Here is a 57671-nt window from a genome sequence, read left to right as displayed (position 1 = left end):
GGTGGGCCTGCCACTCTCGGTCAACAAACTATTTTTCTTTATTTCACGCGTGAATTGGCAAGCAGAACACATACATGGCGATAGTGGGGTGCTAGTTCACAGGTGGGGGTTGACAGGACTGGTAATATAAATTGTGTGAATAATTTATTCATACATCGAGCCCATCGCGGCTTATTTTATTAACTATTTAAACAAGGATTCATATGACTAAATTTTTAAATCACGATTTCAAAAAAGTTTGCTCTGAGCCCCGTAATCGCGGGCTTGATACGTTGATCCAGAAATCCATTGTGGAAAACAGGAAAAAACTGGCTTCGCTGGTGTCGGATGGTAAGCATTTATGGATTAAGGATGTTGTCGATGTCAACGCGTTGATGTTTGCTTTGGATCAGTTGCACGCATATTATGGCGGCGCGAGCGTCAGTGATGAGCATTGGGCACTTGCTGGATATTACGCTTATCAGCACCTAGATTTTTTGGATACAGAGTTAGAGAAGGATGAGCCTCAGTAAGCAATTCTTCTTTCGTGCTATGAACTGATTGACTGCTGCAGATGCAGAAAACGATCTTGCAGGTACTTCACTTTTGGAAGTGCAGCAGGCGATTTTTTTGCGATGTCGTTCTCCACTCTGCTCAGTTGTTCTGAAAACTTATCCCAATCTTGTGGTTCGTGTTGATGATTCAGCCGAAGGCATGAAATCAAATCCATGGCCTTGTGTCCGTCAAAGGTGTCAAAAAATGGGGAAAGCTCTGTGCCCCATATTTGGTGAAGGTGGGTGGCAGCTTGGGAGGCAAATAGAACGCGGGGGTAAATCGCAGACTTTGATTCAAGCATATAGGCTTCGTTCATGGCTGGCCCAAAGAGCGGGCCGCTTTGAATGTGAATCAATGGCCCTTTGCTCACGCCGCCCCGCATCAACATGCCCAAATGCCAGAAAAATATATTCTGGAGCTTGTCGATTGCCCGTAAAAGCATCCGACATGAACCTGGGTTGTCTGCTGAGCACGACAGGACAAAACTGTCTGAAAACTGCGTTACCACTATCGGCCAAGTCTGTTGGGCGATAGTGGTCGTGCCTGCTTTCTCAGAACTGGTGAACTCACCTTTGCTTGTCAGGACTGGCACGCTTTGGTGCAGTAAGTTGACCAAACGACCACCTTCCAGCTCAGAAAGTGTGGCGTGCAAAGCATTGAAGATTTGCGTATTGCTGCTGCTGTTGCCGTTGCTATTCTTGATGGCCGACTCGAAGCCCAACAAATCGATGAAGCACACCAAGCGTTCTTCATACTGGATGCTCTTTTCGGTTGGGGCACTGGATGTCTCTGACCTCATGCGTGCTCCACTAGGCGAATTCGGCCCGTCAACAACTCTCGCATCATACCCTGCTTGATGGCACGGGTTTTGGCGAGACGAGCTGCGAGGGCTTCGAGGTCTGCGTCGATGTCGGAGAAAACGGCGGCGATGGCAGTTTGTTCGCCAAGGGATGGGACTTCGAACTCCAACTCGGAAAAAATGGCTTTAGATACGATGCTCGTAGCTGACGTGCCTGCGTTTGCCAACAAATACTTTTTACTCGACTCAAATAGATAGTAGAGAAATTCTGCGTCGCTGTTAACGTCCGGAATTACGGCATTGATTTGTTGGTTGCAACCGCCGGCAGACTTGAGAATCGCATTCTTGCCAATACTAGCGATGCATGTAACGAGCACAGTATTTTCTGGCAAGGCTCTGATTTCGCTAAGCCCTTGGCGAGTAAGACTTCGTTCTGACTCAAACATATCTCGGTTCGATGAAATATCCGTCGGTGTAACCCATGGAAATTCTTCGCCCCAGAATTGAGCTGTCTCAGTGCTTGGGGTTCCACCCGTAACTATTTCTCCAAACTGCGCAATACGCTTCACCTCCCACTCCCCACTGAAACCCGGCAGGCGGGTTTGGCCGGTTAGGAGTTGCTGCATCGTGGCCTGTTTGATGTCGCGCTTCTTGGCGATCAGCCGCTCCAGCCCGGCGATCAGGGCATCGACGTCGGAGAGGGCGGTGGCGATGGCGCGTTGTTCTGGTAGCGGTGGGAAAGCAATTTTCGTTTCAGAAAATTGAGTTTTATTAACTATCGGAACTGCCTGCTCACCTGCCTGTGATTTGACTCTGACTCCAGCCATAGACAAACCGTAATACAGAAATTCAGAATCAAAATCTATCGCTGGTAGAACAGCATTGATTTGTTGATTGGATGCCAGCTCAACACTAGCAATAGCGCATTTTCCAATGGTTGACCCAATACAAACAAATAGGACGGATTTAGGGGGAAAACGGCGAGCTGAGAGAAATCCTCTCTTCGACAATCGCTTGTCAGACTTTACTATCCATTTTGAGTCATCAATATCGCCTGGCCCGACGAACAAGAACTCATCGCCGTAGTTGGATGAATCGGCTGTCGGTGGAGTGCTTCCTGTGGCGATTTCCGCAATATCACCTATTGCGTGTATCTGCCAGCCGTTAGGGGGAGAGAGGGTCACAATTTCTTCGCTCATCGCCCCGCCTCCCACATCACCCGCTCCAACTCCGCCCGCAGCGTTTCACGGTCGGGCAGGTACAGCTGGTACTGCTGCACAAAGAGCTGGCTGTTCATGCCGTAGGTGGCGTATTCCACCAGCAGCTCGTCTTTCTGGCGGCTCAGGATGATGCCCACCGGCGGCTGGTCGCCCTCGGTGTTTTCTTCTGCTGCAAAGTAGCCCAGGTACAGGTTCATCTGGCCAATGTCGTGGTGCTGCACCTCGCCCAGTTTCAGGTCGATCAGCACAAAGCGGCGCAGGATGCGGTGGTAAAAAACCAGATCGACCCGGTAGTGCGTGCCGCCCACGTTGATGCGGTACTGCCGCCCCACAAAGGTGAAGCCCTTGCCCAGCTCCAGCAGGAAGGGCTGCAGGTGGTCGCACAGCAGGGTTTCCAGCTGGGTTTCCGATACCTGGTGTGGCTCGGGAATTTTCAGGAACTCGAACACATAGGGTTCGCGCAGCAAATCCGTCGGCTGCTCGATCAGCTGGCCTTGCTGGGCCAGTTGCAGCACGCCGGCTTTGTCTTTGCTGGCGGCCAGGCGCAGGAAGAGCTGGCTGTTTTTCTGGCGTTTCAGCTCGGGCACAGACCAGGCCTCGGCAATGGTCTGTTTCTCGTAGAACTGGCGTTCTAGGTCGTCGTCCAGCTTCAACAGTTCCACGTAGTGCGACCAGCTCAATTTGTGAGAAGCCTTCTCACAAATTGAGAAGTCGGGGTAGCGCAGGAAAAACTGGCGCATGTGGCTGAGGTTGCTGCGGCTGAAACCCCTGCCGTGGCGCAGCTTCAGGTCTTTGGCCAGCTCTTCCAGCAAGGCCTTTCCGTAAACGGCCCTTTGTTGGCCCGCTTGCTCAAACTCCACGATGTGGCGCCCCACTTGCCAATAGGTGTCGGTCAAAACGTCGTTGACCGCCCGCGCCGCCTGGGTCTGCCCTTGGGAGAAGGCGCCAGAAATCTGATTCAGCAGGGCGCCGTATTCGCCGTTATTGGCTGTCAGTGCCATACCACCCCCATGCGTTTGAGGTGTTCTTCCACCTGGGCCGAGAGGGTTTCCACCTCGCTGGCCAGTTGCGGCAACGGCGCCTCATACCGCTCCGCCAATTCCCGAATCCGCCGCGTCAGCGTCTGGCTCACGCGGTCCAGCTCGGCTTGCAGGTCTCGCCCCAGCCGGGCCAGCCATTTGTCGTGGATCACCAGGGCCTGGATTTCGGCCAGGGTGAGTTTGGCGTAGTGGTCGTGGGCGCGCTGGTCGAGCGCGGCGTCCATCTCCTTCACGGCTTTTTTCAAGGCGGCTTCGTCGGCGCTGAGTTGCAGCCAGGCTTTCAGCACCTGCCGCTCGTCCGCAGCGTCGGGGTCGGTGGCAATTTCTTTGATGCGGTCTTTCACGGCAGCGGCGTTGATTTTGTCGAAGCCTGAGAACACGGCGTCTTCGCCACTGTGTTCTTCTTCCAGCTCGGCCAGTTGGCTGGCCACGGCGTCCAGCTCGGTTTGTTTGGCGTCCAGCGCGGCTTGCTCGGCGGCAAAGTAGCGCGCCACCACATAGGGTTTGGGCAGCAGTTCGCAGGCCCAGCCTTTGTCTTTTTGTTTGCCTTTTTTGTCGGTTTCCACCACGCGCTGCGGTTGGGCCACCCAGCCGTCTTGGGCGATCAGGTAGGCATCGTCTTGCATGCCGGCTGCCCAGTAGTCCATGAGCTGCTGGTAGACGGCGTAGGCGTCCACCAGCGGGGCGGCTTTGAAGCTGGCCAGCAGGTCTTCGGCCAGGGCTTCGACCAGCGCCTTGGGCTGGTCGCCTTGCTTGAAGGCCATGAGGCGCGGGGTGTGGCGGGCGCGCCAGTCGTCAAGCAGGGCGGTGGCTTGGGCGTGGAAGGCGGTGAATTCGGCGTGGCCGAGGATGGTGGCTTTGACCTCGGCTATGGGTTGCTGAAGCTGGCTGTAGCCGAGCCGCAAAGGTGAAAAGAGCGTGGCCCGCAGCTGGGGCATGACTTGCCAATAAGCGGCCAGTGCGTCCAGGTCGCGGTTGGGGATGCCGCCTTGCAGGTGGGCGGCCAGGTCTTGAATGTCTTCGGGCTCGCTGCTGTCGATGTAGCGCGGCAAGTTGAGGTTGAAGTCGTTTTTGTCGCTGGCCATTTCGTCCAGCGGCACCAGGCGGGCATAGCCAGCCACGTCTTCGCCCTTGCGGAAGGCGTCCACCATGCGGTGGATGTCTTGCTCCCGCAGGCGGTTTTTGTTGCCGTCTTTGATGAAGCCTTTGCTGGCGTCGATCATCATCACGCCCTTGCGGGCGGCGGCGTTTTCTTTGTCCAGCACCAAGATGCAGGCCGGGATGCCCGTGCCATAAAACAGGTTGGCGGGCAGGCCGATGATGCCCTTCAAGATGCCGCTGGTGACGAGCTGTTTGCGGATGACGGCCTCGGCATTGCCCCGGAACAGCACGCCGTGCGGCAAGATGCAGGCGGCTTTGCCCGTGGCCTTCATGCTGCGGATGATGTGCAGCAGGTAGGCGTAGTCGCCTTGTTTGGTGGGCGGCTCACCCCAGGTGAAGCGCTGAAACGGGTCGTTGGCGGGGGTGAGGCCGGTGCTCCAGGCTTTGTCTGAAAACGGTGGGTTGGCCACCACATAGTCGTAGGTGCGCAGTTGTGGGCCATCCAGAAACTTGGGCGCCGCCAGGGTGTTGCCGCTCAGGATGTTGGCGGTGGGGAAGTCGTGCAGGATCATGTTCATCCGCGCCAGGCCGGCGGTGGTCACGTCCTTCTCTTGGCCTTCTAGCGTGATGTGTTTGCCGGCTTCAGCGGCCACCTTGAGCAACAGCGAACCCGATCCGCAGGTCGGGTCGTACGCGGTGGTGCTGGCGCGGGTGTTGTGCGGGCCAATGCCGATCACCTTGGCGATCACGCGGCTCACTTCCGATGGCGTGTAGAACTGGCCTTTGCTCTTGCCGCTTTCGGTGGCGAAGTGGCGCATGAGGTATTCATACGCATCGCCCAAGATGTCGTCGTGCTCGGCGCGGTTGTCTGAAAAGTCCAGCTCGGGCTTCTGGAAGATGGCCACCAGGTTGGTGAGCCGGTCCACCATTTCTTTGCCCTGGCCGAGCTTGTTGGGGTCGTTGAAATCGGGGAAGTCGCTGCGGGCCAGGCGGGCGTTGGCGTCGATCAGCGGCTGGATGATCTGGGTGTTGATCTTGTCGCCAATGTCGCTTTTGCCTTTGAGTGCCACCATGTCCGCAAAGCTGGCGCCTGGGGGGATGAGGACGGGCGGCGCAAAGTCGTCGGAGTTGGCGTATTTGTCGCTGATGTATTTGATGAACAGCATGAACAGGACATAGTCCTTGTACTGGCTGGCGTCCATACCGCCACGCAGTTCGTCGCAACTGGCCCAGAGGGAGGAATAAAGGTCGGATTTTTTAATGGCCATGGGTGAGGCTCGATAGAGCAGGCTTGCGCAGGGGTTTGCTGAAGCTTGACGATATCAGAGCACCCTGCGCCCTTTGTGGCCCCACAAAAGACGCAACGCTGCAGGGCAGACTGTCCTGCACTTATTGCCGCCAGCCCCTTCAGGCCAGCATGTCAAAGCCCTGCGTTTCCACCGCCACAAACGCGCGGGTGAACCCTGCGAGTGCCGCGTAAAACTTGGCTTTGGGGTGGGCGGCCACGGTGTCGCACATGGTGTTTGCCCAGGGCTGCATGTGGGCAGTGAAGAATTTTTGCTGCTGGGTGAGGTTGGCCACTTCAACGTCTTCGCCTGCGATCAGGTAGCGCATGACTTCGCACAGGTAGGCGAAATGGTCTTCGGTTTCAGACATGGTGTCGTCGCGCCCAAGGCCGAGCGCGGCGAGGTCGCCTCGCAAAGCGGCCAGCGGCTTTTCGTTCAAAAAACCGCTGAGGTAGTGCGAGCCAAACAGGAAAATTTCGGGCTTGCCAATGCCGCCAAACAGGGCGTCGAACTCCACGACCACGGCAGCGTCGTCCACCGCGCGGGCGGCGGCCACCAGGTCGCGCCAGGGTTCTTCCAGGAAGCCACCTGCGGCGGGCGCTTCGGTGACGGCCACGCGCAGTTGGGCCATCAGTTCGGGCGTGGGCGGCGCGTAATACAGCGCGGCCAGCAAGCCGTACACCTCGGCGCGGGCGGTTTCTTCGTCGAGGGCGGAGGAGACAGGAATGGAGTCGTTCATGTTGCTTGCTGCTGAGGTTCGCTGTGCGCGACAAAACTGGGCATACCGGGGATGGGCAAGGCGTGCCGCGGAACTGAATTGGCCAGGCCACAGGCGCGGCTCCCTTTGGGGGAAGACGCGAAGCGGCGCAGAGGGTTACATATTCGTGATCTTGGTTTCGCCCGGGTTGGAATAGATGTCCACCACGCGGCAATCTCCGCACATTTTCAGGCGTTCGAGCGCCTCGCCCTGGAACATGGCGTGGCCGGCCAGCTTGCCCAGCATCACCTCAATGCCTTTGAGCGTGCCAAACGGCTTGCTGCAACGGATGCACTGGTAGGGCTGGGCTTCGTTGAGCACGCGCAGTTGTTTGCGCTGCTCGGACAGCAGCAGGCGCGGGGTGAGCGTGATGGCATTTTCGGGGCAGGTGCTTTCGCACAGGCCGCACTGCACGCAGTTTTTTTCAATGAAGCGCAGCTGGGGCCGCTCGGTGTTGTCTTGCAGGGCGCTGGCCGGGCAGGCGCTGACGCAGCTCAGGCAAAGGGTGCAGGTGTCTTTGTTGACGGCGATGGTGCCCAGCAGCGACGCGGCAGGCAGCGCCAGCGCTTCGCCAGCCTGGGCGCGCTGCGGGTGGGTGGCGCTGTCTTGCAGCAGGTGATCAATCGCCAGCTCGACGGTGGCGCGCTTTTCGGCTTGCACGGCAAAACTGGCGCGGCGTTTCACGCCTTGGGCAGGGGCTTCGCCCAGGGCCGTGTCGAGCGCGGCGAGGTCGCGGGCATCGCGGGCTTCGAGCAATTTGAAATGCTGCCCGCTGTAGCCCAGGCCGCTCACGATGGCTTGCGCCACCGCCATTTGCTCAACCACAGCGTCGCGGTATTGCGGCGCTTCTTCACCGGTCATGAGCACCCACACTTGGCTAGCGCCGTAGGCAAAGGCGGTGAGCCACACGTCGAGCCCGACCGAGGCGGTGTGCCACAGCGGCAGCGGGATGACGCGCGCAGGCACGCCGCGCACGGTTTTGTCGAGCGCAGCGGCACGGCCCAGGTCGCCAATGAGGGCCGCACCGGCTTCCTGGCTGTGCAGCAGCAGCGCAGCGTCCTGGCCGCCAGCTTTGGCGTAGGTAGCGAGCAGGGTGCGCAGTTTCACGCCCTGCTCGCTGGCGCGCGGGTAGGCGTAGCTCAGAGCGCCCGTGGGGCACACGGTGGTGCAGGCGCCACAGCCCACACACAGGTTGGGGTTGACGACGATCTGGTTGCGCTTCACGTCGCTGCTGATGGCCAGCGCCGAGCAAATTTCGACGCAGGCGTTGCAGCCCACGGTTTCGTTGCGGCCATGAGCGCAAATTTTTTGCTTGTAGGTGAAGAACTTGGGTTTTTCGAACTCGCCCACCAGGTCGCGCAATTTGATGAGTGCCTGCATGGCGGCGGCATCGGTCAAGCCACCGGGCAGGTGCACATAGCCTTGGGGGTGCGCGTGCTGACTGAAAGCCGGCGCTTTGCGCAGGTCCAGCACCAGGTCAAACTTGTCGCTGTGGCTTTGCGGTGCGCGCTGGAAGTTGATGGCGCCCACCGCTTCGCAGGCCGTCACGCAGGCGCGGTGCGACTGGCAGCGGCTCATGTCAATCTGGTAGTCCAAGCCAATCGCGTCTTCAGGGCAGGCGGCCACACAGGCGTTGCAGCGGGTACACAGGTCCAGGTCGATCGGGTTGCTGGTGGTCCATTGCACGTCAAACGCGCCCAGCCAGCCGCGCACCTGCGGCAGATCGCCCGCAATCACGGGGAAGCGGCGCGCCTGCATGCCGGCACCGCCGGTGGCCATCAGCGTCACGTCCAGCACATCGGCCACCAGGGTGGCGGCGCGTTCGGCGTCTTCCAGGGCGCCAATGACCAGCAGGCGCCCGGCGCTCTTGTAGGTCACAGTGGGCACGGGCTCGGCGTCGGGCAAGCGGGCGGCGGCGAGCAAGGCGGCCATTTTGGGCGTGGCTTTGGCGGCTTCACGGCCCCAGCCACCGGTTTCGCGGATGTTCACAAAGTGGATGGGGCGCACGTCGAGCGACACGGCGCCCTCGGTTTGCTCGGCCAGCTCGGTGAACAGGCGGCTTTCTTGCGTGCAGGCCACTACCAGGTCGTCGCTGCTGCGGCAGGCCTTTTGAAAGGCCGGCGCGTCGCGGCGGCACAGCGTGGTGTGCAGGGTCAGGTCTTCATCCAGCGCCTCGCCCAGGGCTTTCGCGTTCAGCGGCATGGTCTGGTTGCAGTTGCAGATCAACGTGGTCATCGTGGTTTTCGGGTTGTGCCGGCGCGGTGGCTGTGCCGGTGGTGGATTCGGGTGCAGCGTCGGCAGCGGCGTCGGCCTGCGCTGGCGGTGCGTCGGTATCGGTATCGGTGTCGGTGTCGGTGTCGGGCTGGGCCTCTTCGGTGGCCTCAGCGGCTTCAGCAGCGGCGCTGGCGGGCGCAGCGGCGGGCTTGGCCTCGTTGGGGTCGTCCACCAGTTTCAAAAATTGCGCACCCACCATTTTGGCCATCATGGCGGCCGACAAAGGGCTGGGCTGGGAATAGTCGTCGATGTAGATGTCGAGCCCGTCCATCACGTTGTAGTGCGGATCGGTGAAGAGCTTCTTCATGGCGGCGTTGCGCACCTCGGCGGGCACCTGACGGCCCACGAAGGGCTTGAAGTCGGCGTCGCGGGTGAGCCGGGCCACGTCATCCAGCGTGAGCTCAGGGGGCGCCTCGGCTGGGGGTGAGGCAGGCGTCTGTTCTGGCTCGGTCTGGGTAGGGGCGCTCTTTGCGGAAACGCCGGCCGCCAAGGGCACGGGCACGGGCGCAGCCGATGCCGCGGGTGCGGGCGGCTCGACCGCCAGCGGCTGCCCAGTGCGCACCTGCACCTTGCGGCGCGACCAGCGCGAGAAAAAGTTGTCGTCCTCAGCGGCCATGGCCATCTCTGTTGCCCTGGCCTGCGCGGGCAGGCGCGGGGCCGGTCTGGGGGCCAGTGGGTCGCTTTTCGGTGGTGATGCGCACCGGCTGGCCAAAGCGGTCTGTCAGGGTTTTGAAGCTGTCCGGGCGCTTGCGGCGTTTGGGCTCGGGCTGGTAAGTGGTGTCGACAAAGGCGCGCAACCAGTCCACCGCTTCTTCTTGCGCGGCCACCTGTTCAACGCGCTCCTGGGCGTCAAGCCAGCGCCCTGCATCGTGGTAGCTCAGCGTCACGGTTTGCGGCACAGCCAGGGGCTCGCCGTCTACCAGCTGGGCTTCGTCGGGGCGCCAAACCACCCAGAAGCAGGGATTCGGGCTGTTCAGGTTCAGAAAATAGCCTTCGGCGTCGTCACGGAAAAGCGCCACGCGGAAGCGCGGAAACAACCAGTGCGTGCAGCCGTCCGGGGTGGCGCCGTCGATGGGTTCGACGGCCTGCGGCTCGTGCAGGTCGTCGGGTGCCAAGGCTGCGGTTTCATCGGGGCCACTGCGCAACAATACGTCGGCCAGCACCCAGCGCCAGGCTTGCCAGCGGCTCATAGCGCCGCTCACGGGCTCGCGGCGCATGACCACATCCACCTCGATGGCAGGGCGGTTTTGGGTCGGGGTCATGGGTTTTCGGTCATGGAGGAAAGACCGCAATGTAAGCCATCCCGGCACAGCAGGACGGGCCATGCGGCCTTTCCCCGTGGTGTGCAGTGTTTTCAAAGGGGAAACCCTGATGAAGCAGCACAAAAAACGGGGCACTTCAAGCAGAACGGGTCTGGTGGGTTTTGCCCGCCAGACCCGCCGTAACGCGGAGGTCACGCCCCCGCGTGCCAGGTTTTAACCTGTCAGTAGGTTTCCAGGTGCAGCCGGCCTTCGCGCTTGAGCGCGGCGCCCAGCGTGTCCCAGTTGAGCCCCGCGTTTTGCGCTGCGTCGCGCAGCGCCAACACAACGCCCTCTTCCATGCTTTTGAGCCCGCACACGTAGAAGTACGCGTTGGGGTCTTGCAGCAGCGGCACCAGGTCGGCGGCCCGCTCACGCATGGCGTCTTGCACGTAGCGTTTGGGTTGGCCGGGGGTGCGGCTGAAGGCAAAGTGGATGTCGATGAAGTCTTTGGGCAGGTTTTGCAACGGCCCGAAATACGGCAGTTCTTCCTGGGTGCGGGCACCGAAAAACAGCATGAGCTTGCCGCCTTCGAACTTGCCGGAAGCGCGCTGGCGCCGGCGCCATTCGGTCATGGCGCGCATGGGTGCGCTACCGGTACCCGTGCAGATCATGACGATATGGCTCTTCGGGTGGTTGGGCATCAAAAAGCTGCTGCCAAACGGCCCGATCACTTGCACCGTGTCGCCCACTTGCAGGTCGCACATGAAGTTGCTGGCCACGCCGCGCACCGGTTGGCCCTGGTGGTCTTCCAGCACGCGCTTGATGGTGAGCGACAGGTTGTTATAGCCCGGGCGCTCGCCGTTGCGGGGGCTGGCGATGGAGTACTGGCGTGCGTGGTGCGGTTTGCCGTTGGCGTCGGTGCCGGGTGGCACGATGCCAATGCTCTGGCCTTCAAGTACCGGGAACGGCATGCTGCCGAAGTCGAGCACGACGTGGTGGGTGTCGTAGTCGTGGCCGGCCTGCTTGCCCACTTCGGTCACGCGCACGTTGCCCACCACGGTGGCGGTCACGGTTTTTTGGGCGGCCTTGGGGCCGTAGAGGTTGGTGTAGGCGTGGGCCGCGCTCCAAGGAGGCACGGTGGCGCCAAATGCAGCGGAATTGAACGCGGTCTGGCCCGTGGGGTCGGCCACCACGGCGGCTTCGGTCTCGGCTTCGGTCTCGGCTTCTGGCACAGGCTCGCCGGCGGCATCGTCACCGGCCAGTGCTTTGCGCTCTTCGGCAGACAGCTCAACCGGCAGCTCGTCCCAGGTGAGCTGCTCGGCCAACGAATAAACCTTGATGCGCGGCATGGTGCGGTAGTTGTCGATCGAACCCGTGGGGCACGGCGAGATGCAGTCGTTGCACCAATTGCACTTTTCAGCGTCCACCACGTAGTTGCGCGAATCGTGCGTGATCGCGCCCACTGGGCAGATGGCTTCGCAGGTGTTGCAGCGGATGCAGATTTCAGGGTCGATCAGGTGCTGCTTGATCACAGCGGCTTCCATGGGGGCGTTCATGTGTGGTCTCCGGCGTCTCGAAAGGATGCTCTGTCGTCTGGATTGTCGTGACTTCGTTGGGGAAGTGCTTGGGCTGGGGCAAACAACTGCGTTCGTGTCTCTTGTAGCTTCGGCCTGGCAACGCGTGGGCCGGGGCGACTGGCTCCGTTCGTGTCCCCCGCCGGCCTGCGGCCGGCTCCTCCTTACCTCACTGCGCCATTCACCCCAACCCAAGCTCATCAGTAAAAAAGAACGCCCCGGTGTTTCCGGGGCGCGAGGAGCCGCCCGGGATGCCGCGGAACTGGCTTTGCCAGGCCGCAGGCATCGCCCCCTGGGGGGTGACGCGCCCTTAGGCGCGGCGCGGGGGGGTCAACAGTTCAAGCGAACCGGACGTATTCAAAGTCCACCGGCTGGCGGTTGATGCCCATCACCGGAGGTGCGATCCAGTTGGCGAACTTGCCGGGATCGACCACACGGCCCATCAGGCTGGCCACAAAGGCGCGATCGCCTTCGCTCGGCAACCAGTTGTCGCGGTTGGCATTCCATTCGGACTCGGAAATCACGCGGCCATCCGGTGCTACCTTCACGCCCTTGAGCATGCCAATATTGCGGTGGAAAGCCTTGTGCGGCACGGTCAGGCGGAACGGAATGCCCGCCTTCTCGATCACCTTGTTCCAGCGCTCCACGCCGCCAACGCTGTCCTTGATGTAGTCGTCGCGCAGCACTTCGTTCAGCGCGTTGAGCATCGGCACTTCTTTTTCCACCAGCTGGCCGTTCTGCACGTTCAGCACCTTGTAGAACTGGCCCTTGAGCACGTGGTCGTCGGTGCGCTTGCCTTCTTCGTAACGGCCCTTCAGGCCGGTGCTGTAGAAGGTGGCGGCATTGCTCGACTCGTCAGCGCCAAACAGGTCGATGGTCACCGAGAAGTGGAAGTTCAGGTAGCGCTGGATGGTGGGCAGGTCGATCACACCGGCGGCGCGCAGCTTGGCCGGGTCGTCGGTCTTCATCTCGTTCATCACCTGGCAGGTGCGGTTGATCACGCGGCTCACACCCGACTCGCCCACGAACATGTGGTGCGCTTCTTCGGTCAGCATGAACTTGGTGGTGCGGGCCAGCGGGTCGAAGCTCGACTCGGCCAGGGCGCACAGCTGGAACTTGCCGTCGCGGTCGGTGAAGTAGGTGAACATAAAGAAGCTCAGCCAGTCGGGCGTCTCTTCGTTGAAGGCTTCCAGGATGCGCGGGTTGTCGGCGTTGCCGCTGTTGCGCTCCAGCAGGGCTTCGCCTTCTTCACGGCCGTCCTTGCCGAAGTATTTGTGCAGCAGGTAGACCATGGCCCACAGGTGGCGGCCTTCTTCCACGTTCACCTGGAACAGGTTGCGCAGGTCGTACTGGCTGGGGGCGGTCAGGCCCAGGTGGCGCTGCTGCTCGACCGATGCGGGCTCGGTGTCGCCCTGGGTGACGATGATGCGGCGCAGGTTGGCGCGGTATTCGCCAGGCACGTCTTGCCAGGCGGCTTCGCCCTTGTGGTCGCCGAAGTGGATCTTGCGGTCCTGCTCGGCCGGGTTCAGGAAGATGCCCCAGCGGTAGTCGGGCATCTTCACATGGCCGAACTGCGCCCAGCCCTGAGGGTCCACGCTCACGGCGGTGCGCAGGTAGACGTCGAAGTTCTGCGAGCCATCGGGGCCCATGTCGTCCCACCACTTCAGGTAGTTCGGCTGCCATTGCTCCAGCGCGCGCTGCAGCGTGCGGTCTTCGCTCAGATTGACGTTGTTCGGGATCTTGTCGCTGTAGTCGATGGTGGACATGTTGTTGCTCCTGCGGTTTTCTCGTTCGGTGGACTGCTCTTTGGTTGCGGCTGGCTCCACCGGGAAACCCACCGCACAACACACTCAATGAATCGGATCAGACGCGGTTCATGTCAAAGACGGCCTTGTCGCCTTTGCCATACACCTTCAGCGCGCCCTTGTCGCCCACAGCGTTGGGGCGCTGGAAAATCCAGTTTTGCCAAGCGGTGAGGCGGCCAAACACGCGGGTGGCCATGTTTTCTTTCTGCGCAAAACGCAGGTTCGCTTCCAGGCCGGTCAGGGCGTCGGGCGACATGGACGCACGCTCTTCCAGTGCCATGCGCACTTCGTCGGCCCAGTCGATGTCATCGGGCGCAGCCGTGACCAAGCCCAGGGCCAGTGCGGCGTCGGCGTCCAGCGCCTTGCCAATGGCGCCGCGCGCGGCTTCCATCGGGCCGGCCTCTTCGTAAAAACGGCGCTGCAGGCGCGACTGGTCGTTCACCATGGGCAGGAAGCCGAAGTTGAACTCGGACAGTTGCAGCTTGGGCGCTTTGTCGGCGTCGTCGGGCAGGGCCAGCATGTAGGCGCGGTCGGCGCAGAAGGCCAGCTCGGCCAGCGTGCCGGCGAAGCAGGAGCCTTCTTCGATCAGCGCAAACAGGCTGCGCGAAGACACATCGAGGCGGGCGAAGGTGCGGCGCAGTGCGCCGATGGTTTCGCGCACGAACCAGTGGTCTTTGTGCGCCAGCATCAAGGCATCGTTGGCCAGCACCGCGGCGGCGTCGCCTTCGGTCTTCAGAATCCAGGTGCCGATGTCGAGCTCGTTGGTGCGCAGGTTGAGGATGGCGTCGTCCAGCTCGCGGGCCATGTGCAGCGGGTACCAGGCGGCGCCGGCGGCTTCGATGCCGGCCAGGTCGGTGGGCTGTGCACCGCTCGGGGCTTTGAGGGTGAGGGTGGCGTGGCGCTTGGCGCGGTCAATAGCCACATTCACATAGGTGTAGGCAATGCCGTCGGCGCTGTCGGTGCGCTCCACGCGGGGCAGGCTCACGCCCTTGGCACCGGCCGGGCGGTCGCTCTGGGCGGACAGCTTGGCGGCGCGCTCGCTCACAGCGGCGGCGAACTGCTGGGGCTTGGCCACAGCGTCCACCAGGCGCCAGTCCACAGCCTTCTGGCCGCGCACGCCTTCGCTGGTGGTGCAGAAAATGTCGGCCAGGTCGTGGCGCACATGGCGCTTGTCGGTCACGCGGGTCAGACCGCCAGTGCCGGGCAGCACACCCAGCAGCGGCACTTCGGGCAGGCTCACCGCGCTGGAGCGGTCGTCCACCAGCAAGATTTCGTCGCAAGCCAGGGCCAGCTCGTAGCCGCCGCCGGCGCAGGCGCCGTTCAGCGCGGCCAGGAACTTGAGGCCACTGTGTTTGCTGGTGTCTTCGATGCCGTTGCGGGTTTCGTTGGTGAACTTGCAGAAGTTCACTTTCCAGCCGTGGCTGGACACACCCAGCATGAAGATGTTGGCGCCAGAGCAGAACACGCGGTCTTTGCCACTGGTGACGACCACGGTGCGCACCTCGGGGTGCTCGAAGCGCACGCGGTTCAACGCGTCGTGCAGCTCAATGTCCACACCGAGGTCGTAGCTGTTGAGTTTGAGCTTGTAGCCGGGACGGATACCGCCGTCTTCGTCAATGTCGATGGCCAGCGTCGCCACCTCGCCACTGAATGAGAGCTTCCAGTGGCGGTACTGGCTGGGTTCGGTGCGGTAATCGACGGTGGTGCTTGCGGTCATCTTTGTCTCCTCGGGCGGGTGTTCGGCTGGGGGACACCCGTGGGCACGGGTGTTACAGCGGGCCCGACCTGCACTCAAACGCCTGTCAGAACCCGTTGATGTGAATAATATTGCATCTTTTCAAAAACGTCAATGCACTTTTATGCATGCCATGAAACACCCAACACCTCGCGTACCTGCTGGCGCAGGGCGGCAAAGGCGTCGTCCACGGTGTAGGCGCTGGTATTGAAGTGCAGGTCGGCCTTGGAATAGAAGGCCGAACGGCCCGCCAGAATGCGCTTCAAATCTTCCATGGCTTCGCGGCTCGCGGCCATGGGGCGCATGTCGCCTTGGGCCGCCACGCGGCCCATGTGGTCGGCCGGATCGGCCTGCAGCCAGATCGTGGTGCAGTGCGAAAGCAGCAGGTTGAAATTGGCCGCGTCCGACACCAGGCCACCGGGCGTGGCAATCACCACTTCCGGGTAGATTTGTATGGCCTCTTCCAGAGCGCGGCGCTCGTAGCGGCGGTAGGCCGGGGTACCGTAAAGCGCGTGGATTTCGTTGATGCTGCAGCCGGCAAATTTTTCGATTTCGCGGCTCAGCTCAATGAAGGCGTAGCCCAGATCGTCAGCGAGGCGCTGGCCCAGCGTGGACTTGCCCGCACCGCGCAAGCCTATGAGGGCAATGCGTGCGCTGCGGCCGGTGTCGCCACCTTCGGCCGCACCACCGCCCAACAGGCTGCCAATGGCCACGCGTGCACGGCGCAGGTCGGCCTCGTTGCGGTGTTCCAGCAGTTCGCGTATCAGCAGCCATTCGGGCGAGCTGGTGGTCACGTCGCCCAGCAGCTCGGTGAGCGAGCAGTGCAGCGCCTGCGCCACCTGCAGCAGCACCAGCACCGACGCGTTGCCGGTGCCGTATTCAAGGTTGGCCAGGTGGCGTTCGGACACGTCGGCCGCCACGGCCACGGCCTTGCGCGTCATGCCCCGGCGCGAGCGCAGGGTGCGCACCCGCTCACCCAATGCCACCAGAAACGGGTGGCGCTGGGCTTCATCGGGGGTGGCGGCGGTGCCGGGTGCCGGGTCCACGGCCGGGGCTTCTGCGGTGGCCAATTGGTTCATAGATTTGCTCTTCAATTCAGGGAAAACCCTAGGTAGACTTGCCAGTTTGCAAAACATGCACTTTAATGCATGCTTCGACAGACGCAAGATAATGCATTTATAGCGTCAATCCCGACAACCGAACAGTCCTTTTCGTTCCACCTACCCAGCAAAATTCCATGACCACTCTGCCCCTGCTACCCAACTTTCTCGCTGGCCGCTGGCAAACCGGTGCCGGCAACGGCACCACCTTGCTCGATCCGGTGCTGGGCACCAGCCTGGTGCGCGTGAGCAACACGGGCCTGGACCTGGCCGAAGGCTTCGCCTTCGCCCGCGAGCAGGGCGGCGACGCCTTGCGAGCGCTCACTTACAAACAGCGTGCCGGTTTGCTGAGCGAGATCGTGAAAGTGCTGCAAGCCAACCGCGATGCCTATTACGAGATCGCCACAGCCAATTGCGGCACCGTGACCAAAGACTCTGCGGTGGACATCGACGGCGGCATTTTCACCCTGGGCTACTACGCCAAACAAGGCGAGGCCCTGGGCGACGCCACCTGCCTGCTCGACGGCGAGCGCATCCGCATGGGCAAAGACCCGGTGTTCCAGACCCAGCACGTGCTGAACCCCACGCGCGGTGTGGCGCTGTTCATCAACGCGTTCAACTTCCCCAGCTGGGGCTTGTGGGAAAAGGCGGCACCGGCCCTGCTCTCGGGCGTGCCGGTGATCGTGAAACCCGCCACCGCCACCGCCTGGCTGACCCAGCGCATGGTGCAAGACGTGGTGGACGCCGGCATTTTGCCGGCAGGCGCGTTGTCGGTCATCTGCGGTTCGTCGGCCGGGCTCATGGACCAGCTGCAACCGTTTGACGTGGTCAGCTTCACCGGCTCGGCCGAGACGGCGCGCATCATCCGCAGCCACCCCGCGGTGGCCGAACGTTCGGTGCGCTGCAACATCGAAGCCGACAGCCTGAACAGCGCCCTGCTCGACCCCGCCGCCACCGAAGGCAGCGAAGCTTTCAATCTGCTGGTGGCCGAAGTGGCACGCGAGATGACCGGCAAGAGCGGCCAGAAATGCACCGCCATTCGCCGCATTTTGGTGCCACGCGCGGTGTTTGATGCCGCCGCTCAAGCCATTGGCACCAAGCTGGCCAAAACCACCGTGGGCAACCCACGCAATGAGGCCGCGCGCATGGGCTCGCTGGTGAGCCGCGAGCAGTTTGACAGCGTGACCGCCGGCATTGCCCACCTGCAGACGGAAGCCGAAACGCTGTTCGACGGCCGCTCGGCGACGCTGGTCGACGCCGACCCTACCGTGGCGGCCTGCGTGGCGCCGGTGTTGCTGGGCCACCGCCAACCGGCGCAAGCCAAGGTGTTGCACGAGGTGGAGGTGTTTGGCCCTGTGGCCACGCTGATGGCCTACGACGACGAGGCACAGGCCTACGCGCTCATTCGCCGGGGCGAAGGTTCGCTGGTGGCCTCGGTGTACAGCACCGACCCCACCTTCATGGCCCGTGCCGCGCTGGCCCTGGCCGACAGCCATGGCCGCGTGCACATGATCAGCCCGGACGTGGCCGCCAGCCAGACCGGCCATGGCAACGTGATGCCCATGAGCCTGCACGGCGGCCCGGGCCGCGCCGGTGGCGGCGAAGAGCTGGGTGGCATGCGGGCGCTGGGTTTCTACCACCGCCGCAGCGCGGTGCAGGCGAGCAGCGCTGCGCTGGACGCGCTAGCGGTGTCGGGCACAACGCTGAAGTATTGACCCCCCGCGCCGCAAAGGACGGAACACCCCCCGCGCCGCCTGCGGCGTCACCCCCCAGGGGGCGATGCGAGTGGCCCGGCTCAGCCGGTTCCACCGCATCCTGGGCTTCGGCCCTACTCACCGGACGGCCCCGAAGACGCCAGCCCGACCCAGAAAAAACAGGAGACAAACCATGAACCCCACCGAAACCACCGCCCCGCCCGAGCGCTTCAACTTTGCGCGCCACCTGATCGCACTGAATGCCGGTCGGGCTGGTAAAACCGCGTTGATCGACGACGCAGGCTCGCTCACCTACGGCCAGCTCGCTGACCAGGTGCAGCGCTTTTCTGCCGCGCTGCAGGCGCTGGGCCTGCAGCGCGAAGAGCGCGTGTTGCTGCTCATGCACGACAGCAGCGACTGGGTGGTGGCCTTTTTGGGTGCGCTGCACGCGGGTGTGGTGCCAGTGGCCGTGAACACCCTGCTGACCGCCAAAGACTACGCCTACATGCTGGCCGACAGCCGGGCCCAAGCGGCTTTCGTCTCGGCCGCGCTGCTGCCCACGCTGCAAACAGCGCTGGAAAGCGGCGGCCACGCGGTGAAGCACCTGGTCGTCTCGCGTGCCAGCGACGCGCTGCCTGCGGGCGCGCACGACTTCGCGGCACTCACCGCCGCACATGCCCCGGACCACGCAGCCGACACGCACGGCGACGAACCAGCGTTCTGGCTGTATTCGTCGGGCTCCACAGGCAGCCCCAAAGGCACGGTGCACACCCAGGCCAACCTCTACTGGACAGCAGAGCTGTACGGCAAGGCGGCGCTGGGGCTGCAGGAAAGCGACACGGTGTTTTCAGCGGCCAAGCTGTTTTTCGCCTATGGCCTGGGCAACGGCCTGAGTTTCCCGCTGAGCGTGGGCGCCAGCGTGGTGCTGATGGCCGAGCGACCCACGCCACAAGCCACGTTCAAAAGGATGGTGGACCACCAGCCCACGGTGTTTTTCGGCGCGCCCACCGGCTACGGCGGCATGCTGGCTTCGCCCGACCTGCCCGCCAGAAACCGGGTGGCGCTGCGCCTGTGCTCGTCGGCCGGCGAAGCGCTGCCGCGCGACATTGGCGAACGCTGGACGGCGCAATTCGGCGTGGAGATCATCGACGGCATTGGCTCCACCGAGATGCTGCACATCTTCTTGTCCAACCGCCCGGGCGACGTGCGCTACGGCACCACCGGCAAGGCCGTGCCCGGCTACGAGGTGCAACTGCGCAACGAAGACGGCAGCGTGATCACCGGGCACAACCAGATTGGCGACCTCTACATCCAGGGGCCCAGCGCCGCGCTGATGTACTGGAACAACCGGGCCAAGTCGCGCGACACCTTCCAGGGCAACTGGACCAAGAGCGGCGACAAATACACCCGCGACCCCGACGGCTACTACACCTACGCCGGGCGCAACGACGACATGCTCAAGGTGAGCGGCATTTACGTGAGCCCGTTCGAGGTAGAGGCCACACTGGTGCAGCACCCGGCGGTGCTGGAAGCCGCCGTGATCGGCAAGAACGACGATGAAGGCCTGACCAAGACCAAGGCCTACGTCGTTCTGAAAGCCGGCGCCCAAGCGACCGAAGCCGAGCTGCAAGCCTTCGTGAAAGAAAAGCTCGCGCCCTACAAATACCCGCGCTTCATCGAGTTCATGGACGAGCTGCCCAAAACCGCCACCGGCAAGATCCAGCGCTTCAAGCTGCGCGACATGGAAACGCAGCGGATGTTCGAGCGCTGAAAGGCCAATTCAGCGCGCGGGCTCCTGCGCCGATTGCGGGAGCCCGAACGCCCGGTCAAACACCCAGGTGAACACCACCGTGTAGACCAGAAAAAACACCAAAATACCCAGGTCGGCCACAAAGGCCTGCCACCAGGTGATGCCGAGCCAGCCGGCCATGACGGGCACCAAGATCAGCGCCAGCCCGCCTTCAAAACCCAGCCCGTGCGCGGCCCGGCGCTGCCACGACCGGCCTTTGACGGTTTGCCGCGCTTCCCAGCGCTCAAAGAAGAAATTGAAGGTGTAGTTCCAAGCCAGCGCGATGCTGGACATGGTGACCGACAGCCCCAACGAAGACAGCGGTGACTGCCCAAACACCCACACCAGCATGGGCGCGACGCAGGCGATGGCAAAGGTCTCGTACAGGACAGCCTGAACGACGCGGCGGGTGCGGGGCGACAGAGGCAGGGGCATGGACACGGGTTTCTGAGGAACGCTCTGTGGAGCCAAAGAAAAGGGCCGCTTCGAGCGGCCCCAAGTTGCAAGGGTTAACCCCGCTCAGGTCTCTTTCGAAATCTTGATGCTCGGGAACTTGCTGGAGAAGTCTTTGGCGCGGGCAGCGATCTTGATCGCCACCTGGCGCGCCACGGCTTTGTAGATGCTGGAGATTTCACCGTCCGGGTCGGCCACCACAGTCGGCATGCCACTGTCGGCCTGCACGCGAATCTGCATGTTCAGCGGCAGCGCGCCCAAGTAGTCCATGCCGTATTCGGCGGCCATGTTCTTGCCGCCGTCGGCGCCAAAGATGTGCTCGGTGTGGCCGCAGTTGGGGCAGCAGTACACCGCCATGTTTTCCACGATGCCCAGAATGGGCACGCCCACCTTTTCAAACATCTTGATGCCCTTGCGCGCGTCCAGCAGGGCAATGTCTTGCGGCGTGGTCACGATCACAGCGCCCGTGAGCGGCACGCGCTGGCTCAGGGTGAGCTGGATGTCGCCGGTGCCGGGCGGCATGTCCACGATCAGGTAGTCCAAGTCTTTCCAGTTGGTCTGGCGCAACAGCTGCTCCAGTGCCTGGGTGGCCATGGGGCCGCGCCAGATCATGGCTTCGTCGCGGTCCACCAGGAAACCGATGGAAATGACCTGCACGCCGTAGTTTTCCAGCGGCTCCATGGTCTGGCCGTCGGCGCTCTCGGGGCGGCCTTCCACACCCATCATCATGGGCTGGCTGGGTCCGTAGATGTCGGCATCCAGAATGCCCACCTTGGCGCCCTCGGCGGCCAGCGCCAGCGCCAGGTTGACGGCGGTGGTGCTTTTGCCCACGCCGCCCTTGCCCGAGGCCACGGCAATGATGTTTTTCACCTGCGGCAGCAGCTGCACACCGCGCTGTACGGCGTGGGCGGTGATCTTCATGCTCAGGTTGACCGACACGTTTTCCACGCCAGCAACGCCCTTGGCCGCCGCAATCAGCGCCTTGCGCAGCGACGGCATCTGGCTCTTGGCGGGGTAGCCCAGTTCCACATCGAACGACACATCGCCGTCCTGGGACTGCAGATTTTTCACGGCCTTGGTGGACACGAAATCTTTGCCGGTATTGGGGTCAGTCACAGCCTGCAGTGCAGCCAGCAGCGCTTGTTGGTCAACGGCCATTGTGGGAAATCTCCTGTGGGGAACGGTTTTTTGGTGCTGAAAGAGGTGGCGCGAAGTCTACCCGCCCGCCCGACCCCGCCCGATACACACAAACACCATGAGGGCTTCCCCCCCAAAGCCACTTGGCGCTCTGGGGCACGCAGCTTGCCAAGCCCGGTACGCCCATGCGGCCTAAAATCACGGGTTACCCTGATAGAAAGCCCCCGCCATGAGCCAGAGACGCCTGTTCGTCACCACCGCCCTGCCCTACGCCAACGGCCATTTCCACATCGGCCACATCATGGAATACATCCAGGCCGACATCTGGGTGCGTTTCCAGCGCATGCAGGGCCATGAAGTGCATTTTGTGTGTGCCGACGACGCGCACGGCGCGCCGATCATGATCGCGGCCGAAAAGGCCGGCAAAACGCCACAGCAGTTCGTGGCCGACATCGCATCGGGCCGCAAACCCTACCTGGACGGTTTTCACATCGGCTTTGACAACTGGCACAGCACCGACGGGCCGGAAAACCACCAGCTCGCACAAGACATCTACCGCGCGCTCAAAGCCAACGACCTGATCGAAACGCGCACCATTGAGCAGTTTTTCGACCCCGAGAAAAACATGTTTCTGCCCGACCGCTTCATCAAAGGCGGTTGCCCAAAATGCGGTGCCAAAGACCAATACGGCGACAACTGCGAGGTGTGTGGCGCGGTGTACGCTCCCACCGAGTTGCACAACCCGTACTCGGCGCTCTCAGGCGCTGTGCCGGTGCTGAAAACGTCCGAGCACTTTTTCTTCAAGCTGTCCGATCCCCGCTGCCTGGCCTTTCTGGACCAGTGGACGCAAAGCGGCGCGGTGCAGCCCGAGGTGCTGAACAAAATTGCCGAATGGATCGAACCCGGCCCGGACGGCAAACCCAAGATGGGTGACTGGGACATCAGCCGCGACGCGCCGTATTTCGGCATCGAAATTCCGGACGCACCGGGCAAATATTTTTATGTGTGGCTGGACGCACCCATTGGCTACCTGGCTTCGCTGAAAAACTACTTTGCCAAAACCGGGCGCGATTACGACGCCTTCATGGCCGACCCGACCACCGAGCAGTTCCACTTCATCGGCAAAGACATCATCACCTTCCACACCCTGTTCTGGCCCGCCATGCTGAAGTTCAGCGGCCGCAAGGTGCCCAACGCGGTGTTCGTGCACGGCTTCCTCACCATCAACAACGGCGAGAAGATGAGCAAGAGCCGGGGCACCGGCCTGAACCCGCTGAAATACCTGGAACTCGGCATGAACCCGGAGTGGCTGCGCTATTACCTGGCGGCCAAGCTCAGCGGCAAGAACGAAGACGTTGACTTCAACCCCGAAGACTTTATGGCCCGGGTCAACAGCGATCTGGTGGGCAAATACATCAACATCGCGTCGCGCGCGGCCGGCTTCATCAGCAAGCGCTTTGACGGGCAGCTGGGCACCGTGTCGGCTGATGGCGACGCCCTGCTGGACCACCTGCAAACCCTGGCGCCCCATGTGGGCGAGCTGTATGCCGAACGCGAATACGGCAAAGCGCTGCGCGAAATCATGCTGCTGGCCGACCGCGTGAACGCCTACGTGGACCAGAACAAACCCTGGGAGCTGGCCAAGCAAGAAGGCATGGAAGGCCGGCTGCAAGACGTGTGCACCACCTGTATCGAAGCTTTCCGGTTGATCTCGCTCTACTTGAAGCCTGTGCTGCCTGCGCTGGCCGCCAACGTGGAGGCGTTTCTGAACATTGCGCCCCTCACATTTGCCGACGCCGGCCGCCTGCTGGGCGTCGGCCACCGCATCGGCGCCTACCAACACCTGATGCAGCGCGTGGATGTGAAGCAACTCGACGCCCTGTTTGAGCCGCCGCCAGCGTCCGAAGAACCCCAGGTGATCCCAGGCGGCGAAGCCATCGCACCGACCATCTCCATCGACGACTTCGCCAAAATCGACCTGCGCATCGCACAGATCGTCAACTGCGAAGCGGTGGAAGGGTCGACCAAGCTGCTGCGCCTCACGCTCGACGTGGGCGAAGGCAAGACCCGCAACGTCTTCAGCGGCATCGCCAGCATGTACAAGCCCGAAGACCTGGTGGGCCAGCTCACCGTGGTGGTGGCCAACCTGGCACCGCGCAAAATGAAATTTGGCCTGAGCGAAGGCATGGTGCTCGCCGCCAGCCACGCCGACGAAAAGGCCCAGCCCGGCATCCACATCCTGAACCCCTGGCCGGGCGCCGTGCCAGGCATGCGCATCCACTGACCGCCGTGCATGTTTGAACCCATCCGCGGCTTCACCAGCCTGCAGCGCACGCCGCAGGCCGACTTGAAGCTCGGCTCGGTGCTGGCCTTTGTGGCCGGTGCGGCCAACGCGGGGGGGTTCCTGGCAGTGGGCCAGTACACCTCGCACATGACGGGCATCCTGTCGTCTGTGGCCGACAACCTGGTGCTGGGCCAGCTCGTGCTGGCCGGCGCCGGGGTGGGCGCCGTGCTGGCTTTTTTGCTGGGCGCCATGACCACCGCCTGGCTGGTCAACTGGGGCCTGCGCCGCGAACTGCGCAGCGCCTACGGCCTGCCGCTCATGCTCGAAGCCTCGTTGCTGTTGGTGTTCGGTCTGTTTGGGGCCGCCATCAGCCTGCTCACCACCGTGTTTCTGCCGCTCACCGTGGTGCTGCTGTGTTTCATCATGGGGCTGCAAAACGCCGTGATCACCAAGATCTCGCGCGCCGTCATCCGCACCACCCACATCACCGGCCTGCTGACCGACTGCGGCATTGAGCTGGGCAAGCTGCTCTACGTGAACCGCCACCCGGGCCACCAGCCGGTGCGCGCCAACCGCCAGCGCCTGCGCGTGCACGGCCAGCTCATCGTCTGCTTCTTTCTGGGCGGGCTGGCCGGTGCGCTGGGCTTCAAATACGCGGGCTACATCAGCACCGTGCCGCTGGCGGCGCTGCTGCTGTTGTTGGTGCTGCGCCCCGCGCTCGACGACTGGCAGCGACTGCGCGGAGCATGACCCGCGCTCACCGGTTGCGGTCTTCTTCCGGGTCGCGCACCGTCAGGGTGGACACCACGCGCATCTCGGGGTCAAACACCACGGTGAATATCTTGGACTCGGTGGCGCCGTCCATGAATCGCCAGTCGTAGTGCGTTTCGCGCTTGAGCGCATACGGCGTGATCTTCATGGGCTTGCCCAACATGCGGCGCACATCTTCCATCATCATGCCGGGCTGCACCTGGGCAAAGGTGCGGGGGTTGAGCACTTGGCGCAGCGCGGTCATCTTGCCGTCGGGGCCAATGGTGATCATGTAGTTGGTGTGGCCCGCGGGCTGGCGGTTGTATTCGTACACCTGGGCGCCGTCCGGGCCGTCCCACACCGCTTCGGGCACGCCGAAGCGCTCGCGCACATCGGCTTCGGTGGACATGCCCTCTTCCAGCTCGCTGATGTTTTGCGGATCGCAGGCCGCCAGCAACAGGGCCAGCAGGCCCGCCAGCAACCACCGGGGCAGGTTGCGCCAGGTCGTGTTCATAGGACTTCCCCCCAAAAATGCCAAAAAGTCAGTGTAAACCCTCAGTTCGACGTCATCTTCCTGTAAGTTCTGCGAACCGTCGCAAACGGTAACATTTCACCATGCTGAAAAACCTGCCCCCCCTGGCGCCGTTTCGACCCCGCTTGCTGAACGACCTTAAAGGCTACAACAGCGAAAAACTGGCCAAAGACATGGGGGCCGGTGCCACGGTGGGCATTGTGGCGCTGCCGCTGGCCATGGCTTTTGCCATTGCCAGCGGCCTCAAACCCGAGGCTGGTTTGTGGACCGCGATCATCGCGGGTTTCATTATTTCGGCGCTGGGCGGCACCTCGGTGCAAATTGGCGGTCCGGCCGGGGCATTCATCGTCATCGTTTACGGCATCGTCGAGCGCTACGGCGTGGCCAACTTGCTGATCTCTACCGCCAGCGCGGGCGTGCTGCTGTTTTTGCTCGGCCTGTTCCGCCTGGGCACGCTGGTGCGCTATGTGCCGGTGAGTGTGGTGATCGGCTTCACCAACGGCATTGCGGTGCTGATTGGCTTGTCGCAGGTGCGCGACCTGCTGGGGCTGGACATTGCCAAAATGCCAGCCGACTTTTTCAGCCAGATCAGCACCATTGCCGGGCACCTTGGGAGCTTCAACCTGTATGCGTTTGGCCTGGGTGCGGTGTGTGTGGCGGGGCTGTTTGTGTGGCCGCGCCTGTGGGCGGTGGACTCGCAGTTTCGCCGCCAGCTCGACAAAATAGAAACCGTGAGCGCGCTGCGGGCCACCTCGCGCCTGCCTGCGCCGGTGGTGGCGCTGATCTCGCTATCGCTGGGGGCCTGGCTGTTCAGCCTGCCGGTGGACACCATTGGCTCGCGCTTTGGCGGCATTCCGCAGGGCGCACCGGCGTTTGAGTTGCCCGATTTTTCTTGGGAAACGGTGAAGATGCTGGTCACGCCCACGCTCACCATTGCGCTGCTGGGGGCCATTGAGTCGCTGCTGTGCGCCCGCGTGGCCGACCAGTTGGGCGACGCGCCCAAACACGACCCCAACCAGGAGCTGATGGCCCAAGGCATTGCCAACACGGTGGTGCCCTTCTTTGGCGGCATGCCCGCTACCGGCACCATTGCCCGCACAGTGACCAACATCCGCTCGGGCGCGGTGTCGCCGGTGGCGGGCATGGTGCACGCGCTCACGCTGGCGGCTGTGGTGTTGCTGGCCGCGCCGCTGGCGGCGCACATACCGCTGGCGGTGCTAGCCGGTGTGCTGATGTTTGTGGCTTGGAACATGGGGGAATGGCGCGAGTTTGGCCGCCTCAAGCAGTTCAGCAACCACTACCGGATCATGATGGTGTCCACCTTTTTGGTCACCATCGTGTTTGACCTGACGGTGGCGGTGGAGCTGGGCCTGGTGCTGGCCGTGGTGCTGTTTGTGCGCCGTCAGAGCGACATATTCCGTGCTGAGCCCATATCACGCAACGAGCAGCAAATCACTTTTCGGCTCTACGGCTCGTTGTTTTTCGGTGCCGTGGCCAAGATCGACCCGATCGTGGCCGAGGTCGAGGCCTCACCCACACCGGTCAACGTGATGCTGGACGCCACCCAGCTGATATCGCTCGACACCACCGGGCTGGACGCGCTGGAACAACTGCACAAGGCGGTGCACAAACGCGGCGGGCACATGGGCATCGTGGGGCTCAATGCGCAACCGCGTTCGCTGATGGAGCGCTCTGGCTTCTCGGCCCAATTGCACACTTTCCAGTAAGCCCCGGGGAGCCGCCATGCAAAACAGCCCGGCCCCGCTGCACAGCCCGATTGCCGAGCGCATCGACTGGCTGTTTGCCCTGGCCCAGCGGCACGCGCAAGACTACGCCAGCCCCGAAGCCTGGCTGGCGCGCCAGCGCCACCTGGCCCGCCACCCCACCGCCATCTTGGTGATGAAGTGCATGGACGGGCGCATCAACATCCCCATCGCCACCCAGACCCCCAAGGGCATCATCCAGCCGTTTCGCAACCTCGGCGGCATTTTCAACCTCGGCTGGCCCCACCTGGGTGAAACACTCACCGCCACCATGGACAAGGTCGTGCGCAGCGGCCGGCAGGCGCTGATGATGATCACTTACCACTATTCCCAAGGCGACGAGCGCCGGGGCTGCGCCGGCTTTCACTACCGCACCGACGACGCCCGTGCCCACACGCTTGAGATCCAGCGCGAGGTTTCCGTGTTGTTCGGCGCCACACATGGCACGGTCTATCCGTTGGTCTGCGGCTTCGAGACGGACGAAGACGCGATCGTGGTACACGGTGCCCACGGCCAGACCCTGAACATGGCCGACCTGGGTGAAGCCGACCTGGAAACCCTGCCTGCGCGCCTGCTACAACTGCTGCCCGACATGCCGACCCAGATCCGCGCCGACCTGCTGCCCCTGCTGGTGGGCAACCTGAAGCACATTGCGGCCATCCGCCAGCTGACCCGCACCCTCGATATTGAGCACCGGGAGTGGATGATCTGCGTCGGGCGCGGGTTCGACTGGTTGCACCTGCCCAACCTGGCCCTCATCATCGGCCCCTACAGCCCAGACCTGGCCGACCCGATCCGCAAGGCGGCCGGCATCATCCGGGCCAACATGCGGGCGGGCCGCATCCCGGACGACGGTTTTCTGGTCCTGTCATCCGTACCCTATGAAGACATCGGAGTGGACCGAGCGCGCGCCCTGCTCAAGTCCAACTTCATGGCCGACTTCGCCGCCGATGTGGTGCGCAAAGAATTTGCCGACTTGGCTCCGCTGATGACCGTTCGCAAGACCCTTTTGAACTGGCACAGCCGCGCCGTTGAAGCGCTTTGAAGACCTCGCGCTGCGGTCGCCAGCGCCCCCAAACCGAGACACATCCGGGAAACTCCGATGGGTCGCTAAAATGGGCCTCCTACATCTGAGCGCCGACCATGTCCTTCTTCGCCCGCCCGCACTACGCCTCCGACACGACCAACTTCATTGCCCAGCTCAAGGCCGACCGCCCCACCCTGGAACAGGAACAGCGCCAGGGCCGTGCCCTGCTGTGGGACAAGCAGATCGACCGCAGCTTTCAGGCCGATGCAGAAACGGCCACCGTGGCACAGCAGCCCTACGTGTACCAGACGGGTTCTGACCCCACCTGAGCCGGCTGCCTCGCGCACCGCCCATGAGCCCAGAGGCCCCCACGCTCAACGCCGCCCCCGCGGGGTTGGACGACGTGCTGCCCAAGGTGGTGGACCACGTCGCCCTGGCCAGGCTGTATGGCGAGCCCCTGTTCGCCATGCCGCGGGACCTCTACATCCCGCCCGACGCACTGCAGGTTTTCCTGGAAGCCTTTGAAGGCCCGCTGGACTTGCTGCTCTACCTGATCCGCAAGCAGAACTTCAACATCCTCGACATCCCGATGGCGGCGGTGACGCGGCAATATCTGGCGTATGTGGACGAGATCCGCGCCAGCAACCTGGAGCTGGCTGCCGAATACCTGCTCATGGCGGCGATGCTGATCGAGATCAAGTCGCGCATGTTGCTGCCGCCCAAAAAGGTGGCCGAGGGCGAAGAAGCCGAAGACCCGCGCGCCGAGCTGGTGCGCCGCCTGCTCGAATACGAGCAAATGAAACTGGCCGCCCAGCGCCTGGCCGACCAGCCCCAATACGGACGCGACTTTCTGCGTGCGCAGGTGTATGTGGAGCAGGCGCTGGTGCCGCGTTTTCCAGACGTCACACCCATCGACCTGCAAAGCGCCTGGCGCGACATTTTGAAGCGCGCCAAGCTGGTGCAACACCACAAGATCAGCCGCGAAGAACTCTCGGTGCGCGAGCACATGAGCATCGTGCTGCGCCATCTGCAAGGCCGAAAATTTGTCGAATTTGGCGAGCTTTTTGACCCCGAAAAAGGCCAGCCTGTGCTGGTGGTGACCTTCATCGCCATGCTGGAACTGGCCAAGGAAACCCTGATTGAGCTGACCCAGGCGGAAGCCTTTGCCCCAATTTATGTGAGGCTGGCCTACACCCCGCGCTGAAGCCCCGCGCCCAGGCCAACCGCTATCCCCACCCACCGCCGCGCTGGCCTGAACGCCCCGCCGTTGCCCAGCCAACCGAACCCTACCCCGGCATGACCACCCACCTCGAATTCGACGTTCTCATCATTGGCAGCGGTCTGGCTGGCCTGACCGCTGCGCTCAACCTTTCCACCACCCACCGGGTGGCCGTGGTGACCAAGCGCGGGCTCAGCGATGGCTCCAGCATGTGGGCGCAAGGCGGCATTGCCGCGGTGCTGGCCGAGGGCGACAGCTTCCAGTCGCATGTGGACGACACCCTGGTGGCCGGTGCCGGTCTGTGCGACCTGGAAGCCACCCGCTTTACGGTGGAACACGCGCCCGCCGCCGTCGCCTGGTTGCAAGAGCTGGGCGTGCCTTTTTCTACCGAACACGGCGAGCTGCACCTGACCCGCGAAGGTGGCCACAGCCACCGCCGCATCGTGCACGCCACCGACGCCACCGGCGCTGCCGTGCAGGCCACGCTGATCCAGCGGCTCAAAGACACGCCGGGCATCGCAGTGTTTGAAAACCACATGCTGGTGGACCTGATCACCGACCGCAAACTGCCTGGGCACAGCAAGAGCGCAGCATCCACCCGCTGCCACGGCGCCTACATACTGGACGAAGAGCGCGACGAGGTGCTGACCTTCAGCGCCGCCCACACGGTGCTGGCCACCGGCGGCGCCGGCAAGGTGTACCTCTACACCACCAACCCCGACACCGCCACCGGCGACGGCATTGCCGCCGCCTGGCGCGCCGGCTGCCGAGTGGGCAACATGGAGTTCATCCAGTTCCACCCCACCTGCCTGTACCACCCGCACGCCAAGAGCTTCCTGATCACCGAGGCCGTGCGCGGCGAAGGCGGCCAGTTGAAACTGCCTCCGTCGCTGGGCAGCCACCGCTTCATGCCCGACCACGACCCCCGCGCCGAATTGGCGCCACGCGACGTGGTGGCCCGAGCCATCGACTTTGAAATGAAAAAGCACGGCCTGGACTGCGTGCACCTCGACATTTCGCACCAGAGCCCCGCGTTTTTGCACGAACACTTTCCCAATATATTGGCGCGTTGCGCCGAGCTGGGCATCGACATCACGAAAGAGCCCATTCCTGTGGTGCCCGCCGCGCACTACACCTGCGGCGGCGTGCTGACCGACCTGGCTGGGAACACCGACATCGACGGCCTGTACGCAGTGGGCGAAACCACCTGCACCGGTCTGCACGGCGCCAACCGGCTGGCCAGCAACTCGCTGGTGGAATGCATGGTGTTTGCCCAAGGCGCCGTGGCGGCCATCCGCAACGCCAGCACGGTGCCGGCGCCGGCCATGCCGCAGTGGGACGAAAGCCGCGTGACCGACGCCGATGAGCGGGTGGTGATTTCCCACAACTGGGACGAGCTGCGCCGCTTCATGTGGGACTACGTGGGCATCGTGCGCACCAACAAACGCCTGGAACGCGCCGCGCACCGCATCACCCTGCTGCAGCGCGAAATCCACGAGTTCTATTCGCAGTTCCACGTCACGCGCGACCTGCTGGAGCTGCGCAACCTGGTGCAAGTGGCCGACCTGATCGTGATGAGCGCCATGATGCGCCGCGAAAGCCGCGGTCTGCATTTCAGCCGCGACTACCCCGACCTGCTGCCCGAAGCCAAGCCCACAGTGTTGATGCCGCCAGCGCGGTAATTGGCGCAAGCCCGCGCACCGAGGCCCATTCCCCTGGGTTGATGTAGGCCGTGCTGGGCATCGCAGAGCTGGCGCAGGCGGCGCCAAGCACCCGCCGCGACTTGCCACAGCTTTTTCGCCCCTCAAGCCGGGCGGGAAGCCGGTGCCGCTTTGGCGATACGGTCCCAGTCCCGCAGCGCTTGCTGCAGGCGGTTTCTGGAATTGGGGTGGCCGTCGCTGAACGCTGCGCCCAGCCGCTTTTTCAGCGCCTCGCTGGGCGGTGCAGCGGCGTTGGTCTTGAGCTGGTCAATCACCAGCATGACGGTTTGAAAACTCCTCGACTGCAACGCCAGCTCCAGCATGCCCTGACCGCTTTCGGTCAGGTCGTGCACATTCGCCCCGTGTTCGATCATGTACTTGAGCACGCCGGCCTTGCCTTCCTGGCAAGCCCAATGCAAAGGCACCAACCCCCCTTGAAGCCGGGCGTTGAAGTCGGCGTCGGCCGCAAGCTGCTCGGCAGCCAGCGGCCATCCGGAAGCCTTGATCATTTGCTGGTGTTTCCAATCGGACATGGGGTGTGCAGGGCCTTGGGTGTTCTGAAATGCGGTGCAGTCTCTCACAGGCGCTGGGTGGTGTGGCGGAATGCACGATTTCAGGCGAAAATAATGTCGCAATAAAAGTCGAATTATTTCTAACAAGCCTATTTAATTCATATAGTTAGAAATGGAATCAAAGTCGCAAAATTTCCAGTTTTACGATCATCCGACACACATGGAGCCGCTGTTGCCCGGTGAGCACCGCCTGGCGCCGCTGCTGGAGCAGGCGCACGACCTGTTCCGCCGCGCAGATCGCCTGTCTGGCCTGTGCCAGCCGGGTGCGCTCGCGGGGCTGCGTGGGCTGCTGCGTGCCATGAACTCCTACTATTCCAACAAGATCGAGGGACAGCACACCCTGCCTCTGGAGATCGAGCAAGCGCTGCGCAACGACTACGCGCAAGACGCTGACAAAGCGCGGCGCCAGCGCCTGGCCTTGGCCCACATGGCCACCGAACAACAGCTGGAAACCCTGTGGACGCAGTGGGACACGGCACGGGTGTGGCAGCCCCAGACGGTGCAAGACATCCACCACAATCTGTTTGCCCGCCTGCCCCCAGAAGACTGCCTGCTACCCGGCACCGAAACGCACGCCCAGCCCGAGGTACTGGCGCCCGGCATGCTGCGAACGCAGCAGGTGAGCGTAGGCCGCCACGCAGCGCCTGCAGCCGCACAACTGCCCGCATTTTTGGCGCGCTGGTCGCAGGTGTACGGGCAGGTTCGGCGCGGTGAAATGCAGCTGGTGGCCATGGCCGCCGCCCACCACCGGCTGGCCTGGATTCACCCCTTTCGCGACGGCAACGGCCGCGTGGCCCGGCTGCACAGCCATCTGGTACTGGGCCACCTGGGCCTGAGCAATGGTCTTTGGTCGCCACTGCGCGGCTTTGCGCGCACCCAGGACACCTACTATGCCCAGCTAGCCGCAGCCGACGAACCGCGCGCGGGTGATCTGGACGGTCGCGGCAACCTGAGCGAACGCGGGCTGGAGCAATGGATCGGTTACGTACTCGGCACCTGCCAGGACCAAGTGGACTTCATGACACGGACCCTGGCGCTGTCCGACATGAAAGACCGCATAGCGGCCTGCCTGGCTTACGAAGAACATGTGGTGAAACAAGGCGTGCGCACCGAAGCCTTGCGCGCGCTGCACTACCTGTTTGCCACCCAGGGCGATCTCGACCGTGCCGACTTCAAAGCCATGCTCGGCCTGGGCGAGCGCCTGGCCACCGCGCAAGTCAGCGCCTTGCTCAAACGCGGCCTGCTGGAAAGTGACTCACCCTACGGCAAGCTGCGTCTGGGCGTACCGCAGCACGCACTGCGTTTTTACTTTCCGCGGCTGTGGCCAGAGGCTGAAGCGCAAGGTTGATCCACCGCGGCAGGTTCAGCGGACATCCAGTCATTTTTCAATGAAAGTCCCGGCTCTCGGTGGCCAGCCGCCCCAGCAGCGGCGTGAGGTCTTCCAAATGGCCGGCGATGAGGTTGCAGACCTCGCCCTCGCGCTGCCACACGCCGTGCACCGCCATCAGCCGTGAGCGGGTGAGAACGTTGCGCTGGCGCTCGCGCAGCGCTTTCCACACGATGACCTGCACCACACCGGTTTCGTCTTCCAGGCTGACGAACACCACGCCGCCGGCGGTGTCGGGTTGCTGGCGTCCGGTGACGATGCCGCAGGCGCGCACCAGGCGGCCGTTGGGCGCGTCTTTCAAGACGGCAGCGGTCATGAAGCGGCGCGCCTGCAGGCGCTCGCGCAGCAGGGCCAGTGGGTGGCGGCGCAGGGTGAAGCCCAGGCTGGCGTAGTCCCACACCACGGCTTCGCCTTCGGGGGCCTCGGGCAGGTCCAACGTGTCCTCTTCCACCGGCGCTTCTTTCAAAAGCACGGGCGGTGCTTTGAGGGCGGCGGCGTCCCAAACCTGCTGGCGGCGGTGGCCGCTGAGGGATTGCAAGGCGTCGGCGGCGGCGAGTTGTTGCATGGCCTGCTGATCGAGGCTGGCGCGGCGGGCGAGGTCTTCGGCATCGGTGAAAACGGCGGCGGTGCGCGCAGACACGATGCGCTGAGCATCGCCGTGCGAGAGGCCGCTGACCATGCGCAGCCCGAGGCGCACGGCGGGTATGTTGGGCAGGGGGGCGGCCCTCACCCCTGCCCTCTCCCGCCGGCGGGAGAGGGGGTTGGTCCCGTCGCTCGGCGACACGGTTTCTTCCAGCGTGCAGTCCCAGTGGCTCTCCATCACGTCCACCGCGCGCACCTGCACACCGTGGCGCACCGCGTCTTGCACCAGTTGGCTGGGGGTGTAGAAGCCCAGCGGCTGGCTGTTGAGCATGGCGGCCAGAAACTCGGCTGGGTGGTGGCGCTTGATCCAGCAGCTGGCGTACACCAGCAGTGCAAAGCTGGCGGCGTGGCTTTCGGGAAAGCCGTAGCTGGAAAAGCCTTTGATCTGCTCGACCACGCGCTGCGCAAAGTCCGGCTCGTAGCCGCGCTCGGCCATGCCGCTGAGCAGGCGCTCCTGGTATTGGCCGAGACCGCCCTTGCGCTTCCAGGCGGCCATGGCGCGGCGCAGACCGTCGGCTTCCCCGGGCGTGAAGCCGGCCGCGATGATGGCGATCTGCATGCACTGCTCTTGAAACACGGGCACGCCCAGCGTGCGCTTGAGTGCAGCGTCCAGGCCTTTGGGGTAGTCAATGGGTTCTTTGCCCTGGCGGCGGTTCAGGTAGGGGTGCACCGCGCCGCCCTGGATGGGACCGGGCCGCACCAGCGCCACTTCGATCACCAGGTCGTAAAACTCGCGTGGGCGCAGGCGCGGCAGCATGCTCATTTGCGCGCGGCTCTCAATTTGAAACACGCCCACGGTGTCGGCTGCGCAGATCATGTCGTAGGTGCTCGGATCTTCGGCGGGTATGTCCTGCATCTGAAACACGAAGCCCTTGCGCTGGCCAATGAAGTCGAGCGACTTGCGGATGGCGGTGAGCATGCCCAGCGCGAGCACATCGACCTTGAGCAGGCCCATGGCGTCCAGGTCATCCTTGTCCCACTCGATCACGGTGCGCTCAGTCATGCTGGCGTTTTCAATCGGAACCATGCGCGAGAGCGGCATCTGCGTGAGCACAAAACCGCCGGTGTGCTGCGACAGGTGGCGCGGAAAACCCATGAGCTGGCCGGTGAGCACGAGCAGCTGGCGCACGGCCAGGCTGTCGGGGTCCAGGCCCACTTCGCTCAGGCGCTCGGGCGCGATGGCTTGGCGCCCATCGCGCCAGTAGAGTTCGCGTGCGAGTTTGGCCAGCGTGGCTTCGGCAAAGCCCAGCGCTTTGCCCACATCGCGTAAGGCGCTGCGCGGGCGGTAGCTGATGACGGTGGCGGTGAGCGCGGCGCGCTCGCGGCCGTACTTGCGGTACAGGTACTGGATCACCTCTTCGCGCCGCTCGTGTTCAAAGTCCACGTCGATGTCGGGCGGCTCGTTGCGCTCCTTGGAAATGAAACGCTCAAACAGCACCGCTGTGCGCGCCGGGTCCACCTCGGTGATACCCAGGCAATAACACACGACACTGTTGGCTGCCGAACCGCGGCCCTGGCACAAGATATGTTGCGAGCGCGCAAAGGCCACGATGTCGTAAACGGTGAGGAAGTAGTGTTCGTAGCCCAGCTCGGCAATGAGCGCCAGCTCGTGCTCGACTTGCTGCTGCACCGGGTCTGACGCACCGGCCGGCCAGCGCCGCCCCATGCCTTCGTAGGCCAGGCGGCGTAGGTGGCTGGCCGGGGTTTCGCCCGGTGGCACCACCTCGCTGGGGTATTGGTAGGCCAGCTCGTCGAGCGAAAAGTGGCAGCGCTCGGCCACCTTCAGCGTCTCGGTCAACAGCCTTTCGGGGTAACGCTGCGCAAGCGCCAGGCGCGAGCGCAGGCGCTGCTCGGCATTGGGTGCGAGCGCGTGGCCGCAGGCGGTGAGCGGTTTGCCCAGGCGGGTGGCGGTGAGCACGTCTTGCAGCGCCTTGCGCGAGCGCAGGTGCATGTGCACGTCGCCCACGGCCACCAGCGGCACGGCGGTGAGCTCGCTGCTCTGGCACAGCCGGTGCAGGCGCATTTCGTCGTCCATCAGGCGCAGCTGTTCCACACCGAGCCAGCAGCGGCCCACAAAATGCTGCAACAGCCAGCGCGCCACGCTGTCCATCTGCGCCTGGCTGCTGCCACGCTGCGGCACGGCAATCACCAGGCAGTCGGCCAAGGCATCAGGGCTGATGGCTTTCAGCGTGAGGCGGTAGGTGCCCTTGGGCGCGGTGCGGCGCAGCCGGGTGATGAATTCACACAGGTTGCCATAGCCGTTGAGATTGGTGGCGAGCACGACCAGCGTGAACAGCGCGTCACACACCACCTGAAACTGACTGCCCACCAGCAGCTTCAGACCATGTTCTTTGGCCGCCACATGGGCGCGCACGATGCCGGCGAGCGAACACTCGTCGGTGAGCGCCAGCGCGGTGTAGCCCAAGGCCTGGGCACGCTCCACCAGCTCTTCGGGGCGGCTCGCACCGCGCAAGAAACTGAAGTTGGACAGGCACAGCAACTCGGCGTAAGCGGGAATGCCAGCGGGTGGTGGCGTCATGGTGAGAGAGCCCCCTGCGGCGCGACATGCCCGAACCCAGGATGCGGTGGAGCCGGCTTTGCCGGGCCACTCGCATCGCCCCCTGGAGGGGGTCGCGCGCAGCGCGGCGGGGGGGAGTCAATCAAGCAAACACCCCATGCAAAAACCACGCAGGCGCCTCGTCCAGCCGCGTCTGAAACACCCACAGCACGCCCGCGTGCTCCGATTGCGCCACCCAGTAGTCGCGCACCACGTTGCGTATCTGCCCGGCGGCATCGTCGCGATCCCACCAGCCGCCCTCCACCCGCTGCGGGCCGGCGAGCAGTTGCAGTTCACCCTGGTAATACGGCCGGTTGGCGCGCACCAGCAGTTTGAGCGGCGCCGGCAAGATGAAACCGGGTTGCGGCAGGTCGTTGCCCGCCACAGGCTTGCGGGGCAAAGGCTCGGGCGCGGGTTGCCAGCGGCACATCCATTCGGGGCGGTGGTCTTCGCACAGCACCGGGCGCAGCACGCGCTGTGGGCCCAGGCGCGCAGCCAGGCGCTCCAGCACCAGATGCAACGGCTCGCGGCCTTCGGCTTCGTCGGGCAGCCACGAGGCGCTTTTTTCTTCCAGCGGTACCACGTCAATGGCCACCAGCTCCAGGTCGCCCACAGGAGCCAGCAGCTCCACGCGGGCCAGGTGTTCGGCCAGCAGGCGGCAGAGGTGGTCAAGCTGGCGTGTGGGCTCGGCGGTTCGCAGGGTGATGCTGCCGCCCTCGCCCGCCGACTTGGCGCGCATGGCGTCGTGCGCCCAGCGCAGGGTGAACGCGGTGGTGCCGCTGTGGCGCGCAGCCAGCCAGCCGCACAGCGAGATCAACAGGCGGCGCGCGCCAAACAGCAGGGCCGGCGCGTCGTCCACCCGAAACATCAGCTCCAGGCGCTGCGAAAAATGCTCGGGCAGCTCGATCCATGGGTGCACTTCGGGCGCACGGCCATAGGCCCGGTCAAGCGCGGCAAGCAACTGCTTGTCAAACCGGCGGGCCATGCCACCGCGGGGCAGCAGCCGCACGTCGCCCAGAGTGCGGCAGCCGATGTGTGACAGCGTGAGGCGGTGCGGGCGCACGGCACTGAGCGTGTCCATGGGCAGGGCGTCGAGCAGCGCATCCAACGGCTGTTGCAACCCGTTTTCAACCCCGGCGCGCGCCAGCGCCAGCGCGGCCAGGCTGTTGGGTGCCCAGGCCAACTGGGTCACACCCAGTTCGGCGCCTTCGGCGTGCACGCGCTCGCGCAGCGCGCGCTGGCCCCCAAACAGGCGCACGCTCGCCGCCAGCTCCATGACCACCGCTTCGTCAGCGACAGCAACCCGGGGCGTGAATTGAAGTGCCCAGATCGCCAGCGCCTGCAACGCCGCGTCAGTGGGCAATGCGGTGCCGTCGGGCGCTGGCAGCAGGAGCGCTGACCACAACATGGTCGACCTTTGGGGTAGGGGTACGGGGGGCGGCACCGGACGGGTGGCTGGGCAGCAACGCGCTGGGCTGTTTCAGGCGCGGCGTCAAAATGCTCTGCAGGCCACCGGGCACCGACGGCACATGCAGCGGGGTGCCCAGCGGCGGGCCTTTGCGCTTGAACACGTCGACCCACAACGCCCAGTCGGCGCCCACGCGGGCCAGCAGACGCAGCGGCGCGGCCGACGATTCTTGCGCCGCCGAGGCCGGCCGGCACAAAAATACCGGGCCGGCACAACCCGCCGCCAGCACCTGCAAGCGGCGCACCTGCTCGGCCCGCACCTGCGGCAGCCAGGCAATGACCGCCCCGCAGGCGTTGGCCCTGACCAGCTGCTCGGTGGCCCACAGACGCTCGGCCGGGGTCTCGGTTTGCACCCAGACCAACTGGCGCTCGCTGATACCTTCAAAGCGCAAACCGGGCGGGTGCGGCGGCCGCGGCGGGCCCACCAGCACCACACTGTGCCCGGCGGTGCACACCTGGCGCAGCACAGGCCCCAGCAGCCGCCATTCCAGCATGCCGCTTTGTGGTGCCAGGATTTCGGTGACGGTATGGCAAGGCCAGCCACCGCCGGGCAGCACCGCGTCCAGCACAGCAAATCCGCTGGAAAGGGTGGCGGCCACCGGCGCACCCAGTTGGTCACCTCGCCACAGCGCGGCCGCCACGGCAGCAGGCAGGCCGCTGGCGAGCGCCCCCGGGGCTGGCACCGGCTGAGGCGCGTTGTGGGCAGGTGAGGCCAAAGAAGCGGTGGCGGGTGGCATGTTGATGTCAAATACTGTTTATGCGTACAGTATATGAAACTGATGTGGCTGTCCAGCAAAGTCCGGCGACATGCACACAGACCACGAAACCCGCGCAAAGCCCTGCCGCATCACGCCCATGGAACTATTCAATTAGCACTCACTCATAGAGAGTGCTAATATTTATGAAAGCCAACCTGAGGAGGGTTCTTCACATGTCCGTATCACTCGCTCCCGCCGCCTTGCCAACCGCCACCCTGGCCGTGGCCAGCCCCTGGGCCAGCCGCTCGCTCACGATGCCGCCGCTGGGCAACCTGGACGCCTATATTTCTGCGGTCAACCGCATGCCGCTGTTGACGCTGGAAGAGGAACAGGGCGCCGCGCGCCGCCTGCGCGATCACAACGACCTGGACGCTGCGGGCCAGCTGGTGATGTCGCACCTGCGCCTGGTGGTGTCGATTGCCCGCCAATACCTGGGCTATGGCTTGCCGCACGGCGACCTGATCCAGGAAGGCAATGTGGGCCTGATGAAGGCCGTGAAACGCTTCGACCCGGACCAGGGCGTGCGCTTGGTGAGCTACGCCATGCACTGGATCAAGGCCGAGATCCACGAATACATCCTGAAAAACTGGCGCATGGTGAAGCTGGCCACCACCAAGGCGCAGCGCAAGTTGTTTTTCAACCTGCGTTCGCGCAAGCAGGGTTTCCGCGCTGACGCACTGGACGGCGATACGCACCGCGATGTGTTGTCGGACACCGAGGTGGGCGTGATGGCGCGCGAACTGAAGGTGAAACCAGAGGAAGTGCGTGAGATGGAAACCCGCCTGTCGGGCGGTGACGTGGTGCTGGACCCCGGCCCCAGCGACGATGGCGAGGACAGTTTTGGCCCCATTGCCTACCTGGCCGACGCCACCCATGAGCCCACAGCGGTGCTGGAGTCGGCCGAACGCGACGCGCTGGCCACCGAGGGCATTGCCCAGGCCATGAGCGAGCTGGACGACCGCTCGCGCCGCATCGTCAGCGAACGCTGGCTGAAGGTGAACGACGACGGTTCGGGCGGCATGACACTGCACGAACTGGCAGCCGAATACGGCGTGAGCGCCGAGCGGGTGCGCCAGATTGAGGTGGCGGCCATGAAGAAAATGCGCAAGGCGCTGGCCGAGTTCGCCTGAACCGCGCAGCACACCAAGCCCGGTCAGACCACCGTCTGTCCGGGTTTTTTTGCGTCAAATCAAGCCAGCGCCACATCGGCTTGACGCTCTCCCCCCAGCTCTGCATCATGAAAAGGCAGGTCGGATCACTTCGATCCCAGCGCCCTTGCTGGAGGCCACGCATTGACCCAAAAGAAAATCCTCTGGGCTATTTTCTATCTTGTCCTGATGCTGCTGCCCGTGCTGATGGGCGAATGGGCCGCGCATGCTGCGGAGCTGGAGCGACGCCCCTGGCTGGACGAATGGGCTTCCGGCCTGGGCATGATTGGTTTTGCCTTGGTGCTGCTGTCGTTCTTTTTGCTTGGCCGGTTCAAGCCTTTATCGGGCCTGCTGGGCAGCGACCTGCTGATGCAGACACACCAGCTGTTTGCGCGCACGGCGGTGCTCCTGCTGCTGCTCCATCCGTTTTTCTACACGCTTTGGTACACGCCGCCCGGTCCGGTGGCTGCGTCAACCGATCAGGCCCTGCGCATCGGCAGCGGCTCCTGGGGACTGGTCACCGGCCTGCTGGCCCTGGGCTGCCTGCTGGTGCTGGTGGCAAGCGCCATATTGCGGCAACGCAGCGACGCGCCTTACGAACGCTGGCGCCTGATGCACAGCGCGTTGGCGCTGGCGGTGCTGGGCTTCGGTCTGCACCACACGCTGGTGTCAGGCCGGTACGCGCAGTTCACGGCGGTGGCGGCTACCTGGTGGGCGCTGGCTGGGCTGGCACTGCTGTCGTGGTTGTGGGTCTACTTGGTGCACCCCCTGTGGCAGGGAGCACACCCGTACCGCATTGAAAAACTGGAGCGCTGCGCCGACCGCATCTGGCTGCTGGAAGTCGCGCCGCGCTCGCCAGGCAGCGCACAGTTTCGAGCCGGCCAGCTCGCCTGGCTCAAGCTTGGGCAACGCTGGCCTCACCGCGACAACCCGTTTTCCATCAGCAACGCGCCCGATGCCGGGGGAAGGGTGCAGTTTCTGATCAAGGAGGCGGGCGACATGACCCGCGGCCTGGCCCGGCAAGCGGTGGGCAACGTCGCATACCTGGACGGGCCACATGGCCGCTTCGAGATACCCACCGATGCCACGGCCGTGGTGATGCACGCTGGTGGTATTGGCGTAGCGCCGTTTGTGAGCCTGCTGGCCGCTGCGGTGGCGCGGCAAGACCGCCGCCCGCTGCGACTGATTTATGCGGACAAAAACCACGAACAGATGGTGAACGTGGTGGCGCTGTCAGGCGCTGGCGCGCTGGCCGACTTTGCATTGCTGCCCATGGTCGAACAACCGGACGCCGACTGGACTGGCCTCACCGGTCGGCTGGATGCCCACGGCCTCGCCACGGTACTGGAGCACCCGGCTGTTGCACCGCTGACCGATACAGCCTGCCACCTGGTCTGCGGGCCAGAGCCGATGATGGATGCTGTGGAGACTGCGCTGGTGGCGCGCGGTGTGTCCACCGCGCGGGTTGTCTCGGAACATTTCAAATACGACTTCTCTGGCAGATCACCCTTGGCGCGGCGCATGCGCCGCGCCTGGTGGTCACTCTCGGCCGCGAGCCTGCTGGGCCTGTTGCTGGCGCTGGCTTGGCGCTGAACTCAGTTTTCCCGGCGCAGCGCGGGGAACAAAATCACGTCGCGGATGCTGGGGCTGTCGGTCAGCAGCATCATCAAACGGTCAATACCAATGCCACAGCCGCCGGCCGGAGGCATGCCGTATTCCAGCGCGCGGATGAAGTCGGCGTCGTAGTACATGGCTTCTTCGTCGCCGCCGTCCTTGGCCGACACCTGGGCGTGGAAACGCGCGGCCTGGTCTTCGGCGTCGTTCAGTTCCGAGAAGGCATTGCCAAACTCGCGGCCGGTGATGTAGAGCTCAAAGCGCTCGGTCACTTCGGGTCGGTCGTCGTTGGCACGTGCCAGCGGCGAAATCTCGGTGGGGTGCTCCATGATGAAGGTCGGGTTCCAGAGCTTTTCCTCCACCGTCTCTTCGAAATACAGCACCTGCAAGCTGGCCAGGCTGCGCGTGCTCAGCTGGTGCTTGGCTTCGCTCATGCCCAGCTTGCGCAGCGCCGGGATCAGCCACTCGGCGCTGTCCACGCCGTCGCCGGCCTCGGTGTATTTCAAAATCGCTTCGCGGATGGTCAGACGCTCGAAGGGCGAGTACACGTCCACCGGTTTGCCGTTGTAGGTCAGCGGCGTGTCGCCGTGCACTTGCTTCACCACGTGGCGGATCAGTTGCTCGTTGAAATCCATCAGGTCGTGGTAGTTCCAGTAAGCCGCGTAGAACTCCATCATGGTGAACTCGGGGTTGTGGCGAACGCTGATGCCTTCGTTGCGGAAGTTGCGGTTGATCTCGAACACGCGGTCGAAACCGCCCACCAGCAGGCGCTTGAGGTACAGCTCGGGCGCGATGCGCAAAAACATTTCCTGGTCGAGCGCGTTGTGGTGCGTCTTGAACGGCTTGGCGTTGGCACCGCCAGGAATGGGGTGCAGCATGGGCGTTTCCACTTCCAGAAAGCCATGGCTCACCATATATTCGCGGATGCTGGACAAGGCCTGGCTGCGCGTGATGAAACGCTTGCGGGCGCTCTCGTCGGTCATCAGGTCCACATAGCGCTGGCGGTACTTGATTTCCTGGTCGTGAATGCCGTGAAACTTGTCGGGCAGCGGGCGCAGGCTCTTGGTGATCAGGCGAATGCTGTCGGCGTGGATGGTCAACTCGCCGGTGCGGGTTTTGAACAGCACACCCTCTGCGGCCACGATGTCACCCAGGTCCCAGTGCTTGAACGCGTTGTGCAGCGCTTCGCCCACGCTGTCGTTGTTCAGGTAGATCTGGATACGACCACCCGACGGGCCAAACGACGCATCTTGCAGCGTGGCAAAACTGGCCTTGCCCATCACGCGCTTGAGCATCATGCGACCGGCCACACTGGCGCGCACCGGGTTCGCCTCCAGGCCTTCCTTGGTGGCTTCGCTGTGCAACGCAAACAGCTCGGCGGCTTTGTCAGACGGCTTGAAATCGTTCGGGAACGCCACGCCCTTGCCCTGCTGCTGCGCCTCGCGCATGGCCTTGAGCTTTTCACGGCGCTCGACGATCAGCTGGTTGTCATCAAACGCGGTGTGGGCACCGGTCACATGGGCATCGGCGGCGGGGCTGTTGGGTGTGGCTTGGGACATAAAAAGAGCAGGTGGTAGCCCAGTGGGCAGATCGGGGCGGGCCTGCGGCACCCAGGGGCGCCTGTGCAGGCATCACGCAAAACCTCACATTTTAGTTCTCTGGCCATGCGGGGCCCTCTTTTTGAAAGGATGGATCAACACGACATACGTCACACACGGCACCCGGCGTTTGAACCGCCGGCGCATGGTGCACCAGATCGGCGCACTGTCTCACTTATAGTGAGCGCCGGTCGCCATCGCCAGCAGTTGCCACCTACCGGCCGGACCTGCTCCTTCATTCATACGCCAGGCCATCAGCCCAAAGGGTTTGCTCTGAAATACCCGAACCGATCCTCTGCCATGCGCATCTTGATCACCGGTGCCAACGGATTCGTTGGCAGCAGCGCAAGCGCTTCTTTTTTGGCAGCGGGGCATGAAGTGGTCGCCCTGCAGCGCACGGCAACGGCCCAACCACCAAAGGCTCACCCGTTGCTGCAGCAGCTGCAGTCCGACCTGAGCGACAGCAGCGCACTCAGGGCGGCCATGCGCGGATGCGACGCCATCGTGCACACCGCTGCGCGCGTGCACAGGCTGCAAGACCCAGATCCATCGCCACTGACCGCCTACCGCCGCACCAACACCGACCTGACCCTGCAACTGGCCACCCTGGCGGCGCAATGTGGCGTGAAACGGTTCGTTTTTCTCAGTTCGATCAAGGTCAACGGCGAGTGGACCGCACCGGGGCACGCATTTCACGCCGACGACCTCGCCTCGGCCCAAGACAGTTACGCCATCAGCAAACAAGAAGCCGAGGACGGCCTCCGTCAGGTAGCCAGGCAGACCGGCCTGGAGGTTGTGATCGTGCGACTCCCTCTGGTGTACGGGCCGGGTGTAAAGGCCAATTTTTTACGCATGATGGCCTGGGTCGACCGTGGCGCACCACTTCCTCTGGGCGCCATCAACAACCGCCGCAGCTTGGTGGGCTTGAGCAATCTGACCCACTTTCTGGAGCTTTGCGCAAGGCACCCTGCTGCGGGCAACGAGACGTTTCTGGTCAGCGACGGCGCAGACGTTTCGACATCCCGTTTGCTCCGTGCCATGGGCCAAGCCCTCGGACGCCCAGCCCGTCTGGTGCCCATTCCGCAAAAATGGCTTGAACAGGGCTTGCGCTGGCTGGGGCAAGGCGCACTGGTGCAACGGCTCTGCGCAGACCTGGCGGTGGATATCGAAAAAAATCAACGGCTGCTGAACTGGACACCACCGGTGGCCCTGGAACAAGAACTCCAACTCACAGCGCGGGCATACAAGGCCCAACGCGCGGCCAGCCATGCAGCCTCGGCATCCGGGGACTTCACATGAAAAGAACGATGGATCTTTTGCTGGCCTGCATGGTCTTGTTCACGCTGGCCATCCCCATGGCCATGGTCGGGCTGCTGGTCAGGCTGACATCGCCAGGGCCAGCCATCTATTGGTCTGACCGAGTAGGGCGGTACAACCAGATTTTTCGAATGCCCAAGTTCCGCAGCATGCGGATCGACACACCCGCCGTGGCCACCCATCTGTTAGAAAACCCTCGGCAGTACCTCACGCCAATCGGGCATTTTTTGCGCAAAAGCAGCCTGGACGAGTTACCTCAACTCTGGAATATCCTTAAGGGAGATATGAGCTTCGTAGGCCCCAGACCCGCGCTCTTCAACCAGCACGACCTGATTGAACTACGCACCGCACGGCAAGTGCATACCCTGCGCCCGGGCCTCACGGGCTGGGCACAAATCAATGGCCGGGACGAGCTCCCCATTCCAGACAAGGTACAACTGGATGCGGAATACCTCCAGCGGCGGTCCATCCGCTTCGACCTGCTGGTTCTGTGGCGCACCTTTTTGCTGGTCTGGCGGGGTTCGGGCGTCACGCATTGACCGCAGCCTCATCACGGCCCACACGGGCGCCAACACGCACAGAGACAGCTTTAAAAAGCAAACATACACTTGCGTGATGGAAGAAAAATTAAATCAATCGAACTACAAACGCTCGGCCGACAGCTTGCTCACGCTCCCCAGAGCGGCCAAGCGGCTGCTGGTGCTGGCGGTGGACGTCGGTTTGTGCGTGCTGACCGTTTGGCTGTCCATCTGCCTGCGCTTTGAAACCTGGGTGTACCTGGAGGGTTACCAGTGGCTGGCCGTTGCCGCATCCCCGGCACTGGCCATTCCCCTGTTTGCAGCACTGGGCCTTTACAGCTCGGTGTTTCGATTTGCGGGACGCGAGTCGTTGCTTTCGCTGGTGCAGGCCATTGGCATTTACGCGTTGCTTTACGCCAGCATTTTCACTGCCATCGGTTTCCCGCTGGTACCACGCACCATCGGACTCTTGCAACCCGCCCTGCTGCTGCTGGCGGTAGGCGCCGTGCGCTTTTTGGCACGTGAACTGCTGGGTGAAGCGGTCCCAGACACCATGCACCCGGAAAAAACCGCGCCGGTGCTCATATACGGCGCGGGCAACTCCGGGCGGCAACTGGCCGCATCCCTGGCCAAAACCAGCATGCGTGTGGTCGGCTTTCTGGACGACAACCCCAGCCTGCACGGAGGGCGCATCATGGGCCTGCCCGTCTACGACCCCGCCACGCTCAATGCGCAGGTGCTCGCCCAGGGCGTGCGAGACGTCCTTCTCGCCCTGCCATCGGTCAGCCGAACCCGCCGCACCGAGATCGTGAAGCTGCTGAACCGGTCGCGCGTTGCCGTGCGCACACTGCCCCGGCTGGCCGATCTGGCCCACCGCCGTGTAGACGCCGACCAACTGCGCGAGGTGTCTCTGGAGGATCTGCTGGGACGCGACCCCGTACCCCCAGACGCCATGCTGATGGCCCGCAACATCCGGGGGAAAACCGTCATGATCACCGGTGCGGGTGGCTCCATCGGCAGCGAACTGTGCCGCCAAATCGTGATGCAGCAGCCCAAGCAACTGGTGCTCGTTGAACTCAACGAGTTTGCGCTCTACACCGCCCTGGAAGCGTTGGAACGCTTGTTGCACGGCACCCTCGAACTGAGCGCCGTGGCGCTGCAGGCTGTGTTGGGCGACGTGCGCGACGAAGCTCGCATGCGCCAACTCATGCAAACGCACCAACCCCACACGGTCTACCACGCCGCGGCTTACAAACACGTGCCGCTGGTGGAAGACAACCCAGTTGCTGCGATCCGCAACAACGTGTTTGGCACCCTGAACGTGACCCGTGCCGCCATCGACGCGGGCGTGATGGACCTGGTCCTCATCAGCACAGACAAAGCTGTGCGCCCCACCAACGTGATGGGTGCGACCAAACGCCTGGCAGAAATGGTTGTGCAAGCGCTGGCCCGTGAATGCCAAGCTGCCGGGCGCCCGACACGCCTGTCCATGGTGCGGTTTGGCAACGTGCTGGGCTCTTCGGGCAGCGTGATCCCGAAGTTCCGCCAGCAGATTCAAGCCAGAGGTCCTGTGACGGTGACCCATCCCGACATCACACGGTACTTCATGACCATCCCCGAAGCGGCTCAACTCGTGATCCAGGCCGCCGCCATGTCCACAGACGCCACCGAACCCGGACCACTCTACCTGCTGGACATGGGCGACCCGGTGCGCATTCAGGACCTGGCTCGCATCATGATTCAGCTCTCTGGCTTGACCCTGCGCGACGCAGACAACCCTGACGGCGACATTGCAATCGAATTCAGCGGACTTCGTCCGGGAGAAAAACTCTACGAAGAGCTGCTTATAGGCTGCGCCGCTGAGAGGACTTCGAACCCCAAAATCATGCGTGCCCAGGAGCGTTGGCTCGACTGGGTGCAGTTGGAGTGCCTGCTTGCGCAAATGGCGCAACTCGACAGCGGTGATACGCCAAAGGTCACGCAACAGGCCTTACAAACCTGCGTCCCAGACTACCAACCCCAGGTTGCACCGTGAGCCTGCACACACCTTCTGTAGCCTTGCTGGGCACCACCACGCGTCCCAATGGTGTGAGCGCTGTGATCGTCTCTTTTCAGCCTGACCTGAGCGCATTGCAGCACCTGATTGAAGCACTGCAGCCTCAGGTCGATGACGTTGTGCTGGTGGACAACGGATCCGATGCCGACGTCCCAACCTGGGCCAAAGCGCATTTCAAAACGCCCACACTGCATGTGATCGGCCTTGGAAAAAACCTGGGCATTGCTGCTGCCCAGAACGTGGGCCTGACCCATGTCGAAAAGCTTGGAGCGCCTTGCGTGATCCTGTTTGATCAAGACAGCTGTCCAGCACCCGACATGGTGCAACAACTGCATAACGTGGTGATCGAACGCCAGAAAAATGGTGAGAGCATCGCATCGGTCGGTCCAAGATTTATCGACGATCGCCTGGACAACCCGCCGCCATTCGTGCGCATCCGTGGCATTCAATACCAGCGCCAGACCTGCACCACACCCAACGCCGTGGTACCGGTTGACTACCTGATCGCATCGGGTTGCCTGATCCCGATGAGCACCATCCACACCGTGGGCAACATGCAAGAAGACCTGTTCATCGACTATGTGGACATCGAGTGGGGGCTACGCGCCAAAGCACATGGCTTCGCCTCCTACGGGGTCTGCGCAGCCCACATGCGCCATACCCTGGGCGATCGCCCCATCACGTTCGCCGGCAGGCAATACCCGGCGCGCAGCTCGCTCCGCCATTACTACATGTTCCGGAATGCGATCTGGATGTACCGCCAACGCGGGCTGCCCCTGAACTGGAAAGTGGCAGATGCTTGGCGCCTACTGCTGAAATACGGCTTCTATCTTCTGTTCGACAAACCGCGCTTGACCAGCTGGCACATGGTTCACAAAGGGCTTTGGCACGGTTTGCAGAAAAAAATGGGGAAATTTCATGCCAGTTGAACAGCTGCCACAAGGGCACCAAATCTACAGCGACTCCACCCGCACCGACATACTTCCCTTGTTAGACAAGGCCTACGCCCGCGTACTGGACGTGGGTTGCTCAACAGGCAACACAGGTGCCCTGCTCAAACGCCAAGGGCTGTGCGAATGGGTCACGGGCGTCGAGCCGTTCCCCGCCACTGCGGCAATGGCCAGAAACCAACTGGACCAAGTGATTGAAAAGCCGATTGAGGCCGCTCTGATTGAGCTGCCTGACCACTCATTTGATGGCATCCTCTGTCTGGACGTACTGGAGCATCTGGTCGACCCTTGGCAAGTCGTTGATCAACTGAGCACCAAACTCCGGGCGGGCGGTGTGCTGATCACCAGCATCCCCAACGTCAGGCACATCGAAGTGCTGTTCAACCTCCTGATCAGAGGTCGGTTTGAATACACAACCAGTGGCATTTTGGATCAAACCCATTTGCGCTTTTTCACGCGCCAAAGTGCCGCCGATCTGGTGCAAACACCCCAGCTCCAACTGGAAACATCGCAAGGCCTGCTGGGCCCGAAATCCAAGATGTTGAACCGGCTGTCATTGGGTCTGACAAAGCACCTGCTGTACAGCCAATACCTCATGCGCTCACGAAAAGTTCATCACGATTGACTCTGTGCAACAGGCTGCGCGGTCCCGATCGGGATGAAAACTGGAAATAGCAAGTAAATCCATGAAGCATCTATGAGAAACACAGCCACCCTTCAAGACAGGCAAGGAAATGGGAAATACGCGTATGGCGCTCTCAAGGCAACATCCACGAAGCGACCACTTCGCACCGCGACAACAACATGTGCAACGCCACGCCACGCACCGCGAGCAGGCACGCCTTCACTGACAGTCCATCGGCATGAACTCCAGCCTTGACCCAATTGAACTCAGTCTTTCCATTGTCAGTCATGGGCAAGGCGCTATCGTCACCCATTTGCTGCAAGATCTTCAGATTCCAATGGATATTTCTTGTGAACTTCTGCTGACCTTGAATCGTCCTGAAGACGAGCGTTTTCTGGACGCATTGTCCACACTACCATTCCCAGTCCAGATCATCAGAAATGGGCGGCCAAAAGGTTATGGAAGCAATCACAACGCCGCGTTCAGAAATGCAAAAGGGCGTTATTTCGCGGTCATCAATCCCGATATCCGACTAATCGATCACCATTGTAAGCCGCTCTTGGAATTGATTGATGCGCACCACGCTGGTGTGTGCGCACCCGCCGCTTTTTTATCAAATGGTGGAACAGCTCCAGGTGCACGCCGCTTTCCAACCTGGCGATTCTTGTTGGCAAAACTGCTGGGGCGCACCCACGATTCAGAATACCCCCAGACGACACAACCCTTCCAGGTGGACTGGGTGTCTGGCATGTTCATGGTGTTTCCCCGAGCGGCATTTGAGCACGTGGGTGGATTTGATGAGCGCTACTTCATGTACTACGAAGATGCCGATCTGTGCAGACGACTTGGAAAAGCAGGTTGGGGCAGCTGGGTACAGCCAGCCTGCCGGGTGGTGCACGACGGGCAGTACGCCAGTCGACGCAACCTCAAACATTTGTATTGGCACCTCAGCAGCGCCATCCGGTTTTTGGCGAGCCACGGCCGGCCTGGGCGCCCCTGATGCGCAAGCCCACACCATGACCCTGACACGCGCCGCAGCATTCAATTACTTCAGCCATGCCTATGTGGCCCTGGTCGGATTGCTGGCTCTTGGTATCTACATCAAATTCATCGATCCCGAAACCTATGGATTGGTAGCGTTCTATGGCGTCACGCAGGCGTGGTTTATTCTGCTTGACCTCGGACTGGGTGCCACCATCTCGCGTGAAACCGCTCGACAGCAAGCAGGCGCGCAGAGCATCCAGCAGCTTAGGCAGCTCCTACGTGGATCCGAATACTTCTTTGCCGCGATGAGTGTGCTCGGCGCGGCGGTGTTGGTGGCGGGCGCACACTTCATTTCAACGCATTGGTTGAACATTAAGACCCTGGCCCTGGACCAAGCCACACTGGCCATCAAATTCATGGCGGTATCGATGGCCTTGCGATTGATCACCGTGGCTTATCGAAGCATGCTGACGGGCATGGAAGACTTTCTGCGGCTGTCGCTATTGAATACCTTCTTCGCCACCCTGAGATTCGTGGCGGTCATTCCATTTTTTGTTTATTTCAGCACCGAGGCGGTGGACTTCTTCATTTATCAGATGGTCATTTCTGCAGGTGAACTGGCCGCTTTCCGCCGGTACGCGAGGAAGCCATTTTTTAAAGACAAAAGACTGGGTTCTGCCGTCAATCAGCCCTTGTCCACACCCAACAACCTCCAGATTCAAGGATGGATACGTTTTTCGCTGGCTGCAGGCACCACGGCAGGCCTGTGGATTGCCGTGACACAGGTCGACAGACTGATCCTGTCGAACAGGCTGTCCCTGGGTGATTTTGGCTATTTCAACCTGGCCGTGGTGGTCGCCAGCGCCGTTTTTGTGGCAACTGTTCCCATCAACACCGTGCTGACACCGCGTATGGCGCGGCTGCATGCGGGAAGAAACGATGAACGCCTGTTTGATCTGTACCGCACCGGGACGCAGATCATTGCCGTGGCGACCTTGCCAATTGTGGGTCTTTGCCACGTGCTGTCTGCACCCATTCTGTGGGTGCTGACGGGCAATGCACAACTCGTCCAGGTTGCAGCGCCCGTGTTGTCGCTCTACGTGATCGGCAACGCTCTGTTGGTCTTCTCGCTCTGCCCCTATTTGCTGCAATACGCGCGGGGCAATATGAAGATGCACCTGACAGGCAACACCCTTTTGCTGATCGGACTGGGGGTCGGTATGGCCTGGGCCACATCCTTGGCAGGAATGAGCGGCGCGGGCTGGGCCTGGATCACCGTCAACGCCCTTTATTTCACGCTGTGGGTTCCACTCATCCACCACAGATGGTGGCCTGGCATGCACCTGAAATGGCTTGCCCACGACATCGGGCCCATCGCTGGAGCCGTCTCGTTGATCAGCCTGGTGTGGCAGGCACTGGCGCCGCACCCCACCAGCCGCCTGCAAGCTGCAATTGTGGTGGTTGCCCTGGGTGCATCCCTCTTGATGGCGGCCATGTTTGCAAGCCAGGTCATGCGCCTGTGGTTGTCTGCCCAGTACGCCCGGCGACGCTCATCGCCATGAAAGCGCTCTTCCGTGTCGCCAGGCCATACGCGCTCGGCGGCACGGCGATGGCTCAATGACCCAGATAAGCCTCTCTGACCTTCGGGTCCACGAGCAAATCCTTGCCCGCGCCCGTCATGGTGATCTCACCCGAATCCATCACGTAACCGCGGTCGGCGATCTGCAGGGCGCGCTGGGCGTTTTGCTCCACCAGCAGCACCGTCACGCCCTGCGCTGACACGTCGCGCACCACTTCAAAAATCTTGTCCACCATGATGGGTGACAAGCCCATGGAAGGCTCGTCCAGCAAAAGCACCTTGGGTTGGCTCATCAGCGCACGCGCCATGGCCAGCATCTGCTGTTCGCCACCGCTCATGGTGCCGGCGAGCTGGTCTTTGCGCTCGCGCAGGCGCGGGAAAATGCCAAACATGCGCTCGATGTCGTTGGCAATACCCGCCTTGTCGGTGCGAATGTAAGCGCCCATCTGCAGGTTTTCGGTGATGGTCATGCGGGTGAACACGCCACGTCCCTCCGGCACCATGGCCAAGCCCTGCTTGACCAGGTCCCAAGCGCCTTTGCCTTTGATGCTTTTGCCCAAGTATTCGATGTCGCCTGCTTCAAACGCCAGCGAGCCCGTGACGGCCTTCATGGTCGTGGTCTTGCCTGCACCGTTGGAGCCGATGAGCGAAATCAGCTCGCCCTCACGCACCTCCAGATCAATCCCTTTGACCGCCTTGATACCGCCGTAGGCGACCTTCAGGCCGCTGACTTTCAACAGTGTGTTTGCCATTTCAAGATTCCTTATGTGTTGCTGTGTCCGGCGCGGAGGGTTTGAGCCAAGAACACCGCGGAACCAGCTTTGCCAGGCCGCAGATGTTGCCCCTTGGGGGGTGGCGCCCACGGCGCTGCGCGGGGGTTCAACCTCCCGTACCCAGATAGGCTTCGATCACCTTCGGGTCGCGCTGCACTTCGGCCGGCGTTCCCGACGAGAGCTGTTTGCCATAGTCGAGCACGGTCACCCTGTCGCACAGGCCCATGACCAGCTTCACATCGTGCTCAATCAGCAAAATCGTGCGGTTGTCCTTGCGGATGCGATCGATCAATTCGCGCAACATCACCTTTTCGGTGGCGTTCATGCCCGCGGCAGGCTCATCCAGCGCGATCAGCTGGGGGTCGGTGGCCAGGGCACGGGCAATTTCCAGGCGGCGCTGGTCGCCGTAGCTCAGGGTACGCGACTTGTAGTCGGCAAACTTGCTGATTCCGACGTATTCCAGCAACTCGCGCGCACGGGCGGTGATCTCGGCTTCTTCGCGCTTGAAACTTGGCGTACGCAACACAGCACCAATCAGGCCGGAATGGGTGCGCACGTGACGCCCCACCATCACGTTTTCCAGCGCGGTCATTTCAGCAAACAGGCGGATGTTTTGAAACGTGCGGGCAATGCCCGCCTTGGCAACTTCATGAACCGCCGAGGGCGTGTAGGGCTTGCCCGCCAGTTCAAAAGAGCCGCTGTCGGGCGTGTACAGACCGGTCAGCACGTTAAAAAACGTGGTTTTTCCGGCTCCGTTGGGGCCGATCAGGCCGTAGACCTGGCCGCGCTTGATTTCCATGCCCACATCGCTGAGGGCTTGCAGGCCACCAAAACGCTTGGAAACGTTGGCCACCTTGAGAATGGTTTCAGACATGTCAGCAACTCCGCTCATTTGGTCAAGGACTTGCCATGCTCAGGCGCTGGCCACAGGCCTTTGGGGCGCAACAGCATCACCACCACCATGGCCAGTGCGATCAGCAGCTGGCGCAAGATTTCGGGGGCCAAACGGCCATCGGTCATGGCGGTCAGGGGGTGCGCCACATGGCGCAGCAACTCGGGCAGTCCCGCCAGCAACAAGGCGCCCAGGATCACACCCGGTATATGGCCAATGCCGCCCAACACCACCATGGCCACCACCATCACGGACTCCATCAGCGAGAACGATTCGGGCGACACAAAGCGCTGGAAGGAAGCAAACAGCACGCCGGAAACGCCGCCAAACGAAGCGCCCATACCAAACGCCAGCAGCTTTAGGTTGCGGGTATTCAGGCCCATGGCCTTGGCGGCAATTTCGTCTTCACGAATGGCCATCCAGGCGCGGCCAATGCGCGAGTCCTGCAGACGGTAAGAAATGATCACCGCCATCACCACGAAGAACAGGAACAAGTAGTAGTACAGCGTGACGGGCTGAAAGGTGTAGTCACCAATGGTCAGGCGCTTGCCCAGGTCCAGTCCAAAGACCGAGATGGTGTCGATCTGGCTGATGCCTTTGGGGCCGTTGGTGATGTTCACCGGGCGGTCCATGTTGAGCAGGAAGATGCGGATGATTTCACCGAAACCCAGCGTGATGATGGCCAGGTAGTCACCACGCAGCTTGAGCGTGGGGGCACCCAGAATCATCCCTACGATGCCCGCCACCACCGCCGCGAGGACCATCACCCACCAGATGCTGTAGTGAAGCCCGTTGGGGAACATGGCCTTGATGGCCGGGAAGGTGTCAGCCAGGTGCGGCGAGCCCAGCAGGGCAAAAATGTAGGCACCCACCGCGAAGAACGCGATGTAACCCAGATCCAGCAGGCCGGCGTAGCCGACCACGATGTTCAGGCCCAGCGCCAGCAACACATACAACAGCGCAATGTCCAGAATGCGCACCCACGAGTTGCTGCCCGTGGCCTGCAACAAAATAGGCAACAGCAGCAACGCTGCTGCTGCCAGCAGAAAAACGATCAGCTTTCCCATCTTGGAATTCATCATGGTGCTCTCCTGCTCAGGCTCGGTCGGCCACACGCTCGCCCAGCAGACCCGAAGGACGCAGGGTCAGCACGATCGCCAGCACGATGAAGGCAAAAATATCGGTGTACTGGCTACCCAGCACACCCCCGGTGAGTTTGCCCAGGTATCCGGCGCCTAGCGACTCGATCAGGCCCAGCGCAATGCCGCCGACCACAGCACCCGCCAGGTTACCGATGCCGCCCATCACCGCAGCCACAAAAGCCTTCAGCCCGGGCATGAAGCCCATGGCATGTTGCACCGTGCCGTAGTTGGACGCCCACATCACACCGGCAATGGCTGCCAGCATGGCGCCGATGATAAAAGTGGCGGAAATCACCACGTCGGGACGGATGCCCATGAGCGCTGCCACCCGGGGGTTTTCAGCCGTGGCACGCATGGCGCGTCCCAGGTTGGTTCGGTTGACCAGCCACATCAAGAAGGCCAGTGTGATGGCTGTGACAGCCAGGATGGTGATCTGCGTCACCGAAATCACCGCGCCGCCCAGATAGAAAGGCTCGGTAGACAGCATGGAAGGGTACGACTTGGGGTTGGGCTTCCAGATGATCATGGCCAGCGTCTGCAACAACAACGACATACCGATGGCGGTGATCAAGGGAGCCAGCCGCGATGAGTTGCGCAGCGGCCGGTACGCCAGCTTTTCGATGGTGTAGTTCAGCGCCGCGCACACCACCATGGCAATGATGGTGGCCATCAGCAGCATCAACCAGCCGGGCACGCCCACCATGGATTCGCGCATACCGGCAATGATGGTCCAACTCGTGAGAGCGCCGACCATCAGCACGTCACCGTGCGCGAAGTTGATGAGCCCGATGATGCCGTACACCATCGTGTAGCCCAACGCCACCAGCGCGTACATGCTGCCCAACACCAGACCGTTGATGATCTGCTGTATCAAGGTTTCCATGAAGTTTCTCCGTGTTTTTGACAGGCGCGGGCGGATTGCCCGGACTGGCCTGTTTCAACTTAGCAAAAAACCCGCCAGGCTCGACCTTGGAACAGGACAGACTGCGGGTTGGTGCCGGATTGTAGCGAGGCGTTTTGAGCGCCCCCATGCGTGTAAGCCCTTATCGCGCACGGGTTTACCCTGATTTCCAGATTTCCAGCCGCTCTGCATCAGTGCGATTGGTGTTTCATTAGTTTTTGTGATCGTTCAGTTTTTTGAGTTCGCGCAGCTTATCGGCAATGCGAATCTCCAGCCCGCGCTCCACCGGGCGGTAAAAACCGGGCTCGGCCATGCCTTCTGGCAGGTAGTTTTCGCCTGCGGCAAAGCCATCGGCCTCGTCGTGGGCGTACCGGTACCCTTTGCCATAGTCCAGCTGCTTCATAAGCCGGGTGGGCGCATTGCGAAGGTGCATGGGCACCGCACGGGTGCCGTCTTTTTTCACAAACGCCTTGGCCTCGTTGAAGGCCTTGTAGACCGCATTGGACTTGGGCGCCACGGCCAGATACACCACGCACTCGGCCAGGGCCAGTTCGCCCTCGGGCGTGCCCAGGCGCTCATAAACATCGGCCGCATCCAGCGCCAGGCGCAGCGCGCGGGGGTCGGCCAAGCCAATGTCTTCGCTCGCCATACGGATGAAGCGGCGCGCCAAATAGCGCGGATCGGCTCCACCGTCGAGCATGCGCACAAACCAGTACATCGCAGCGTCCGGGTCAGACCCGCGCACGCTTTTGTGCAGCGCACTGATGGTGTCGTAAAACTGCTCGCCGCCCTTGTCGTACCGCCGCATACGCTCACCGAGCACGCGCAGCAGCCAGTCGTCGGTCACCTCAGGCAGTTTCTCGCGCCCGGCGGCCACGGCCAGGGTTTCTAGCGTGTTGAGCAGGCGCCGTGCATCGCCATCGGCATAGGCAATCAGGCGATCGGCTGCGGCCGCTTGCAGCGGGGGCACAGCGTCGATGGCCTGCGCCCGTCCGATGATCTGGCGCAAATCGTCCTCACCCATGGGTTGCAGCACATACACTGCTGCCCGGGAAAGCAAAGCCGAATTCACTTCAAACGAGGGGTTTTCGGTGGTGGCACCAATGAAGGTGAACAGCCCGCTCTCAACATGGGGCAAGAAGGCGTCTTGCTGGCTTTTGTTGAAGCGGTGCACCTCGTCCACAAACACGATGGTGCGCTGCTGGTGCAGGCCATCGCGCGCGACCTCGGCCTTGTCCACCGCTTCGCGGATGTCTTTCACACCGCCCAGCACCGCGCTGATGGTGATGAACTGCGCGTCAAACGCATCGGCCATCAGTCGGGCGATGGTGGTCTTGCCCACACCCGGGGGACCCCAGAGAATGCAACTGTGCGGCTGGCCAGACTCAAACGCCAACCGCAGCGCCATGCCCTCGCCCAGCAGTTGCTGCTGACCGATGACAGTGGCCAGCGTGCGCGGGCGCAAGCGCTCGGCCAGGGGGGTGTGCTGGGGTGCGGCTGAACTCACGGCAACCGGAGGTGCTGGACGGTTGCGCTCAAGGCCGGATCACGTCGGCACCCGCAGGCGCCTGGAACCGAAAACGCTCAGCCGTCAGCGGCGCGTTGCCCTGCCACTGACTGAACGTCAAGACCGAGCGTTGGCCCAGGCTGTCCACAATCTCCAGCGCCGTCAACTGGCCTTGCCGAAAACCCACACGCACGCTTTGCAACTGCCCGTCTTTGCTGCGCGGGCGCGCTTCCAGCCACGCCATGCCGTCTTGTGCAGGCGCGGCTCTCAGATCAAAAACCTCAGACAAAGCCCGCAAGTCGGTGCCCGCAGCAATCAAGGCGGCTGGCGTGCTGCCCAACACCTCCTGCTGCTTGCGGGCCGTTACCTGATTCAGGTCCACGTCGTAAAGCCAGAGCGTCTGGCCGTCGGCCACGATGGTTTGCTCAAACGGCTTGGTGTATTCAAACCGAAACCGGTTGGGCCGCAAAAATTCAAAACGCCCGCTGGACGTCTTGCTGCGCGCCACGGTTTCGCTGGCGCGCTTGGGCGAGGTGACCACCTGGGTAAAGCTGGCCTGCGCGCTGTTGACTTCGCGCAGAAATTTTTCGAGGTCTTGCAGACCGTCGGCCTGCGCTGTAAGGACCGCCAGCGCGAGCGCGGCCGTGGTGATGAATGTTTTGATCATGTGCAGTCAGAGCCGTTTGCACGCACAAGGTTGCATGGCGCTCTCATTCATTGCGCCCAGGCACCAGAATGTCGCGTTGCCCGCTCGACGTCAGCGCGCTCACCAAGCCGGCGTTTTCCATGTCTTCCAGCAAGCGCGCGGCCCGGTTGTAACCAATTTTCAACTTGCGTTGCACATAAGAAATGCTGGCCTTGCGGTCTTTCAAGACGATTTCAACGGCCTGGTCGTACAGCGCATCTTTTTCGCCACCACCGCCACCGCCTTCGCCAAACACGTCGCTGCCGTCGCCTTCGCCCACGGTGGACTCCAGCACGCCGTCAATGTAGTTGGGCTCACCACCCTGCTGCTTCAGGTAGGCCACCACACGGTGCACCTCGTCGTCGCTCACAAAGGCGCCGTGCACCCGGATCGGGAAGCCCGTGCCCGAGGGCATGTAGAGCATATCGCCCATGCCCAGCAAACTCTCAGCGCCCATCTGGTCCAGGATGGTGCGGCTGTCGATCTTGCTGCTGACCTGGAACGACAAGCGGGTAGGAATGTTGGCCTTGATCAAGCCGGTGATCACGTCCACGCTGGGGCGCTGCGTGGCCAATATCAGGTGAATGCCGGCGGCCCGGGCCTTTTGCGCGAGGCGTGCAATCAGCTCTTCAATCTTCTTGCCCACCACCATCATCAGATCGGCCAGCTCGTCGATCACCACCACGATGTAGGGCAGACGCTCCAGCGGCTCAGGCTGCTCGGGCGTGAGGCTGAACGGATTGCCAATGATCTCGCCACGGGCCTTGACTTCGTCGATCTTGACGTTGTAGCCCGCCAGGTTGCGCACACCCATTTTGCTCATGAGCTTGTAGCGCTTTTCCATTTCGGCCACGCACCAGTTCAGGCCGTTGGCCGCGTGCTTCATGTCGGTTACCACCGGTGCCAGCAGGTGCGGAATGCCTTCGTAGACGCTCATCTCCAGCATCTTCGGGTCGATCAACAGCAGACGCACATCTTTGGCGTCTGCCTTGTAGAGCAACGACAAAATCATGGCGTTGATGCCGACCGACTTGCCCGAGCCCGTGGTGCCTGCCACCAGGCAGTGCGGCATTTTGGCCAAGTCAGCCACGATCGGTTGCCCCCCGATGTCTTTGCCCAGGCCCATGGTCAGCATGGACTTGGCATCGTTGTAAACAGCAGACCCCAATATTTCGCTGAGCTTGA

The 57671-nt window shown here is 62.6% G+C and carries 47 protein-coding genes (1 of these 47 only partly in view); 20 read left to right on the top strand and 27 right to left on the bottom strand.

Annotation, left to right across the window (positions count from 1 at the left end; translation table 11 throughout):
• Nucleotides 1-203: 203 nt before the first annotated feature.
• Nucleotides 204-512 (top strand): hypothetical protein, encoded by a 309-nt coding sequence (locus ACTG4K_RS09150; protein ID WP_439113887.1) that lies wholly within the window; start codon nucleotides 204-206, stop codon nucleotides 510-512.
• A 17-nt stretch (nucleotides 513-529) separates the two neighbouring features.
• On the opposite strand, the gene ACTG4K_RS09145 is transcribed toward ACTG4K_RS09150, so the two are convergent.
• The 12 genes from ACTG4K_RS09145 to ACTG4K_RS09090 all read right to left on the bottom strand — a co-directional run bounded on the left by ACTG4K_RS09145 (nucleotide 530) and on the right by ACTG4K_RS09090 (nucleotide 16445).
• Nucleotides 530-1333, bottom strand: a complete 804-nt coding sequence (locus tag ACTG4K_RS09145) for a hypothetical protein (RefSeq protein WP_439113886.1) — start codon at nucleotides 1331-1333, stop codon at nucleotides 530-532.
• Nucleotides 1330-2532 carry a restriction endonuclease subunit S gene (locus ACTG4K_RS09140; protein WP_439113885.1) on the bottom strand — a complete coding sequence of 401 codons (1203 nt, stop codon included), beginning with the start codon at nucleotides 2530-2532 and terminating at the stop codon, nucleotides 1330-1332. Before ACTG4K_RS09140 ends, ACTG4K_RS09145 begins: the two co-directional genes overlap by 4 nt.
• Nucleotides 2529-3554, bottom strand: coding sequence for a PDDEXK nuclease domain-containing protein (locus ACTG4K_RS09135; protein WP_439113884.1), 1026 nt, complete (start codon nucleotides 3552-3554; stop codon nucleotides 2529-2531). The genes ACTG4K_RS09140 and ACTG4K_RS09135 overlap by 4 nt, the downstream gene beginning before the upstream one ends.
• Nucleotides 3545-5962, bottom strand: a complete 2418-nt coding sequence (locus tag ACTG4K_RS09130; RefSeq protein ID WP_439113883.1) for an N-6 DNA methylase — start codon at nucleotides 5960-5962, stop codon at nucleotides 3545-3547. Before ACTG4K_RS09130 ends, ACTG4K_RS09135 begins: the two co-directional genes overlap by 10 nt.
• A 139-nt stretch (nucleotides 5963-6101) precedes the next feature.
• Nucleotides 6102-6719 (bottom strand): TorD/DmsD family molecular chaperone, encoded by a 618-nt coding sequence (locus tag ACTG4K_RS09125; RefSeq protein WP_439113882.1) that lies wholly within the window; start codon nucleotides 6717-6719, stop codon nucleotides 6102-6104.
• Nucleotides 6720-6854: 135 nt separating this feature from the next.
• Nucleotides 6855-8939, bottom strand: a complete 2085-nt coding sequence (locus tag ACTG4K_RS09120; protein ID WP_439114031.1) for a 4Fe-4S binding protein — start codon at nucleotides 8937-8939, stop codon at nucleotides 6855-6857.
• On the bottom strand, nucleotides 8899-9627 hold the full coding sequence (locus ACTG4K_RS09115; RefSeq protein ID WP_439113881.1) for a DUF3306 domain-containing protein: 729 nt from the start codon (nucleotides 9625-9627) through the stop codon (nucleotides 8899-8901). Before ACTG4K_RS09115 ends, ACTG4K_RS09120 begins: the two co-directional genes overlap by 41 nt.
• Nucleotides 9617-10273 (bottom strand): DUF3305 domain-containing protein, encoded by a 657-nt coding sequence (locus tag ACTG4K_RS09110; RefSeq protein ID WP_439113880.1) that lies wholly within the window; start codon nucleotides 10271-10273, stop codon nucleotides 9617-9619. The genes ACTG4K_RS09115 and ACTG4K_RS09110 overlap by 11 nt, the downstream gene beginning before the upstream one ends.
• Nucleotides 10274-10494: 221 nt before the next feature.
• Nucleotides 10495-11808 carry a benzoyl-CoA 2,3-epoxidase subunit BoxA gene (gene boxA / locus ACTG4K_RS09105; RefSeq protein ID WP_439113879.1) on the bottom strand — a complete coding sequence of 438 codons (1314 nt, stop codon included), beginning with the start codon at nucleotides 11806-11808 and terminating at the stop codon, nucleotides 10495-10497.
• Nucleotides 11809-12164: 356 nt separating this feature from the next.
• Nucleotides 12165-13592 carry a benzoyl-CoA 2,3-epoxidase subunit BoxB gene (gene boxB / locus ACTG4K_RS09100; protein ID WP_439113878.1) on the bottom strand — a complete coding sequence of 476 codons (1428 nt, stop codon included), beginning with the start codon at nucleotides 13590-13592 and terminating at the stop codon, nucleotides 12165-12167.
• 97 nt (nucleotides 13593-13689) lie between these two features.
• Complete coding sequence (boxC, locus tag ACTG4K_RS09095) at nucleotides 13690-15348, bottom strand: 2,3-epoxybenzoyl-CoA dihydrolase (protein ID WP_439113877.1); 1659 nt, start codon at nucleotides 15346-15348, stop codon at nucleotides 13690-13692.
• A gap of 140 nt (nucleotides 15349-15488) precedes the next feature.
• Nucleotides 15489-16445 (bottom strand): helix-turn-helix transcriptional regulator, encoded by a 957-nt coding sequence (locus tag ACTG4K_RS09090; protein ID WP_439113876.1) that lies wholly within the window; start codon nucleotides 16443-16445, stop codon nucleotides 15489-15491.
• Between the two features lie 158 nt (nucleotides 16446-16603).
• On the opposite strand from ACTG4K_RS09090, the gene ACTG4K_RS09085 reads away from it, so the two are divergent.
• Nucleotides 16604-18181 carry a 3,4-dehydroadipyl-CoA semialdehyde dehydrogenase gene (locus tag ACTG4K_RS09085; protein WP_439113875.1) on the top strand — a complete coding sequence of 526 codons (1578 nt, stop codon included), beginning with the start codon at nucleotides 16604-16606 and terminating at the stop codon, nucleotides 18179-18181.
• Nucleotides 18182-18353: 172 nt separating this feature from the next.
• Nucleotides 18354-19931: a benzoate-CoA ligase family protein gene (locus ACTG4K_RS09080; protein WP_439113874.1), complete on the top strand. Its 1578-nt coding sequence runs from the start codon at nucleotides 18354-18356 to the stop codon at nucleotides 19929-19931.
• A gap of 9 nt (nucleotides 19932-19940) precedes the next feature.
• Here the strand turns inward: ACTG4K_RS09080 and ACTG4K_RS09075 are convergent, their stop codons facing one another.
• The gene (locus tag ACTG4K_RS09075) at nucleotides 19941-20384 is read right to left on the bottom strand and encodes a PACE efflux transporter (RefSeq protein WP_439113873.1); all 444 of its coding nucleotides are present in this window, start codon (nucleotides 20382-20384) and stop codon (nucleotides 19941-19943) included.
• Between the two features lie 84 nt (nucleotides 20385-20468).
• Entirely contained in the window at nucleotides 20469-21560 is a 1092-nt protein-coding gene (gene apbC, locus ACTG4K_RS09070) for an iron-sulfur cluster carrier protein ApbC (RefSeq protein WP_439113872.1), read from the bottom strand.
• Nucleotides 21561-21768: 208 nt separating this feature from the next.
• Between apbC and metG the strand changes: the two genes are divergently transcribed.
• Entirely contained in the window at nucleotides 21769-23823 is a 2055-nt protein-coding gene (metG, locus tag ACTG4K_RS09065; protein WP_439113871.1) for a methionine--tRNA ligase, read from the top strand.
• A 9-nt stretch (nucleotides 23824-23832) separates the two neighbouring features.
• Nucleotides 23833-24573, top strand: coding sequence for a YoaK family protein (locus ACTG4K_RS09060; protein ID WP_439113870.1), 741 nt, complete (start codon nucleotides 23833-23835; stop codon nucleotides 24571-24573).
• Nucleotides 24574-24580: 7 nt separating this feature from the next.
• Here ACTG4K_RS09060 and bamE read toward each other — a convergent pair whose 3' ends face one another.
• A complete protein-coding gene (bamE, locus tag ACTG4K_RS09055) occupies nucleotides 24581-25087 on the bottom strand; it encodes an outer membrane protein assembly factor BamE domain-containing protein (protein ID WP_439113869.1) in 507 nt (168 codons plus the stop codon).
• 101 nt (nucleotides 25088-25188) lie between these two features.
• On the opposite strand from bamE, the gene ACTG4K_RS09050 reads away from it, so the two are divergent.
• The 5 genes from ACTG4K_RS09050 (at nucleotide 25189) to nadB (ending at nucleotide 30796) form a co-directional block, all read left to right on the top strand.
• Complete coding sequence (locus ACTG4K_RS09050) at nucleotides 25189-26832, top strand: SulP family inorganic anion transporter (protein ID WP_439113868.1); 1644 nt, start codon at nucleotides 25189-25191, stop codon at nucleotides 26830-26832.
• Nucleotides 26833-26848: 16 nt separating this feature from the next.
• Entirely contained in the window at nucleotides 26849-27913 is a 1065-nt protein-coding gene (locus ACTG4K_RS09045) for a hypothetical protein (protein WP_439113867.1), read from the top strand.
• Nucleotides 27914-28011: 98 nt separating this feature from the next.
• Entirely contained in the window at nucleotides 28012-28224 is a 213-nt protein-coding gene (locus tag ACTG4K_RS09040) for a DUF3460 family protein (RefSeq protein ID WP_439113866.1), read from the top strand.
• A 23-nt stretch (nucleotides 28225-28247) separates the two neighbouring features.
• Complete coding sequence (locus ACTG4K_RS09035; RefSeq protein ID WP_439113865.1) at nucleotides 28248-29099, top strand: segregation and condensation protein A; 852 nt, start codon at nucleotides 28248-28250, stop codon at nucleotides 29097-29099.
• Between the two features lie 92 nt (nucleotides 29100-29191).
• Nucleotides 29192-30796 carry an L-aspartate oxidase gene (gene nadB / locus ACTG4K_RS09030; protein WP_439113864.1) on the top strand — a complete coding sequence of 535 codons (1605 nt, stop codon included), beginning with the start codon at nucleotides 29192-29194 and terminating at the stop codon, nucleotides 30794-30796.
• 122 nt (nucleotides 30797-30918) lie between these two features.
• Here nadB and ACTG4K_RS09025 read toward each other — a convergent pair whose 3' ends face one another.
• On the bottom strand, nucleotides 30919-31347 hold the full coding sequence (locus ACTG4K_RS09025) for an ankyrin repeat domain-containing protein (RefSeq protein ID WP_439113863.1): 429 nt from the start codon (nucleotides 31345-31347) through the stop codon (nucleotides 30919-30921).
• A gap of 199 nt (nucleotides 31348-31546) precedes the next feature.
• Between ACTG4K_RS09025 and ACTG4K_RS09020 the strand changes: the two genes are divergently transcribed.
• Entirely contained in the window at nucleotides 31547-32734 is a 1188-nt protein-coding gene (locus tag ACTG4K_RS09020; RefSeq protein ID WP_439113862.1) for a Fic family protein, read from the top strand.
• A 37-nt stretch (nucleotides 32735-32771) separates the two neighbouring features.
• Here ACTG4K_RS09020 and ACTG4K_RS09015 read toward each other — a convergent pair whose 3' ends face one another.
• The 3 genes from ACTG4K_RS09015 to imuA form a co-directional block, all read right to left on the bottom strand.
• Nucleotides 32772-35954, bottom strand: coding sequence for an error-prone DNA polymerase (locus tag ACTG4K_RS09015; RefSeq protein ID WP_439113861.1), 3183 nt, complete (start codon nucleotides 35952-35954; stop codon nucleotides 32772-32774).
• A gap of 121 nt (nucleotides 35955-36075) precedes the next feature.
• The gene (locus ACTG4K_RS09010; RefSeq protein ID WP_439113860.1) at nucleotides 36076-37380 is read right to left on the bottom strand and encodes a Y-family DNA polymerase; all 1305 of its coding nucleotides are present in this window, start codon (nucleotides 37378-37380) and stop codon (nucleotides 36076-36078) included.
• Nucleotides 37325-38176 (bottom strand): translesion DNA synthesis-associated protein ImuA, encoded by an 852-nt coding sequence (gene imuA / locus ACTG4K_RS09005; protein ID WP_439113859.1) that lies wholly within the window; start codon nucleotides 38174-38176, stop codon nucleotides 37325-37327. The genes ACTG4K_RS09010 and imuA overlap by 56 nt, the downstream gene beginning before the upstream one ends.
• Before the next feature lie 194 nt (nucleotides 38177-38370).
• On the opposite strand from imuA, the gene rpoH reads away from it, so the two are divergent.
• Together rpoH and ACTG4K_RS08995 are read left to right on the top strand one after the other, a co-directional pair.
• Nucleotides 38371-39327 (top strand): RNA polymerase sigma factor RpoH, encoded by a 957-nt coding sequence (gene rpoH, locus ACTG4K_RS09000; protein WP_439113858.1) that lies wholly within the window; start codon nucleotides 38371-38373, stop codon nucleotides 39325-39327.
• A gap of 162 nt (nucleotides 39328-39489) precedes the next feature.
• Nucleotides 39490-40938, top strand: a complete 1449-nt coding sequence (locus tag ACTG4K_RS08995) for a ferredoxin reductase family protein (protein WP_439113857.1) — start codon at nucleotides 39490-39492, stop codon at nucleotides 40936-40938.
• Between the two features lie 2 nt (nucleotides 40939-40940).
• Here the strand turns inward: ACTG4K_RS08995 and lysS are convergent, their stop codons facing one another.
• Nucleotides 40941-42518: a lysine--tRNA ligase gene (gene lysS, locus ACTG4K_RS08990; protein WP_439113856.1), complete on the bottom strand. Its 1578-nt coding sequence runs from the start codon at nucleotides 42516-42518 to the stop codon at nucleotides 40941-40943.
• Nucleotides 42519-42857: 339 nt separating this feature from the next.
• Between lysS and ACTG4K_RS08985 the strand changes: the two genes are divergently transcribed.
• The 7 genes from ACTG4K_RS08985 (at nucleotide 42858) to ACTG4K_RS08955 (ending at nucleotide 50569) form a co-directional block, all read left to right on the top strand.
• Entirely contained in the window at nucleotides 42858-43856 is a 999-nt protein-coding gene (locus tag ACTG4K_RS08985) for an NAD-dependent epimerase/dehydratase family protein (protein WP_439113855.1), read from the top strand.
• Nucleotides 43853-44413, top strand: a complete 561-nt coding sequence (locus ACTG4K_RS08980) for a sugar transferase (RefSeq protein WP_439113854.1) — start codon at nucleotides 43853-43855, stop codon at nucleotides 44411-44413. Before ACTG4K_RS08985 ends, ACTG4K_RS08980 begins: the two co-directional genes overlap by 4 nt.
• Nucleotides 44414-44489: 76 nt before the next feature.
• Complete coding sequence (locus ACTG4K_RS08975) at nucleotides 44490-46427, top strand: polysaccharide biosynthesis protein (RefSeq protein WP_439113853.1); 1938 nt, start codon at nucleotides 44490-44492, stop codon at nucleotides 46425-46427.
• Between the two features lie 23 nt (nucleotides 46428-46450).
• Nucleotides 46451-47377: a glycosyltransferase family 2 protein gene (locus ACTG4K_RS08970; RefSeq protein ID WP_439113852.1), complete on the top strand. Its 927-nt coding sequence runs from the start codon at nucleotides 46451-46453 to the stop codon at nucleotides 47375-47377.
• A complete protein-coding gene (locus ACTG4K_RS08965) occupies nucleotides 47367-48023 on the top strand; it encodes a class I SAM-dependent methyltransferase (protein WP_439113851.1) in 657 nt (218 codons plus the stop codon). Before ACTG4K_RS08970 ends, ACTG4K_RS08965 begins: the two co-directional genes overlap by 11 nt.
• A 238-nt stretch (nucleotides 48024-48261) precedes the next feature.
• Nucleotides 48262-49023 (top strand): glycosyltransferase, encoded by a 762-nt coding sequence (locus tag ACTG4K_RS08960; protein ID WP_439113850.1) that lies wholly within the window; start codon nucleotides 48262-48264, stop codon nucleotides 49021-49023.
• A gap of 16 nt (nucleotides 49024-49039) precedes the next feature.
• Nucleotides 49040-50569, top strand: a complete 1530-nt coding sequence (locus ACTG4K_RS08955) for a lipopolysaccharide biosynthesis protein (RefSeq protein WP_439113849.1) — start codon at nucleotides 49040-49042, stop codon at nucleotides 50567-50569.
• 52 nt (nucleotides 50570-50621) lie between these two features.
• On the opposite strand, the gene ACTG4K_RS08950 is transcribed toward ACTG4K_RS08955, so the two are convergent.
• From ACTG4K_RS08950 to ACTG4K_RS08920, 7 genes are all read right to left on the bottom strand, one after another.
• A complete protein-coding gene (locus tag ACTG4K_RS08950) occupies nucleotides 50622-51338 on the bottom strand; it encodes an ABC transporter ATP-binding protein (RefSeq protein ID WP_439113848.1) in 717 nt (238 codons plus the stop codon).
• A gap of 127 nt (nucleotides 51339-51465) precedes the next feature.
• Entirely contained in the window at nucleotides 51466-52233 is a 768-nt protein-coding gene (locus ACTG4K_RS08945) for an ABC transporter ATP-binding protein (RefSeq protein WP_439113847.1), read from the bottom strand.
• A 14-nt stretch (nucleotides 52234-52247) separates the two neighbouring features.
• Entirely contained in the window at nucleotides 52248-53333 is a 1086-nt protein-coding gene (locus tag ACTG4K_RS08940) for a branched-chain amino acid ABC transporter permease (RefSeq protein WP_439113846.1), read from the bottom strand.
• 13 nt (nucleotides 53334-53346) lie between these two features.
• A complete protein-coding gene (locus tag ACTG4K_RS08935; RefSeq protein ID WP_439113845.1) occupies nucleotides 53347-54276 on the bottom strand; it encodes a branched-chain amino acid ABC transporter permease in 930 nt (309 codons plus the stop codon).
• Nucleotides 54277-54505: 229 nt separating this feature from the next.
• The gene (locus tag ACTG4K_RS08930; protein WP_439113844.1) at nucleotides 54506-55801 is read right to left on the bottom strand and encodes a replication-associated recombination protein A; all 1296 of its coding nucleotides are present in this window, start codon (nucleotides 55799-55801) and stop codon (nucleotides 54506-54508) included.
• 28 nt (nucleotides 55802-55829) lie between these two features.
• Nucleotides 55830-56465 (bottom strand): outer membrane lipoprotein chaperone LolA, encoded by a 636-nt coding sequence (gene lolA / locus ACTG4K_RS08925; RefSeq protein ID WP_439114030.1) that lies wholly within the window; start codon nucleotides 56463-56465, stop codon nucleotides 55830-55832.
• Nucleotides 56466-56511: 46 nt separating this feature from the next.
• Nucleotides 56512-57671, bottom strand: partial view of a DNA translocase FtsK gene (locus ACTG4K_RS08920; protein ID WP_439113843.1) — the end only. 1201 nt of this gene lie beyond the right edge of the window; only the last 1160 of its 2361 coding nucleotides appear in the window; its start codon lies beyond the right edge, outside the window; the stop codon is at nucleotides 56512-56514.

This window comes from Hydrogenophaga sp. (assembly GCF_965657535.1).
In the GTDB taxonomy this organism is placed as follows: Bacteria; Pseudomonadota; Gammaproteobacteria; order Burkholderiales; family Burkholderiaceae_C; genus Hydrogenophaga.
Note: the sequence above shows the minus strand (reverse complement) of the source record. Positions and strands in the feature narration are given on the sequence as shown.

What these genes read in the sequence shown, in the direction of transcription:
- ACTG4K_RS09150 (WP_439113887.1), top strand. Translation starts at nt 204, where the DNA reads ATGACTAAATTTTTAAATCACGATTTCAAAAAAGTTTGCTCTGAGCCC.
- ACTG4K_RS09145 (WP_439113886.1), bottom strand. Translation starts at nt 1,333, where the DNA reads ATGAGGTCAGAGACATCCAGTGCCCCAACCGAAAAGAGCATCCAGTAT.
- ACTG4K_RS09140 (WP_439113885.1), bottom strand. Translation starts at nt 2,532, where the DNA reads ATGAGCGAAGAAATTGTGACCCTCTCTCCCCCTAACGGCTGGCAGATA.
- ACTG4K_RS09135 (WP_439113884.1), bottom strand. Translation starts at nt 3,554, where the DNA reads ATGGCACTGACAGCCAATAACGGCGAATACGGCGCCCTGCTGAATCAG.
- ACTG4K_RS09130 (WP_439113883.1), bottom strand. Translation starts at nt 5,962, where the DNA reads ATGGCCATTAAAAAATCCGACCTTTATTCCTCCCTCTGGGCCAGTTGC.
- ACTG4K_RS09125 (WP_439113882.1), bottom strand. Translation starts at nt 6,719, where the DNA reads ATGAACGACTCCATTCCTGTCTCCTCCGCCCTCGACGAAGAAACCGCC.
- ACTG4K_RS09120 (WP_439114031.1), bottom strand. Translation starts at nt 8,939, where the DNA reads ATGCCGCTGAACGCGAAAGCCCTGGGCGAGGCGCTGGATGAAGACCTG.
- ACTG4K_RS09115 (WP_439113881.1), bottom strand. Translation starts at nt 9,627, where the DNA reads ATGGCCGCTGAGGACGACAACTTTTTCTCGCGCTGGTCGCGCCGCAAG.
- ACTG4K_RS09110 (WP_439113880.1), bottom strand. Translation starts at nt 10,273, where the DNA reads ATGACCCCGACCCAAAACCGCCCTGCCATCGAGGTGGATGTGGTCATG.
- boxA (WP_439113879.1), bottom strand. Translation starts at nt 11,808, where the DNA reads ATGAACGCCCCCATGGAAGCCGCTGTGATCAAGCAGCACCTGATCGAC.
- boxB (WP_439113878.1), bottom strand. Translation starts at nt 13,592, where the DNA reads ATGTCCACCATCGACTACAGCGACAAGATCCCGAACAACGTCAATCTG.
- boxC (WP_439113877.1), bottom strand. Translation starts at nt 15,348, where the DNA reads ATGACCGCAAGCACCACCGTCGATTACCGCACCGAACCCAGCCAGTAC.
- ACTG4K_RS09090 (WP_439113876.1), bottom strand. Translation starts at nt 16,445, where the DNA reads ATGAACCAATTGGCCACCGCAGAAGCCCCGGCCGTGGACCCGGCACCC.
- ACTG4K_RS09085 (WP_439113875.1), top strand. Translation starts at nt 16,604, where the DNA reads ATGACCACTCTGCCCCTGCTACCCAACTTTCTCGCTGGCCGCTGGCAA.
- ACTG4K_RS09080 (WP_439113874.1), top strand. Translation starts at nt 18,354, where the DNA reads ATGAACCCCACCGAAACCACCGCCCCGCCCGAGCGCTTCAACTTTGCG.
- ACTG4K_RS09075 (WP_439113873.1), bottom strand. Translation starts at nt 20,384, where the DNA reads ATGCCCCTGCCTCTGTCGCCCCGCACCCGCCGCGTCGTTCAGGCTGTC.
- apbC (WP_439113872.1), bottom strand. Translation starts at nt 21,560, where the DNA reads ATGGCCGTTGACCAACAAGCGCTGCTGGCTGCACTGCAGGCTGTGACT.
- metG (WP_439113871.1), top strand. Translation starts at nt 21,769, where the DNA reads ATGAGCCAGAGACGCCTGTTCGTCACCACCGCCCTGCCCTACGCCAAC.
- ACTG4K_RS09060 (WP_439113870.1), top strand. Translation starts at nt 23,833, where the DNA reads ATGTTTGAACCCATCCGCGGCTTCACCAGCCTGCAGCGCACGCCGCAG.
- bamE (WP_439113869.1), bottom strand. Translation starts at nt 25,087, where the DNA reads ATGAACACGACCTGGCGCAACCTGCCCCGGTGGTTGCTGGCGGGCCTG.
- ACTG4K_RS09050 (WP_439113868.1), top strand. Translation starts at nt 25,189, where the DNA reads ATGCTGAAAAACCTGCCCCCCCTGGCGCCGTTTCGACCCCGCTTGCTG.
- ACTG4K_RS09045 (WP_439113867.1), top strand. Translation starts at nt 26,849, where the DNA reads ATGCAAAACAGCCCGGCCCCGCTGCACAGCCCGATTGCCGAGCGCATC.
- ACTG4K_RS09040 (WP_439113866.1), top strand. Translation starts at nt 28,012, where the DNA reads ATGTCCTTCTTCGCCCGCCCGCACTACGCCTCCGACACGACCAACTTC.
- ACTG4K_RS09035 (WP_439113865.1), top strand. Translation starts at nt 28,248, where the DNA reads ATGAGCCCAGAGGCCCCCACGCTCAACGCCGCCCCCGCGGGGTTGGAC.
- nadB (WP_439113864.1), top strand. Translation starts at nt 29,192, where the DNA reads ATGACCACCCACCTCGAATTCGACGTTCTCATCATTGGCAGCGGTCTG.
- ACTG4K_RS09025 (WP_439113863.1), bottom strand. Translation starts at nt 31,347, where the DNA reads ATGTCCGATTGGAAACACCAGCAAATGATCAAGGCTTCCGGATGGCCG.
- ACTG4K_RS09020 (WP_439113862.1), top strand. Translation starts at nt 31,547, where the DNA reads ATGGAGCCGCTGTTGCCCGGTGAGCACCGCCTGGCGCCGCTGCTGGAG.
- ACTG4K_RS09015 (WP_439113861.1), bottom strand. Translation starts at nt 35,954, where the DNA reads ATGACGCCACCACCCGCTGGCATTCCCGCTTACGCCGAGTTGCTGTGC.
- ACTG4K_RS09010 (WP_439113860.1), bottom strand. Translation starts at nt 37,380, where the DNA reads ATGTTGTGGTCAGCGCTCCTGCTGCCAGCGCCCGACGGCACCGCATTG.
- imuA (WP_439113859.1), bottom strand. Translation starts at nt 38,176, where the DNA reads ATGCCACCCGCCACCGCTTCTTTGGCCTCACCTGCCCACAACGCGCCT.
- rpoH (WP_439113858.1), top strand. Translation starts at nt 38,371, where the DNA reads ATGTCCGTATCACTCGCTCCCGCCGCCTTGCCAACCGCCACCCTGGCC.
- lysS (WP_439113856.1), bottom strand. Translation starts at nt 42,518, where the DNA reads ATGTCCCAAGCCACACCCAACAGCCCCGCCGCCGATGCCCATGTGACC.
- ACTG4K_RS08985 (WP_439113855.1), top strand. Translation starts at nt 42,858, where the DNA reads ATGCGCATCTTGATCACCGGTGCCAACGGATTCGTTGGCAGCAGCGCA.
- ACTG4K_RS08980 (WP_439113854.1), top strand. Translation starts at nt 43,853, where the DNA reads ATGAAAAGAACGATGGATCTTTTGCTGGCCTGCATGGTCTTGTTCACG.
- ACTG4K_RS08975 (WP_439113853.1), top strand. Translation starts at nt 44,490, where the DNA reads ATGGAAGAAAAATTAAATCAATCGAACTACAAACGCTCGGCCGACAGC.
- ACTG4K_RS08965 (WP_439113851.1), top strand. Translation starts at nt 47,367, where the DNA reads ATGCCAGTTGAACAGCTGCCACAAGGGCACCAAATCTACAGCGACTCC.
- ACTG4K_RS08960 (WP_439113850.1), top strand. Translation starts at nt 48,262, where the DNA reads ATGAACTCCAGCCTTGACCCAATTGAACTCAGTCTTTCCATTGTCAGT.
- ACTG4K_RS08955 (WP_439113849.1), top strand. Translation starts at nt 49,040, where the DNA reads ATGACCCTGACACGCGCCGCAGCATTCAATTACTTCAGCCATGCCTAT.
- ACTG4K_RS08950 (WP_439113848.1), bottom strand. Translation starts at nt 51,338, where the DNA reads ATGGCAAACACACTGTTGAAAGTCAGCGGCCTGAAGGTCGCCTACGGC.
- ACTG4K_RS08945 (WP_439113847.1), bottom strand. Translation starts at nt 52,233, where the DNA reads ATGTCTGAAACCATTCTCAAGGTGGCCAACGTTTCCAAGCGTTTTGGT.
- ACTG4K_RS08940 (WP_439113846.1), bottom strand. Translation starts at nt 53,333, where the DNA reads ATGATGAATTCCAAGATGGGAAAGCTGATCGTTTTTCTGCTGGCAGCA.
- ACTG4K_RS08935 (WP_439113845.1), bottom strand. Translation starts at nt 54,276, where the DNA reads ATGGAAACCTTGATACAGCAGATCATCAACGGTCTGGTGTTGGGCAGC.